At 42.4% G+C, this 46,944-nt stretch carries 43 protein-coding genes, 4 tRNA genes and 1 pseudogene (1 of these 48 cut by a window edge); 9 read left to right on the top strand and 39 right to left on the bottom strand.

Annotated elements, in window-relative coordinates; translation table 11 throughout:
• Both PQR79_RS11635 and PQR79_RS11640 read left to right on the top strand, forming a co-directional pair.
• Positions 1–632, top strand: partial view of a response regulator transcription factor gene (locus PQR79_RS11635; protein ID WP_188920281.1) — the 3' portion only. It extends 43 nt beyond the left edge of the window; the window shows 632 of its 675 coding nt (coding positions 44–675); the start codon falls outside the window, past its left edge; the stop codon is at positions 630–632.
• Positions 629–1,963 carry a sensor histidine kinase gene (locus PQR79_RS11640; protein WP_238106580.1) on the top strand — a complete coding sequence of 445 codons (1,335 nt, stop codon included), beginning with the start codon at positions 629–631 and terminating at the stop codon, positions 1,961–1,963. Before PQR79_RS11635 ends, PQR79_RS11640 begins: the two co-directional genes overlap by 4 nt.
• 62 nt (positions 1,964–2,025) lie before the next feature.
• Here PQR79_RS11640 and PQR79_RS11645 read toward each other — a convergent pair whose 3' ends face one another.
• From PQR79_RS11645 to orn, 26 genes are all read right to left on the bottom strand, one after another.
• Positions 2,026–2,826, bottom strand: coding sequence for a DUF1338 domain-containing protein (locus PQR79_RS11645; RefSeq protein WP_238106579.1), 801 nt, complete (start codon positions 2,824–2,826; stop codon positions 2,026–2,028).
• Positions 2,827–2,898: 72 nt separating this feature from the next.
• Positions 2,899–4,359, bottom strand: coding sequence for a succinylglutamate-semialdehyde dehydrogenase (astD, locus tag PQR79_RS11650; protein WP_238106578.1), 1,461 nt, complete (start codon positions 4,357–4,359; stop codon positions 2,899–2,901).
• Positions 4,360–4,368: 9 nt separating this feature from the next.
• Complete coding sequence (gene astA, locus PQR79_RS11655; RefSeq protein WP_238106577.1) at positions 4,369–5,388, bottom strand: arginine N-succinyltransferase; 1,020 nt, start codon at positions 5,386–5,388, stop codon at positions 4,369–4,371.
• A 118-nt stretch (positions 5,389–5,506) separates the two neighbouring features.
• Positions 5,507–6,724, bottom strand: coding sequence for an aspartate aminotransferase family protein (locus PQR79_RS11660; protein WP_238106576.1), 1,218 nt, complete (start codon positions 6,722–6,724; stop codon positions 5,507–5,509).
• 336 nt (positions 6,725–7,060) lie between these two features.
• Entirely contained in the window at positions 7,061–8,203 is a 1,143-nt protein-coding gene (locus PQR79_RS11665; protein ID WP_238106575.1) for an HDOD domain-containing protein, read from the bottom strand.
• Between the two features lie 102 nt (positions 8,204–8,305).
• On the bottom strand, positions 8,306–10,786 hold the full coding sequence (locus PQR79_RS11670; RefSeq protein ID WP_274408504.1) for a S9 family peptidase: 2,481 nt from the start codon (positions 10,784–10,786) through the stop codon (positions 8,306–8,308).
• 95 nt (positions 10,787–10,881) lie between these two features.
• Positions 10,882–11,451: an anthranilate synthase component II gene (locus tag PQR79_RS11675; protein ID WP_238106574.1), complete on the bottom strand. Its 570-nt coding sequence runs from the start codon at positions 11,449–11,451 to the stop codon at positions 10,882–10,884.
• A 75-nt stretch (positions 11,452–11,526) separates the two neighbouring features.
• A complete protein-coding gene (locus PQR79_RS11680) occupies positions 11,527–11,997 on the bottom strand; it encodes a ClpXP protease specificity-enhancing factor (RefSeq protein ID WP_188736471.1) in 471 nt (156 codons plus the stop codon).
• Positions 11,997–12,626 carry a stringent starvation protein SspA gene (gene sspA / locus PQR79_RS11685; protein ID WP_238106573.1) on the bottom strand — a complete coding sequence of 210 codons (630 nt, stop codon included), beginning with the start codon at positions 12,624–12,626 and terminating at the stop codon, positions 11,997–11,999. The genes PQR79_RS11680 and sspA overlap by 1 nt, the downstream gene beginning before the upstream one ends.
• 95 nt (positions 12,627–12,721) lie before the next feature.
• On the bottom strand, positions 12,722–13,420 hold the full coding sequence (locus tag PQR79_RS11690) for a cytochrome c1 (RefSeq protein ID WP_238106572.1): 699 nt from the start codon (positions 13,418–13,420) through the stop codon (positions 12,722–12,724).
• Positions 13,420–14,634 (bottom strand): cytochrome b, encoded by a 1,215-nt coding sequence (locus PQR79_RS11695; RefSeq protein WP_238106571.1) that lies wholly within the window; start codon positions 14,632–14,634, stop codon positions 13,420–13,422. The genes PQR79_RS11690 and PQR79_RS11695 overlap by 1 nt, the downstream gene beginning before the upstream one ends.
• Positions 14,634–15,224 (bottom strand): ubiquinol-cytochrome c reductase iron-sulfur subunit, encoded by a 591-nt coding sequence (petA, locus tag PQR79_RS11700; RefSeq protein WP_238106570.1) that lies wholly within the window; start codon positions 15,222–15,224, stop codon positions 14,634–14,636. Before petA ends, PQR79_RS11695 begins: the two co-directional genes overlap by 1 nt.
• A gap of 530 nt (positions 15,225–15,754) precedes the next feature.
• Entirely contained in the window at positions 15,755–16,633 is an 879-nt protein-coding gene (hflC, locus tag PQR79_RS11705) for a protease modulator HflC (protein WP_238106569.1), read from the bottom strand.
• Between the two features lie 2 nt (positions 16,634–16,635).
• Positions 16,636–17,796 carry an FtsH protease activity modulator HflK gene (gene hflK / locus PQR79_RS11710; protein ID WP_238106568.1) on the bottom strand — a complete coding sequence of 387 codons (1,161 nt, stop codon included), beginning with the start codon at positions 17,794–17,796 and terminating at the stop codon, positions 16,636–16,638.
• A 33-nt stretch (positions 17,797–17,829) separates the two neighbouring features.
• Entirely contained in the window at positions 17,830–19,137 is a 1,308-nt protein-coding gene (gene hflX / locus PQR79_RS11715) for a ribosome rescue GTPase HflX (protein WP_238106567.1), read from the bottom strand.
• A gap of 20 nt (positions 19,138–19,157) precedes the next feature.
• Positions 19,158–19,415, bottom strand: a complete 258-nt coding sequence (gene hfq / locus PQR79_RS11720) for an RNA chaperone Hfq (protein WP_238106566.1) — start codon at positions 19,413–19,415, stop codon at positions 19,158–19,160.
• An 83-nt stretch (positions 19,416–19,498) separates the two neighbouring features.
• Positions 19,499–20,425 carry a tRNA (adenosine(37)-N6)-dimethylallyltransferase MiaA gene (gene miaA / locus PQR79_RS11725; RefSeq protein WP_238106565.1) on the bottom strand — a complete coding sequence of 309 codons (927 nt, stop codon included), beginning with the start codon at positions 20,423–20,425 and terminating at the stop codon, positions 19,499–19,501.
• A gap of 1 nt (position 20,426) precedes the next feature.
• The gene (gene mutL / locus PQR79_RS11730; protein WP_238106564.1) at positions 20,427–22,295 is read right to left on the bottom strand and encodes a DNA mismatch repair endonuclease MutL; all 1,869 of its coding nucleotides are present in this window, start codon (positions 22,293–22,295) and stop codon (positions 20,427–20,429) included.
• Position 22,296: 1 nt separating this feature from the next.
• Positions 22,297–23,628, bottom strand: coding sequence for an N-acetylmuramoyl-L-alanine amidase (locus tag PQR79_RS11735; protein ID WP_238106563.1), 1,332 nt, complete (start codon positions 23,626–23,628; stop codon positions 22,297–22,299).
• A gap of 2 nt (positions 23,629–23,630) precedes the next feature.
• Positions 23,631–24,089: a tRNA (adenosine(37)-N6)-threonylcarbamoyltransferase complex ATPase subunit type 1 TsaE gene (gene tsaE / locus PQR79_RS11740; protein WP_238106562.1), complete on the bottom strand. Its 459-nt coding sequence runs from the start codon at positions 24,087–24,089 to the stop codon at positions 23,631–23,633.
• Positions 24,090–24,261: 172 nt separating this feature from the next.
• A complete protein-coding gene (locus PQR79_RS11745) occupies positions 24,262–24,717 on the bottom strand; it encodes a hypothetical protein (RefSeq protein ID WP_238106561.1) in 456 nt (151 codons plus the stop codon).
• A 745-nt stretch (positions 24,718–25,462) separates the two neighbouring features.
• Positions 25,463–25,554: transfer RNA gene (locus tag PQR79_RS11750), tRNA-OTHER, on the bottom strand.
• 83 nt (positions 25,555–25,637) lie between these two features.
• Positions 25,638–25,713: transfer RNA gene (locus tag PQR79_RS11755), tRNA-Gly, on the bottom strand.
• A 22-nt stretch (positions 25,714–25,735) separates the two neighbouring features.
• Positions 25,736–25,811 (bottom strand) — tRNA-Gly (locus PQR79_RS11760).
• Between the two features lie 392 nt (positions 25,812–26,203).
• Positions 26,204–26,279 (bottom strand) — tRNA-Gly (locus PQR79_RS11765).
• A 130-nt stretch (positions 26,280–26,409) separates the two neighbouring features.
• Positions 26,410–26,955: an oligoribonuclease gene (orn, locus tag PQR79_RS11770; RefSeq protein ID WP_238106560.1), complete on the bottom strand. Its 546-nt coding sequence runs from the start codon at positions 26,953–26,955 to the stop codon at positions 26,410–26,412.
• 111 nt (positions 26,956–27,066) lie between these two features.
• Here orn and rsgA point away from each other — a divergent pair, with 111 nt between their 5' ends.
• The 5 genes from rsgA to PQR79_RS11795 all read left to right on the top strand — a co-directional run bounded on the left by rsgA (position 27,067) and on the right by PQR79_RS11795 (position 33,928).
• The gene (gene rsgA / locus PQR79_RS11775) at positions 27,067–28,125 is read left to right on the top strand and encodes a small ribosomal subunit biogenesis GTPase RsgA (RefSeq protein ID WP_238106559.1); all 1,059 of its coding nucleotides are present in this window, start codon (positions 27,067–27,069) and stop codon (positions 28,123–28,125) included.
• A gap of 56 nt (positions 28,126–28,181) precedes the next feature.
• Positions 28,182–29,063, top strand: a complete 882-nt coding sequence (asd, locus tag PQR79_RS11780; RefSeq protein WP_238106558.1) for an archaetidylserine decarboxylase — start codon at positions 28,182–28,184, stop codon at positions 29,061–29,063.
• Positions 29,064–29,281: 218 nt separating this feature from the next.
• Positions 29,282–32,488, top strand: a complete 3,207-nt coding sequence (locus PQR79_RS11785) for a mechanosensitive ion channel domain-containing protein (protein WP_238106557.1) — start codon at positions 29,282–29,284, stop codon at positions 32,486–32,488.
• 13 nt (positions 32,489–32,501) lie between these two features.
• Complete coding sequence (locus PQR79_RS11790; RefSeq protein ID WP_238106556.1) at positions 32,502–33,236, top strand: glycerophosphodiester phosphodiesterase; 735 nt, start codon at positions 32,502–32,504, stop codon at positions 33,234–33,236.
• Positions 33,237–33,736: 500 nt separating this feature from the next.
• Positions 33,737–33,928 (top strand): bacterioferritin-associated ferredoxin, encoded by a 192-nt coding sequence (locus PQR79_RS11795; RefSeq protein WP_238106555.1) that lies wholly within the window; start codon positions 33,737–33,739, stop codon positions 33,926–33,928.
• Between the two features lie 190 nt (positions 33,929–34,118).
• On the opposite strand, the gene parC is transcribed toward PQR79_RS11795, so the two are convergent.
• The 7 genes from parC to nudF form a co-directional block, all read right to left on the bottom strand.
• Entirely contained in the window at positions 34,119–36,422 is a 2,304-nt protein-coding gene (parC, locus tag PQR79_RS11800) for a DNA topoisomerase IV subunit A (RefSeq protein WP_238106554.1), read from the bottom strand.
• Positions 36,423–37,574, bottom strand: a complete 1,152-nt coding sequence (locus PQR79_RS11805) for a PQQ-dependent sugar dehydrogenase (RefSeq protein WP_372940493.1) — start codon at positions 37,572–37,574, stop codon at positions 36,423–36,425.
• 52 nt (positions 37,575–37,626) lie between these two features.
• Complete coding sequence (gene parE, locus PQR79_RS11810) at positions 37,627–39,513, bottom strand: DNA topoisomerase IV subunit B (RefSeq protein ID WP_238106552.1); 1,887 nt, start codon at positions 39,511–39,513, stop codon at positions 37,627–37,629.
• A 71-nt stretch (positions 39,514–39,584) separates the two neighbouring features.
• Entirely contained in the window at positions 39,585–40,157 is a 573-nt protein-coding gene (locus tag PQR79_RS11815) for a YqiA/YcfP family alpha/beta fold hydrolase (RefSeq protein ID WP_238106551.1), read from the bottom strand.
• Positions 40,158–40,179: 22 nt separating this feature from the next.
• The gene (gene cpdA / locus PQR79_RS11820) at positions 40,180–41,019 is read right to left on the bottom strand and encodes a 3',5'-cyclic-AMP phosphodiesterase (RefSeq protein ID WP_238106550.1); all 840 of its coding nucleotides are present in this window, start codon (positions 41,017–41,019) and stop codon (positions 40,180–40,182) included.
• Between the two features lie 33 nt (positions 41,020–41,052).
• A complete protein-coding gene (locus PQR79_RS11825) occupies positions 41,053–41,568 on the bottom strand; it encodes a DUF1249 domain-containing protein (protein ID WP_274408507.1) in 516 nt (171 codons plus the stop codon).
• Complete coding sequence (gene nudF, locus PQR79_RS11830; protein ID WP_238106548.1) at positions 41,526–42,152, bottom strand: ADP-ribose diphosphatase; 627 nt, start codon at positions 42,150–42,152, stop codon at positions 41,526–41,528. The genes PQR79_RS11825 and nudF overlap by 43 nt, the downstream gene beginning before the upstream one ends.
• Positions 42,153–42,593: 441 nt before the next feature.
• Between nudF and tolC the strand changes: the two genes are divergently transcribed.
• On the top strand, positions 42,594–43,901 hold the full coding sequence (gene tolC / locus PQR79_RS11835; RefSeq protein ID WP_238106547.1) for an outer membrane channel protein TolC: 1,308 nt from the start codon (positions 42,594–42,596) through the stop codon (positions 43,899–43,901).
• Positions 43,902–44,085: 184 nt separating this feature from the next.
• On the opposite strand, the pseudogene PQR79_RS11840 reads toward tolC, so the two are convergent.
• Positions 44,086–44,352 (bottom strand): annotated as a pseudogene (locus PQR79_RS11840) (DUF2333 family protein); the annotation flags it as partial.
• Between the two features lie 12 nt (positions 44,353–44,364).
• Entirely contained in the window at positions 44,365–44,853 is a 489-nt protein-coding gene (locus tag PQR79_RS11845; protein ID WP_238106545.1) for a copper chaperone PCu(A)C, read from the bottom strand.
• Positions 44,854–44,887: 34 nt separating this feature from the next.
• Between PQR79_RS11845 and PQR79_RS11850 the strand changes: the two genes are divergently transcribed.
• On the top strand, positions 44,888–45,625 hold the full coding sequence (locus tag PQR79_RS11850) for an enoyl-CoA hydratase-related protein (protein ID WP_238106544.1): 738 nt from the start codon (positions 44,888–44,890) through the stop codon (positions 45,623–45,625).
• 63 nt (positions 45,626–45,688) lie between these two features.
• Here the strand turns inward: PQR79_RS11850 and PQR79_RS11855 are convergent, their stop codons facing one another.
• From PQR79_RS11855 to PQR79_RS11870, 4 genes are all read right to left on the bottom strand, one after another.
• The gene (locus tag PQR79_RS11855) at positions 45,689–45,889 is read right to left on the bottom strand and encodes a PspC domain-containing protein (RefSeq protein WP_188953590.1); all 201 of its coding nucleotides are present in this window, start codon (positions 45,887–45,889) and stop codon (positions 45,689–45,691) included.
• An 89-nt stretch (positions 45,890–45,978) separates the two neighbouring features.
• Positions 45,979–46,113, bottom strand: a complete 135-nt coding sequence (locus tag PQR79_RS11860; RefSeq protein WP_274408509.1) for a hypothetical protein — start codon at positions 46,111–46,113, stop codon at positions 45,979–45,981.
• Positions 46,113–46,427, bottom strand: coding sequence for a hypothetical protein (locus PQR79_RS11865; protein ID WP_238106543.1), 315 nt, complete (start codon positions 46,425–46,427; stop codon positions 46,113–46,115). Before PQR79_RS11865 ends, PQR79_RS11860 begins: the two co-directional genes overlap by 1 nt.
• A 305-nt stretch (positions 46,428–46,732) precedes the next feature.
• Positions 46,733–46,944, bottom strand: a 212-nt coding sequence (locus PQR79_RS11870) for a tRNA-dihydrouridine synthase (protein WP_274408510.1), incomplete at its 5' end; no start/stop codon positions are given.

The raw sequence follows: 46,944 nt of genomic DNA on the forward strand, positions 1-46,944 counted from the left end.
AACTTGAAAAACAACTCAAGCAAGCCGGTTATATTACTGATGTAACAGACAAAGCACTCGAAGCTGACTACCTGATGAAAGAAACCACCTATGACTGCGTCATTTTAGACATAGGCTTACCCGACGGTAATGGGCTCTCGTTAGTAAGCCAGTGGCGCGAACGCGGGGTTAATACGCCAGTGATTATGTTAACGGCTCGCAGCCAATGGCATGAAAAAGTGGAAGGCTTTAATGCTGGAGCAGACGACTACCTAGGTAAACCATTTCATGCTCAAGAACTATTAGCTCGCATCCAAGCCCTTATTCATCGTGCCCATGGCAGAGCCAATTCAGCATCAAAACAATTATGTTATGGTGGCATTAACCTGGATGAAAACGAGCAAAAAGTCACTGTTGGTGAACAGGAATATGAGCTGACGTCAATGGAATTTAGACTGTTAAAAATCTTTTTAATGTCGCCAAAAAAACTGCTGTCTAAATCACAACTCACCGACAAGCTATATCAATTTGACGACGAAAAAGAAAGTAATGTGGTCGAGGTATATGTGACACATTTACGTAAAAAATTAGGTAAAACCACCATCGAAACTCGCCGCGGCCAAGGTTATATCTTTCACGGTTTAGTCGAATGATGTCAATCCGCTTTAAGCTCAGCCTATGGCTGAGTGGTTTAATTATCATTGCTACCTTGATTGGCCTATTTTTATTTGAGTCAATGTTACGTGATGCTTTTCATGACTCGATTATTAATCGTTTAGAAGAAGATTTAGAGCACATTATTATTGCCACTCGCCTAGAAAATGGTGAACTGGTGATAGACCAAAATCAACTATCAAGCTTTTACCGCCCAGCTTATTCTGGACGTTACTTTCAGTTAAACCTACCAGACCACACCATTCGTTCTCGTTCGCTATGGGATGCCGAGCTTCATATCGTTAACCTTGAGGCGCAGGAGAAGCGCGTTTGGCAAGCTAAGGGGCCTAAAAACAACGATATGCAATTATTATCAATCGGTATCGGGGCACCAGATAGTGATAACACAGCAACCCTTACTGTAGCGCAAGATCTCAGTATTGGGCGTCGTGTATTTAGTGAAATTTTTGGTACTAAACTGGCAATTAATATTGGCATGCTATTAGCGATGATAGCCGGTATTTTCATTATTTTACGTCAATCATTTAAGCCGGTTAATCAAATTCAAGGGGCCCTAGCGAAGCTGCGCGAAGGCGAAATAGCCTCATTAGAAATCGCTCAGATCCCTGCAGAAATCCGCCCACTAGCTGAAACCTATAATCAATTATTAGAGTACACCGCAAAGCAAATCGAGCGCAGTCGTAATAATTTGGGCAATTTAAGCCATGGTTTAAAAACACCACTTGCTGTTATGCAACAACAAGTTGAAGCATTGGGGCTATCTCACCCAGAAGCTGCGCTAGCAATGCAACAACAACTCGACTTGGTGCATAAAATGATTGAACGAAAACTGGCTGCAGCGCGCATTACCGGCGATATGTTACCCGCGGCACAATTAACGCTCCCCAAAGATTTTGACAGCTTAATTAACACCTTGCATAAGGTTCATCATCAGCGTCACATCTCTTGTAACATGCTCAATCCAGACCACATTAGCCGCATTCCCATCCACCGCGAAGATGGCATGGAGTTATTCGGAAATTTACTCGACAATGCCTTTAAATGGGCCAATAGCCAAGTACAAGTTAAGGTTGAAAATGACATCAATGGAGCGATTTTATTGCAAATTGAAGACGACGGGGCCGGTGTAGAACAAGCACAAATGGCTCGTTTAACCGCGAGAGGTACCCGACTCGATGAAGCCACCATAGGCCATGGTTTGGGCTTGTCTATTGTTAAAGAAATATGCGATCAATATGGCTTTAACTTGCAGTTTAGCCGCAGTGAATCACTGCAGGGATTTAAAGTAAGCATTGTGATGAGCCAATAATAAAGGCTTAACTGACTGTCTCAATTAAGCCTATATTAAACATCGATATTTAACCGCGCTATTTACATCATTGCATTAGTGCTTTCAAAAATTTTGTCGGCAGAGGCCGCCACAAAACCCGTGTACAATTTGCCATTATCCATAGGATAACGACGCGCAAACTCGTAAAAGCAACTCGGGATCTCTGCATCGCCGTCTGTAAAATTAACCACGACTTTATCGGCCATGGTAGATGACTGCTCTAACAACACTTCTGGCGAGCCTTTAATTTCACCACCTGATGCATTAAGGACAAAGCCGGCATCTTTAAGTGCCTGGTTAACATCTTCAATGCGCTCAAACTGCGGTAAATCGTTAATCGATACCGTAAAGTGGTTAGCACGATAGCCTAATGCAGCAACCCAAGCCGCGTATTCGCTTTCAGCTAGCAAAGCCTGATACGTTGCTTTATCTAAGTTCCAATGACGGCCTGAATAAATAAAGTTGTCTGCCGTGGTCGCTACCACATCAACCTGATCAATTAAGCCATGAATGGTTTTTTGCAGTTCTGGGCTAAATTCTTCTACTAACAACTCAGAAATAAACACTTTAGGTTGCGTAGGGTCTGGGTGCTCAAAATGCTTAGCAACAAGCTTTTTTTGTTCGAATTTATAATCGCCACTATCAACATAGCCAATCGATGTGAAATGCTCAGCTAGCACGCTGAGATTAACTTTGGCGATATTAAACGTACGCAGCGCAATATGATCATTAATGATCGCAGCACCCTGGCCAAGTAATTGATGAATTTTCGCTGCAGAGGGTGTCATCTTTATGTAGTCTTGCCATAGCTCGGCAAATAAAGCATTTACGTCTGTATGCATGGTTAAATCCTTATAATAAGGCTGGTGATATCATAAACATCACCAGCACGGACATGCGATGAGTTTATCAACTTAAATGGATAAACCAGGGCTTAACGTCGCAGGTAGGCTGACAGAATCAGCTTCCATCGACGCCACAGGATAAGCACAGTAGTCAGCAGCATAGAATGCACTGGCACGGTGGTTACCCGATGCGCCTACACCGCCAAAGGGTGCCGCACCAGATGCACCAGTGATTTGCTTATTCCAATTAACAATACCAGCACGAATACGTGCTAAGAAATAATCGTAATCTTCACGACTGTCTGCTAATAAGCCTGCAGATAAACCATAACGAGTCGCATTAGCTAAGTTAATCGCTTGGTCAAAGTCGCTGTAACGAACAAGTTGCAATAAGGGACCAAAGTATTCTTCATCTGGCAGTTCTTCAATATCGGTCACATCAATTAACCCTGGTGTAACAATCCCTTTGCCAACTTCAACCTGAGTTAGCTCGATGAGTGATACACCACCCAATGATTGCAATGTCGCTTGTGCAGCAACCATGCCACGAGCGGCCGTTTCAGAAATCATTGAGCCCATAAATGGTTGCGGCTGTGCATTCCATGGTCCAACCTTAATTTGCTTGATGGCGTTTATCAATTCAGCAATCAACGCATCACCTTGCGCCCCCTGCTCAACGTACAGGCGACGAGCACAAGTACAACGCTGGCCTGACGAAATATACGCAGATTGAATAATGTCATGTACGGCAGCTTTGGTGTCGGAAACACCTTTAACGATAAGCGGGTTATTACCGCCCATTTCTAAGGCTAAAATCTTCCCAGGGTGACCAGCATATTGCTGATGTAAAATGTGCCCAGTGCGTGAACTACCTGTAAAAAATAAACCGTCAATTTGCGGGTGAGAAGCCAGTGCTTTACCGGTTTCAACTTCACCTTGAACCAGGTTTACAACACCTTGAGGCAAGCCTGCTTTGTCCCAACATTTCAACATCAACTCTGCGACTTTAGGTGTGAGCTCTGACGGTTTAAACACCACTGTATTACCAGCCAATAATGCCGGCACAATGTGACCATTAGGCAAATGCCCTGGGAAGTTGTATGGACCAAATACTGCGACAACACCATGCGGCTTATGACGTAACACTGCACGCCCTGCAGGTAAATCGTTCGTTTCTGTTCCTGTGCGCTTATCATGCGCTTTGGCAGACAAAGCAATTTTACCAATCATGGCACCCACTTCAGTGGCCGTTTCCCATTGTGGCTTACCGGTTTCTTGAGCGATTGTTTCAGCGATTTCGTCTTTATTGGCTTCTAGTTGTGCACGATACGCTTCTACAATGGCTAGGCGGGCATCATAACCCAGCATAAACCAATCAAACTGTGCTGCACGAGCAGCATCAACCGCGGCATTAACCTGGTTTGGTGTGGCTGTTTTACCTTGCCAAATCACTTCACCGTTTGCTGGGTTGGTTGAGTTAACTTCATGACCTTCGCCAGCGAACCACTGACCTTGAATATATTGTGTCATTTTTTGCTCCTACATTGCTAAAACACGAATTTGTTCGCCATCGCTAACCAGTAAACCGGCAGCAATTTCAGGGCTAAGCACAACATTATCGTGTTCATCAGAGACCAACAGTTTGGCTGCTGATGCACGATAATCAGCCAGCGATGTGTTGGAAAAAATAAAATGCTGATCTGCGTGTGGCATTTTGCCAATCGACACGGTGAGTAAGCGGCTTTTTTTAACCGAGCGGATGTCGCTCAAGGCACACTCAACGGTTGGACCACCATCAAAAATATCGACGTAATTACGGAATTTAAAGCCTTCGGCTTGTAATAAACGCAGTGCTGGCTTGGTGTTTTTATGAACTTCACCAATCACTTTTTGTGCCTTTTTTGGTAACAGGCAAACATACACTGGGTTACGCGGCATCATTTCAGCCATAAACGCTTTTTTGCCTAAACCAGACAAATAATCGGCTTCAACAAAATCAATGCCTAAAAAGTGATGTTGTAGCCATTCGTAAAACGGCGAATCGCCATGGTCATCACTTACGCCGCGCATTTCTGCAATGACAGTTTCGCCAAAACGTTGTGGATGCTGAGCCAATAACAAAAAACGCGAACGCGACAACATGCGACCATTATTGCCTTTACGATAGGCATCTTTTAAAAACAAGGTGCAGACTTCTGCCGCGCCAGTATAGTCATGGCATAAAGTGAGTGTTTCAACTTCATTCCGCACAGAGATTTGTGAAGAATGGTAAACCTCTGTACCTAAACGGTAATGATAGAAAGCATCTTGCATACCGACGGCAGCTTCAACACCACAAGTACCAACAACTTCATTGGTTTTAGTGTCTTCAAGCACCATTAAATAGCCTTCATCAAAAGGCTTATCAATTTGCTTAGTGAAAGATGCTTCTGCCCTAGCGATCTTTGAACGCAGTAATTCTTCATTTACTGGTAAAGATGTGAAACCGTGGCCTGACTCAACTGCGATACTATAAAGTGCATCGTAATCACTAGCACGGATAGGACGTATGATTAACATCTTAATCTCCTCATTGCGCCACTAGCTTTTTGCGCAGGCAGTTTTACTACCAACGCAGCAAGCCATTATGACGAACCCAAACAACTGAGTGTTAGCCAGGCTAACACTCAGTTGTTCATTAACCAGCTACTACTTTTGCAACAGCACGTTCAAAACGCGCTAAGCCTTCAGCAATATCAGCTTCTGGGATCACCAATGATGGAGCAAAACGTACTACATTAGCGCCTGCAATTAGACTCATTAGCCCTTCTGCAACAGCGGCAACTAAAAACTCGCGGCTACGGCCTTCGTATTTTTCGTTTAATACCGCACCGAGCAGCAAGCCTTTACCGCGTACTTCACTAAAGACGTTGTACTTAGCATTAATTGCCGCTAAACCATCGCGGAATAACTGCTCACGGTGTTTAACACCATCTAATACTTCTTTGGTATTAACAACATCCATAACAGCATTGCCAATAGCACAAGCCAATGGGTTACCGCCATAAGTAGAACCATGTGTACCAACCTTCAGGTGAGCAGCAATTTTGGCCGTCGTTAACATTGCCGCAATGGGGAAGCCGCCACCTAAGGCTTTAGCACTGGTTAAAATATCAGGTACGATGTCGGTACCCATATAAGCAAATAGCTCACCAGTACGGCCAACACCTGTTTGCACTTCATCAAAAATAACCAGCGCATCGTGTTTGTCTGCTAAACGACGAACCGCTTTTAGGAATTCTGGGTCGCCATTAATAATCCCGCCTTCACCTTGAAGCGGTTCAAGCATGATTGCACAGGTCTTATCTGAAATAACGGCTTCTAAAGCGGCAATATCATTAAATGGGACGTGAGTAATACTCTGTGGCTTAGGACCAAAACCATCAGAATAGGCAGCTTGTCCGCCAACGGTTACTGTAAAGAAGGTACGACCGTGAAAGGCTTTATCAAAGGCAATGATTTGATCTTTGTCAGCACCATGGTTGTCGAGCGCATAGCGACGGGCTAATTTGAGCGCAGCTTCGTTAGCTTCTGCACCAGAGTTAGCAAAATAAACACGTTCGGCAAATGTTGAATTAACTAATTTAGTTGCAAGCTCAAGTGCAGGCTCATTCGTCATTACGTTTGATAAGTGCCATAGCTTTTCGCCCTGCTCTTTTAATGCAGACACTAATGCTGGGTGGCAATGACCTAAACAATTAACTGCAATACCACCGGCAAAATCGATGAATTCTTTACCTTGTTGATCCCACACTCGACTACCTTCACCGCGCACAGGAATAACAGCAGCAGGCGCATAATTAGGCACCATGACTTCATCGAATTGGGCACGGGTTAGATTCATTTCAAGACTCATTGCATTTCATCCTTCAGGTTGTTGGCGGCTTGAAAGCCGCTGTTTCCGCGGTTTGCTTTATATTCTGTAAGTGCATCGGCGGAAGCTTGTGTTATTTATGGGACATTATTAGCGAAATTGTGATCAAAATACCAGTTCTGTACAGCTAACTTCTGCAGGGCACCATACAGTTCTGCATAAAGATTGAAAATAATGACTAAACAAAGCGTTTATTGGGGGGCTAACAAGCATAAATAGTCATAAAAAAAGTTATTTGAATAGATTTTGTGTAGCTATTCACCAAAAGTGAATAACTACACAATTTTAACATTTGGTATTTTAATGATAAAAATTGCTTTACAACAAATCGAGTTTACGAAAATTTTGCGCTTTCAATCGCAACAATTCTTGAGCAGAAAACTCGTAATAATCAAACATTATACGTTTTTCTTGTGGGTCGATAAGTTGTTGTTCTTCTAATAGTAGCACTTTGGCATAACAACTGGCCTTGGCAACAATGGCGGCCTCAGGCGAAAGCTCAGTAAAGTGATAATCTTGATCAAGCTCTTTAAGCACAAGTGTGATGTTAGAATCTTCAAACTTGAGCAAATTCAGCAATTGCCAATTCAATGTATGCCCATGCAACATCACCTGATTGAAAATGGCTTCAGCAGGAAACTCCGTTGCCATAATGGCATCATACACTTGTTTATCTCGACTTTGACTGGCCTCACGCAGCCAGGTCCCCCAAGTTTTATCAAAAATTCGCCCGCTTTGGGTCAGCATAATTGAGGTAGCAAACTGATACATTAACGAACAAGTATACGTTAAGCTGGGTTCTTTATTGTGAAGCTGGGCTAAGGCTTGCGCGGCGATGGCACTCATGATGCTATAGCGCCATAACTTACGTGTTATCCACAGTAAATTCGTATTACCAGAAGGTAACCAATTACGCAGACAAAAGTATGGGATCAGCAACCGCAGATTTTCTAAACCAATATAATTTAACACTAATTTGATATCGGTAACTTGCACATCACCGTTTTTGGGTCTTCGGTGGCGCGATGACGGACTATTGATTAAGTTGATTAAATCACGGCATAGCCAGCTATTATCTTCAATGATGGGTCTTAAACGGTTTAAGTTTAAATCTGAACTTAAGAGTAAATCTAACAACAATATCTGACTTTCGTTAATCCCAGATGAGTCAATAATCGTCTGAGGTAATGTCAGTTGGTCTTCAAACGTATTTTTAACGGTCTGGGTTAAATGAGTTGATACCTCAAGATAGATTTGACGTTCTTTAACTTGTTTTTCAATACGCAGTTTTAACGCTTTACGCTCAATATCAAGTTTATTAGCACTTTCTTCAATCTCAGTATTTAACTCATCGAGCATTGAACTCACAGGCTGCTTACCCACAATAATTTGATTGTAGAGGCGACGTTCAATTTCAATGACTTTTCCGGGCCTAACGCCACCGGCTACAGATATTGCCACTCAACACTTTCCTTGATTACTACTTTGAGTTAATCATAAAAATTAAGGCTCTCCAAAGAAAGCCTTAATACGTATTTATTTAATAATTTGGAGCTAGAGACATTATTTTAACTCTTCTTCAAAAAGTTTATAAATACGACGGTATTCATCTAACCAGCTTGACGGCTGCACAAAACCGTGAGGTTCTACCGGATAAATAGCCGTTTCAAACATCGGCTTCTCAAGTTCAATTAACCGTTGCACCATGCGCACACTGTCTTGAAAAAACACGTTGTCATCTAACACGCCACTCATAATCAACAACGGCTTTTGTAAACCTTGAGCGTGTTCTATCGGGGAGCTACGCTCATAAGCAATAGGGTCGACATCTGGCGTGTTGAGGATATTGGCTGTATAAGGTGCATTATAGTGAGCCCAGTCAGTTACAGGACGTAACGCTGCGCCAGCTTGGAATAATTCTGGCTCATTAAATAATGCCATAAAGGTTAAGAAGCCACCATAAGAGCCACCGTAAGTTCCTACCCGTTGGGGATCAACGTGTGCATTTGTTGCCATCCAGGCCACACCATCTTTTAAATCTTCAACTTCTGGGTGGCCCATATTGCGGTAAACCGCAGTGCGCCAGTCACGCCCATAACCTTTAGAACCACGATAGTCCATGTCCATCACGACATAACCTTGCTGTGTTAATAAGTTATGGAACATAAACTCACGGAAGTAACCTGAAAAACCGTAATGGGCATTTTGCAAATAGCCGGCACCATGGTTAAACACCACTGCGGGGTATTTATCAGCTTGCTTAGCATCATAACCTTGCGGTAAATACACTCTAGCATAAACCTGGCCTACGCCATGATTTGAGGGCACGGCGACGACTTGCGGCGCTTGCCAAGGGTATTGCTTAAAATCATTGCTTGTGTAATCAGTCAGCTGCTTAATTTCACCGCCAATGGCCTGAACATAAAGCTCATCAGGGTGAGTCGCTGCCGATGCGGTTAACAATAACGCCTTGCCATCAGGGCTTAAACTGTAATCTAACGTGCCAAACCATTGGGTTAATTGCTCATTTTTGCCTGTCGCAACTTCGACTCGATAAACATTGTAACTGCCAGGATGATCTTTGTTTGCACGGTAATATAAATACTGCCCATCAGGAGATAAGGTTACGTTATCAACAACAAATTTTCCGCTGGTCAGTGCGCGGACTTGGCCTGCTAACGTTTTAATATAGAGGTGTGAAAAGCCTGACTCTTCTGACAAATAGTAAAATGAGTCAGTGCCCGTTATCCAACCAAATTGATTGTAGTTATAATTAACCCAAGCATCGTCATGAAGACGATGCTCGGTAATCAGCTTACCCTTTTGTAAATCTACCCGTGCGATCCAACGGTCTTTGTTGTCAACCGCCTCAAGCATGACTATCAACTGATTATCAGTATCTCGCCATTGCATCGCACTTTGGCTCCACTCCCAGTCTTGCATGAGTTGGATTAATCGTGGTGCTTTTGCGCTTTTATAGTTATCGCCCAGAGCTTTGGCATTTTCAGCTTTTACACTGGCTAATACATCTTCATCAAAGCCCTTTAGCCCTTCGATTGTGATGTCTTTTTTAGTGTGCTCGGTTAAATCAAGCAACACTAGGCGTTGCCCCGGGAAAGCATCTTCAGCCACTCGAGCACGAGCAGGCACAGCATCAATATAACCATCTTTACCAAGGTAGTTTGGCATGATGTCGTGTTCTGCTCGCCAGGTATAATTTTTGTCGGTGAGTGCCAATATCACATAACGGCCATCAGGCGACAGGCTCATTTCTGAGATAATTTCGCTGTCGCCTAAATACCAAGGTTGGGCTGAAAATGTCGGGTCAGCTTTAGCCAATGATTCACGGTATTGTTCACGTGATTTGTCATTGTTATGCTGCAAAGTAACGTACTCGGTCAATCTGTGCTGCTGTTTGGCAATATAACTGCTAGGGTCTTGCGTTTTTTGTGGTTCATTGGCCATTTGAATGGCTGCAATTTGCTCAACCATGCCTGAGACTTGGTGCAAGCGGAAAATATTATTACCTTGCCAGTATGCCAAATCACCGTTATTCAAAAAACGCACGCCATTAATGGCATCATTTTGACGAGTAAGCTGGCTAATATCACCACTTTGCAAATCTTTTACAAAAATATTACCTTGATAAATATAGGCTTTTTTAGTTTTGGTTGTATTGATAACGCCATTTCGCTGATCGGCTAAGTGTAACTGAGACAGTTCAAGTTGCTCCGCGGTTGAGGCATTAATACTTTGCTGATAATAATCACGTGTCGGTGCTTGATGCGCCTGGCGGCTAAAGTAGACAGACTGGCTGTCATCGCTCCAATAAGCACCTCGAGCAAAGACTCCCATCCAATCTGGATTAGCCATAATTTGATTAAGCGTTAACGCTTGTTCAGCCTTAGGCGGAGACGCGAGTGGTACGGAAATTTGGGTGGCTGAAACCGTTGTTGTTGGTGCCGAATCGACAGTGGCCGCACAGCCGCTTATCATGGCTAAAGAAACTGCACTAATGGCAAAATGTCGCAAAATGCTGGTCATGATCATCCCTTTTATTATTTTAAGCGCTATTTATATCATAGATTGGTCGGTGGTGAAGGACTGAAGTTGTAACATAAAATACGATTTTGATAGCATTAAACACGTAAAAAGTTAGCCAGTAACTCATGCCCTTGCTGGGTTAAAATCGATTCTGGATGAAACTGCACACTGTATAAATTGAGCGTGCTGTTACTCATGGCCATAATTTCACGACCGTGCACGGGGTCATCAAACCAAGCATCAAGTTGAAACCCTGGCGGAACATCGTCTATCAGTAAAGAATGATAACGAGTCACCTGAAGAGGAAGTGCTAGTGCGGCAAAGAGCCCTTGTTGATGATGTTCAATCAAACTGGTTTTACCATGCATAACACGTTTTGCTCGAATAACCTTGGCCCCAAACACTTGTGCGATAGCTTGATGACCTAAACACACACCTAAAATGGGTATTTTACCCGCAAAGTGAGCAATGGCCGCCAGCGAGACTCCCGCTTCGTTTGGAGTACAGGGACCTGGTGATATCACTATATGACTTGGCGCTAATGCTTCAATTTGCGCAACCGTGATTTCGTCATTACGTTGAACAACAATCTCCTGTCCGAGTGTTTGAAAATACTGAACAAGATTAAACGTAAATGAATCATAATTATCAATCATCAATAACATTTTCGATCTCACAAGCTTTTTTTAGCTTAAAAAAAACCAGCCTTGCGACTGGTTTTATGTCCTAACGGTTGTTAATTACTTCACTACCGTTAGGTGACTTCTGCGTTTAGCTTTGTCGTCAGAACTGGTCGACTTAGTCGTCTCAGGCGTTGTTGAAGGTTCTTCAACTGACTTCATAGATGAAGGCACTGATGAAAGCTCATCATGTTCATCTTCGATCATGTAAGCATCTTCCATATCAAACACCGTGCCCGCCCCGTTTTCACGGGCATAAATAGCAACGATTGAAGCCATAGGTAAAAATACGTTTTGCGGTACGCCGCCAAAACGTGCGTTAAACTCTACTGCATCGTTTGTCATGTGAAGATTGGCCACAGCTCCAGTTGCAATGTTTAATACGATTTGGCCGTCTTTAACAAATTGCTGTGGAACTTGGGTACCTTTAACAAAAGCGTCCACGACAACATGCGGCGTTAAATGGTTATCCATCAACCATTCATAGTAAGCGCGCAATAAATACGGACGATTAGGTGTTATTGGTTTCATTACATGCCCATGCGCATTTCGCGCTCAGCCTCAGTTAATGATGCTTTAAATGATTCACGTTCAAAAATACGTGTCATGTAAGCATTAATTTCTTTTGCTGTACGAGGATCTAAGTTAATCCCTAATACAGGTAAACGCCATAATAATGGGCCTAAGTAGCAGTCAGATAGACCAAACTCTTCGCTCATAAAATAAGGCATTTCAGCAAATACAGGTGCTAAAGCAACTAAGCTTTCGGTTAACTCTTTACGCGCTGCATCAGCTTTGTCACCGTTACGGATACGCTCAACAAGCGCATACCAGTCGGTATCGATTCTGTGCATCATCAAACGGCTTTGACCGCGAGATACTGGGTATACAGGCATTAGTGGAGGATGCGGAAAACGCTCGTCCAAATACTCCATAATAATACGCGATTCGTACAACACTAATTCACGATCAACTAAAGTCGGTACTGAGTTGTACGGATTAACTTCAAGCAAATCTTCAGGCATTTCACTTGGGTCAACTTGTAAAACATCAACAGTAACCCCTTTTTCAGCCAATACGATACGTACTTGGTGACTATATAAATCATCGGCACCAGAAAAAAGTGTCATGATAGAGCGCTTGTTGGCAGCAACAGCCATTGATACCCTCCAGAATCTAAAAAAAACAAAACAAACGAGGGGCTAAGCCCCCCGTTTACAATATGCGGATAATGTATAATAACCGTTATTGATAGCTAGTGTACATCTTTCCAGTACTCTTTCTTCAACAAATACGCAATGATGAAGAAAATAAACAAGAATCCAAGCACCCACATACCTAAAGCTTTACGCTCTAATTGTACAGGTTCAGCTGAATACACTAAGAAACCCGTGATATCACGAACCGCTTGGTCATACTCTTCAGCCGTCATTTTGCCACCAGTGGTAACAAAAGTGTCGTCTTCTTGTTTTACTGCAAGACCTTGTAAGTCTTGTAATACGTGTGGCATACCCACTAATGGGAACACAGTGTTGTTTACGCCAAATGGACGAGTCTCATCAGCATAAAAACCTTTAAGGTACGAATATACCCAGTCTTCACCACGTACACGAGCAACCAGCGTTAAATCTGGAGGCGCTGCACCAAACCATTTTGCGGCATCGGCGGTAGGAATTGCATTTTCCATTAAATCGCCGATTTTGGCATCGTTAAGAATGTATTTGCTACGCATATCATCGATTGAAATACCGATATCATTAGCAACACGTTCATAACGCTGATATTGAGTGCTGTGACAACCTGAACAGTATTGTTGGAATAAACCCAAGCCACGCTCTAAAGACTCTTTGTCATGTAAGTCAACGTTAGCGCTTTCTAAGTGAACATTATGCCCACTTGCTGCCATCGCCAAAGATGGCAACAAAGTAACTAATGCAATTAATAACTTTTTCATTAGTGTGTCACCCTCGTTGGTACTTCTTTTGTTTTCTCATTTTTACTGTAAACCCATAGGGCTACGAAGAAACCAAAGTAAGTGAAAGTGAAAATACGTGCCGCAATTGTTAGCTCAGGAGTAGCAGGAACCACACCTAAATAACCAAGGATAATGAACGACACAGTAAATTGTGCAATGTTGATCTTATGGATCATGCTGCGGTAGCGAATAGACTTCACTTTACAACGATCAAGCCATGGCAGAATAAATAACACTGCAATAGACAGACCCATACCAATTACACCCAACAACTTATCTGGGATAGCACGTAAAATGGCATAGAAAGGTGTGAAGTACCAAACCGGTGCAATATGTTCTGGCGTCTTCATTGGGTTAGCCGCTTCAAAGTTTGGCTTTTCAAGGAAGTACCCACCGCCCTCAGGCATGAAGAACAATACATAACAGAACACGATTAAGAAGCCCGCTACACCCATGATGTCTTTTACGGTGTAATAAGGGTGGAATGGAATACCATCGATAGGCCATCCGTTCTCATCTTTGTTCTTTTTAATCTCAACACCATCAGGGTTATTTGAGCCCACTTCATGTAGTGCGATTAAGTGTAAGAACACCAATACAACCAATACAAGAGGTAGCGCAATAACGTGTAATGCGAAGAAACGGTTCAACGTTGCACCCGAAATAACATAGTCACCACGGATCCATAATGTAAGGTCATCACCAATAACAGGGATAGCACCAAACAAAGAGATAATTACCTGTGCACCCCAGTAAGACATTTGTCCCCAAGGTAATAGGTAACCCATAAATGCTTCAGCCATTAGCACAAGGAAAATCAACATACCAAACAGCCATAATAGCTCCCTTGGTTTTTGATAAGAACCGTAGATCAAACCACGGAACATGTGCATATAGATAACAAAGAAAAACGCCGATGCTCCCGTTGAGTGCATATAACGTAGCAACCAACCGTACTCAACATCACGCATGATGTATTCAACTGAAGCAAACGCGCCTTCAGCTGTTGGTACGTAATTCATGGTTAACCAAATACCAGTAAGTAGTTGGTTAACTAACACTAAAAGCGCTAATGAGCCAAAGAAATACCAAAAGTTGAAGTTCTTTGGTGTCGCATATTGACCCACGTGACGGTTATAAGTGGCCGTCATTGGGATGCGCGCATCAATCCAATCAATAATGTTCTTAACCATTACGCCGCTCCTGTGTCTTCACCGATAAGCACGGTAGCGTCATCGATATATTTGTGTGGCGGGATCACAAGGTTCAATGGTGCAGGCACACCCTGAAACACACGACCGGCCATGTCAAATTTAGAACCATGACAAGGACAGAAGAACCCAGATGTTACTCCTTCAACCTGTTCACCGAATGAATCAGGTAAATAAGTAGGTGAACAACCTAGGTGAGTACAGATACCGACCGCAATAAAGAATTCAGGCTTAATAGAACGTGCTGGATTAGTAGCATACTCTGGTTGCTGCATTTCTTCAGAAGCAGGATCACGTAATTGACCGTCTAAAGATTTAAGATTCTCTAGTACAGCTTCTGTACGACGAACGACCCAAACCGGTTTTCCGCGCCATTCGACACGAATTAACTGACCTGGCTCTACTTTACTAATGTTTACTTCGACCGGCGCACCTGCAGCTTTCGCCTTGGCGCTCGGATTCCATGACTTGATGAAAGGAACCGCTACAGCGACGGCACCAGCACCACCTACTACGGCGGTTGCGGCTGTCAGGAATCTGCGACGTCCGGTATCGACTGGCGCATTGCTCATCCACTTATCTCCCAGAGGGTGTTGGAATTTTTATATTTCAATACTTTAGCGAACCACAATGGAAACGCTAAAATCATAGTTTGAGGCGGTGCTCATTATAGCGAAAAATTAGAGCCAGATCATAGTGAAAACACACATCTAAGTTGAGGATATTAACATTTTTTTCAAAAAGGCATATAAATCAGCGTCTTTTTAACAATCGAAATACGATTAAGTCATGCAAAAAAACATTTTATTGCTATATCTAATCAACTACTTATATACAATTCGCTGCAAAAATAGCCGATATATACTATTTATACCAATCCTTATTAGAATGTGTTCTATTTTAGGCTGCGTCACTAGACCCAGTACAATGAAAATGACTGCAGGTGTAGTCATTCTACATCAAAGTCATTTGAAGCCGTAATGGGGTTTGGTATGACTAGAGAAGAACAACTTTCTTGAACACAGTGCTGGAATGACAGATGCGAAAAAGCCCGGTGTTAACCGAGCTTTTTTAAGGTTTGGCATCTGCGTTAGTTGGTTGCTTATTTACCGTTAGCTGATTTCATGTATTTGAAGAAATCACCTTCAGGCTCTAATACCATCACATCATTTTTGCCAGCAAAACTTTCTTTGTAAGCTTCTAAGCTGCGTAAGAAGCTGTAGAACTCAGGTTCTTTGCTATAAGCATCAGCATAAATTTTCGCAGCCAGAGCATCACCTTCACCACGGATGGTTAACGCTTTACGCTCAGCTTCTGCCACTTTAACCGTCACATTAGCATCGATTGTTGCGCGAATAATTTCAGCTTGTTCTTTACCTTGTGCGCGGTGCTCTTTCGCCACAGCTTGACGTTCAGCACGCATACGTTGGTAAATACTGTTACTGACGTTAGCAGGTAAGTTAATTTGCTTAACCCGCACATCAACCACTTCAATACCTAAGTTTTCAGCACTTTCTGATGCATTTTGTAATGCATCGGTTTGCAACTCATCACGCTTACCCGATACGATTTCTTTAATCGTACGACGACCAAACTCGGTACGTAAATCGTTGTTAATTTTAGCTTGTAATAAGCTTTCAGCATTGGCTTTAATACCACCATTAGTTGAAAGATAATACTTTTCAAAATCACGAATACGCCACTTAACGTACGAATCAACCATCAAGTCTTTCTTTTCAGAAGTCACAAAACGATCGGCTGCACCGTCTAACGTTTGAATACGTGCGTCAAGATAACGAACTTTATCAACAACGGGTATTTTAAAATGTAAGCCTGGAGTAAACACTTTAGTGACTTCGTCTTCTTTAAGGACTTTACCGAATCGAGACACAATCGCGCGCTCACCCTCGTTAACCACCATTAAAGATGAAAAACCAACCCCTAATACGACCACTAAGATGATCAGAGCAAATCTACCCATGGTTAGTTCCTCCCTTGGCGAATACGTTCTTCGCGGCTGAGACGTCCATCAGACGACATACTGGTAATAGGTGTGTTCACGCCGGTGCTTGATACTGAGTTAATATGACGTTCAGCTTCTGGTTCAGCGATTTGACGCGAAGATTTAGACGCATCCATTAGCTTATCTAGAGGCAAATACATCAAGTTACCGTTATTTTTAGCATCAATTAACACTTTATTTGTGTCAGACATCACCGCTTGCATCGCATCTAAATATAAACGATTACGAGTGACGCCTGGCGCAGCATTATACTCAGGTAATAGTTTTTCAAAACGAGCAACTTTACCTTGTGCTTCTAATACTTCGCGTTCTTTATAGGCGTTAGCTTGTTGTGCCATACGTTCAACTTGACCACGAGCTTTCGGTTCAATTTCACGGGCATAAGCTTCGGCTTCACGAATAAAGCGCTGTTCATCTTCCTGTGCAGAGATAGCGTCATCAAACGCATCTTTTACTTCTTCAGGAGGACGAGCTGGCAAAAAGTTAACGTCACGAATTTGTAGGCCTAGTTTGTAAGGCTCAATAATACGCTCTAACTCTTTCCAAGTATCACGGCGAATGGCATCACGACCGGTCGTTAAAATATCGTCCATGCGATTGTGACCAATCACATAACGTAACGCACTGTCGGTTGCTTCTCGTAAACTTTCATTCGCTTCTACAGCACTGAACAAGTAAGAATAAGCGTCAGAAACACTGTACTGAACAACTAATTCAACTTTGACGACGTTTTCGTCAGATGTCAGCATGCTGCCAGAAGCAGGAATTGAACGGAACGTTTCTACGTCAACGGTATACACTTCATCGATAAACGTGGCTTTCCAGTGTAACCCAGAACTCACTTCACCAATATGTTGACCAAAACGAAGTAACACACCGCGCTCAGCCTCTTTAACTGTATACAGCCCAGATAAACCCCAAATGATGAGGGCAATAACGGCTATAACAATCAATAAAGATGAATTAAATGGTTGGCCAGATGCGGAGTTACCGCCTTTGCCACCAAAACGTTTTGATAAGTTACGAAAAACTTCATCGAGATCCGGTGGCCCTTTATCGTTACCACCTTTATTTCCCCAAGGGTCTTTATTACCCTTGTTACCGGGCTCATTCCAAGCCATTTAGCACTCCATAATTGGATGAAATAAATGAGATTAACAAGTGACGTCTACTTCTGAAGGTTCAAAAATAAATGCCTCTAATTCCCCCTGACTCTGTTTAGCTAATCGGCGCCAATCGGCATCCGATAAACGAACAGATAAAATACAGTTCCCCAGATCGTCATAGTCTTTCTGCTGTATTGCATCCAGTCGATAAAACTGGCCAAGATAATGTCCTGCGGATGCAGGTATTTTCAATGTAAGCTCACAAATAACCTCGCCGATAAGTTCGGTTATGGCTTTGAGCAGCAAATCAAATCCAATACGTTTTTGTGCAGATACCCATACACGTTCAGGCTTTCCGTCTTCGTTATAGTCAATACGAGGCGCAAAATCTTCAAGCAAATCAATTTTGTTACATACAACTAATTGTGTGATTTCATCAGCGTCAATTTCTTCCAGTACGCTTTGCACTTGGTCAAAATTTTCTGTCATGTTTTCATCGGCACAATCAACCACGTGCAGTAATATCTCTGCTTGTCGGGTTTCTTGCAATGTGGCTTTAAACGCGGCCACTAAGTCATGCGGTAAATGACGAATAAATCCTACGGTGTCCGCTAAAATCACAGCACCGTCTGGTAGGGCTAATTTACGTAAAGTCGGGTCTAAAGTCGCAAACAACTGGTCTGCCGCATAAACTTCAGATGAGGTTAACGCATTAAACAATGTCGATTTTCCGGCATTGGTGTAACCCACTAACGACACTGTCGCTAAATCGCTGCGTTTACGCGCACGGCGGCTTTGTTCACGTTGTTTGTCTACTTTTTCAAGTCGGCGATTAATGTTTTTAATGCGCCCACGTAATAAACGACGATCCGTTTCAAGCTGGGTTTCACCCGGCCCGCGCATCCCGATACCACCTTTTTGCCTTTCTAAATGTGTCCAACCACGAATTAGGCGTGTTGACATGTGGCGCAGTTGCGCTAGCTCCACTTGCAATTTACCTTCATGGGTTCTTGCCCTTTGGGCAAAAATATCCAAAATAAGCGTGGTTCTATCGAGTACTCGACATTGACAAACCATTTCAAGATTACGTTCTTGAGCAGGGCTAAGTGCATGATTAAATATCACCACATTAGCTTCAGTTGCTGCAACCATTGCAGCCAGTTCATCCGCTTTACCTGTACCGATAAAAAACTTACGATCAGGAGAACGCCTACTGCCAGTAATCACACCTACAGAGCGAGCACCAGCAGACTCAACTAATAACTGTAACTCAAGCAAATCTTCTCGACGTTCTTCGTCAGCAAAGTCGATATGAACCAGTACCGCTGTTTCACCCGCTTCATAACGATCAAACAAAAAGTATATTCCTTATCAAATTATTCAGCAGCGCTGTCTTCACCTTGGGTAGACCCCTGATGACCAGAGACATTAAATGGGCGTGCTGGTACTACTGTTGAAATGGCGTGCTTGTAAACCATTTGGCTCACTGTATTTTTAAGCAGGATGACAAATTGATCAAACGATTCAACTTGGCCCTGTAACTTAATACCATTCACTAAATAGATAGAGACTGGTACACGCTCTCGACGCAATGCGTTCAAAAATGGGTCTTGTAAAGATTGCCCCTTAGCCATTTTCAATTTCCTTTTTTATTTTAAAATATGTTGAATTAAGTTTTATTGTTTAGTTTTAGTATTATACAGCAACGGCTAATAAGCTAGCGGCTTTGTCGCATAAGCGTAACTAAATTCCCTTCTACACCACTTTCAAGCCACTGTAAATCAGGCCAACTCCTCAACCATGTTAATTGACGTTTGGCCAATTGCCTAGTGGCTGCGGTAGCTTTTTCGACCATAGTCGCATGATCAAATTCATTATCAAGGTACTGCCAGCACTGCCTATACCCTACACAGCGCATCGATGGCATATCTAAATGTAAATCTCCACGCGCTTTTAACGTAGCAACTTCATCGATAAAACCTTGTTCTAACATGATGTTAAAACGCTTTGCGATTAACTCATGTAACACTTTTCTATCGTTGGGTGCAATCGCAAATTGCACAACATCATAAGGCAAAGCTGCTGACTTTGTTTGCGTTAACTCAGTCATTGTCTTGCCGCTGATGCGATAAACCTCCAACGCCCGCGATAAACGCTGCGGATCGTTTGGGTGAATACGTTGTCCGGCAACCGGATCAATTTCACATAACTCTTGGTGTAATGATTCCCACCCTTGCGTTTCTGCCTGCAACAATATTTGTTGTCTTATGGTCTCATTGGCACTCGGTAAAGGCGATAAACCATCTAACAATGCCTTAAAATACATCATAGTACCACCCACAAGAAGCGGTGTGTTACCTCGGGCAATAATCTCTGCTATTGCTGTGAGGGCATCTCGACGAAAATCAGCGGCAGAATAACTTTCGCTAGGGTCGAGAATATCAATTAAGCGATGTGGCGCAATGGCTAATTCTTGTGCCGTTGGCTTTGCTGACCCCACATCCATACCGCGATAAATTAACGCTGAATCAACTGAAATAATTTCGCAATTATGTTGCGTTGCCATATCGATGGCTAATGCCGTTTTGCCTGAAGCCGTAGGCCCCATCAAAAATATCACTTTTGGCCTGTTGATATTGTTCACGTTAATTATCTTTCATCCAAGTTTGCCAAGGTAATTCAGTTGCCTGGGCATAAATAGTTTGCTGTGTGCTCTCATCTAAACAACAAAATTGCTGCCAAATGGTTTGAGCTGACTCAAATTGCACCAAACTTTGTTTTGCTAACCAACCCGCGATGGCCATATTGTTAGGTTGCTCTAATGCAATCCAGTGCAGCAACTCAGGGATGACAATTGCCAATTGGCTTTCCCTCAAATATGGGGGCACTTTTTTAATTATCAACTGCTGATAGCGAATTGTTAGTTCAATACCGATTTGCCGTAATAATTGATCACGGTTGGATAACGTTTCATGCCAATCAGGATCGGCCGCAATAGACACGGGCATTAATAATGGTTGCGACACCAATCCATTCGCTAATTTAGCCAAGATTTCTGCCTTACGCACTGCAAGTAAAACGGTTTTAAATGGCAAAAGAGATAATTTGTCATCTTGGCAAATCACCCAATGCGCGGCATCTAATAATGGCGGCATGCTAATTTGCACGCTCACTTCATTCAGTTGCGTCTCTCTACTTTCGGTGTGCGTGTGTAACAATTGGCCATAATTTTCTATGGCAGTTTTTGTCACACCTGATTGAGTAGGTATTGCAGGCTTTGTACCATAACTAGGCTTAATTGCAGCTGAAGATCCCCCAAACGAGTTATTGTTTTTGCCCGGCACATGCATTGATCCATACTGACTACTACTATTTACCGCACGTGATGGAGGGCTTGGGGTCCATAAATCGTTTTTTACAGCAACAGTGTCGCCTTGCTGAACGTTGTTATCAGCAACGGCAGAAGAATGAGACTCAACATAGTCAATTTCAGCTTCAGAGCACTCAGGAAAGCTTAATTCAGGCATTTGCACTAATGCTGATTGTATTGCCTGTAAAATAAAATCATGTACATAACGAGACTGATGAAACCTCACCTCATGCTTGGCCGGATGCACATTAACATCCACTTGATGTGGGTCTAGTGCTAGCATCAACACATAACCAGGTTGGTGGTCTATTCCGTGTTCAGCAAAGGCCTGCTTCACCGCATGGTTAACTAATCTGTCGCGCACTAAGCGACCATTAACATAAAAAAAGCTCGTGTCTGTTAACACCGAGTCGTTTGGTGATTGTAAATAGCCGCTTAGTGATAACCCATCATGCTCACAATTAATACGCAATGCTTGCTCCGCAAATGCGCGACCACAAATTTGCGCTAGCCGTTGCTGCGTTTGGATATCTGTATTGGCTGGACGATATTGGCGCACTAGTTTGCCATTGTGGGTCAACGCAAAATGGATATCGCTGCGCGCCATTGCGATGCGTTTTAACCACTCATCTATATGGGTAAATTCTGTTTTATCACTTTTTAAAAATCGACGTCTTGCGGGCGTATTAAAGAACAAATCGACCACTTCAATCGTCGACCCTTGCGGGTGCGCTGCAGGGGTCACTTTAACATCCATCTGTGAACCTTCCGCATACGCTTGCCAAGCTTCAGATTGTTCAGCGGTCTTAGAAGTTAACGTTAAACGCGATACCGAACTAATACTGGCAAGCGCTTCACCACGAAACCCAAAGCTTAAAATCGCCTCTAGGTCGTCTAAGCTATGTACTTTTGAGGTTGCATGACGTGACAAAGCAAGTGCGAGTTCATCTTTGGCAATCCCCATACCGTTATCACGTATACGAATAAGTTTACTGCCGCCTTTATCAATATCAATCTCAACCCGTGTTGCTCCTGCATCTAAGCTATTTTCCACTAACTCTTTCACCACTGAAGCTGGGCGCTCTACAACCTCACCTGCGGCGATTTGGTTTGCTAGTTGTGGGGGTAGCAACTCAATTGCCATATTAAGCCCTTGGGATCACAAGTGTTTGCCCAATACGAACAACATCTGACTTTAAGTTATTAGCTTGTTTAAGGCTTCTGACTGACACACTATAACGTTGGGCAATAATTGACAGAGATTCACCCCGTTTAACACTGTGCTTAGTATTGGAGGTTTTAGCCATTAATGTGTCAGCAGGGGCATTGTTTTCAAAATAACGCAATACACCTTTATAAATGGCACTCGCCAGTTTTTCTTGATGGTTACCGTTAGCCAACAAGCGCTCTTCACTTGGGTTTGAAATGAAGCCAGTTTCAACCAAGATTGAGGGAATGTCTGGAGACTTAAGTACTGCAAAACTGGCCGATTCTGGTTTACGCTTGTGCAGATGAGTAATTGAATCTAGATCGCGTAATATGTCACCAGCAACAGAATGGCTAATCGCCATTGAGCTGTTCATCGACATATCCAATAGTGTCATTGCTAGGTATTGCTCGCTGTCAGTATTTTGAATAATTTCACCAGCACCACCTAATAACTCTGAATGTTTTTCTTTTTGCTCTAGCCAACGACCAATTTCACTGTTTGCACGGCGCATCGACAACACCCACACCGATGCTCCACGAGGTTGCGGAGAGGTAAATGCATCGGCATGAATTGATATTAATAAGTCTGCTTTGCTGTTACGAGCCAACTCTGATCGTTTGTTTAAATTAACGAAGTAGTCACCACTGCGAGTCATCACCGAGCGCATACCTGGCGTGGCATCAACTTTGCGCGCCAATCGTTTAGCAATTTCGAGCACAACTCGTTTTTCATACATCCCTGAAGGGCCAATTGATCCAGGATCTTCGCCACCATGACCTGCGTCGATCGCCACAACAATATTTCGAGAAGACGGATTTGCAGAGCGACTCACTGACTGCTGCACATTAGATGAACCACCAGCGGCATCTTCTAAATCGACCACTAAGCGATTGCCATAAGGTGCAGTTGGAGGGAGAGTAAATAAATTGGATTTTACGGGCTGAGTCAAATCCATCACTAAGCGCAACATGCCTTTTTTAGGCGGTGTACTAAATCGAATTTTTTTGATGATTTTGCTGTTATTAGCAATGCTATCTAAGTTGACTTTTGCGCCCGAGTCTTGAATATCAACCACTAAACGATGCGGGCCTGTTAAACTGAAACTGTCATATTTAGGGGCTTGAGTTAGGTCAAATACCACTCGAGTGGATTCAGGGGCAGCCCAAATACGCACACTGTCGAGTTGGTTTGCAGCCCAAGCAAACGTGGGCTGGAAATATAACAGTATGATAAAAACAGGCGTAAAAAACGTATTTTTTAAAGTCATTATTATTTTAATTTATCAATTATTGCCTGCCCTACTGGGGTTAAGGCGTTTAATTCAACTTGTCTTTGAGATTCTTTATAGCGTAAATGTAAATGGATGTCAGCCTCAGGCAGTAGACCATGACCATTATTTGGCCACTCGACTAAACAAATGCTTTTGTTGGTAAAATAATCACGAATGCCCATGAACTCTAACTCTTCTGGATCACTCAAGCGATACAAGTCGAAATGAAATACGTCCATATCATCAAACTCATAAGGCTCAACCAAAGTATAAGTTGGACTTTTAACCGCCCCTTTATGGCCTAGGCTTTGAATAATCCCTCGACTTAATGTTGTTTTGCCCGCCCCTAAGTCACCTGTAAGGTAAAGGGTTAATGGCGGCACCATCCACTGCGCAATTTGTTGTCCAAGCGCCACAGTAGCTTGTTCATTTTCAAGGGTTTTAAGCAGCGAGGTCATCGGTAAAGTTAGCTTCCGTAAAAAAGAGTCATAAGAATGCTAAATATACCAGAAGTTGAACCGGAACTCCCACTGTTCTAGTGGTTATTTTTTGTTAATAAAAAAAGCCAGCTATTGAGGATAGCTGGCAAAACACACTTCAGGAAGTCAATGCTAGATTTAAAATGACTCGTTAAATGTCATCCATGCGGATTGTGCTGTGAACTAATCGTTTTTGCTGCGTTTGCGCAACGCGAACTAAGTCCATTAATGCACTCTTAATTTCTTCAGTTGGGCTACTAATCGCAGTTTTTTCTAGCAGCGCAATTAACCGATTTTCTAAGTCAAGATGCAGTTCAAGCACTTCATCTTCATGCATGTTGGCAGGCAATGTAGTCTCTGCACAGCGTTTGCTAAAATCTTCAAAAGTAATGTCTTTATACCAGGTATTTAAAATTCTTGATGGCGCATCCTCGATGTAACTTTCAAGCGTTTCATAAATATGTCTTTGATGTTGTTGAAAATAAGTCAACATCATCTTCACTCTTGAAGAGTCAGCATTACGATCTAATCGCTTATAGAGCTTCTCCATATCGAGATGACATTTCGCTACATAATCAAGTAATTCACTCAGTTGTTGAATCCGCATAATACTCACCTCGTTTAAAGCCTTACAACTTAGGAAAATTTATCTTGAGTTGATTATCAAAGATCGCGAGCGGAAATTACTTGCGCAATGTCATGTTTTTAATGCTCTAACACCTTCTAATTTAGAGATTCATGAAGAAATGAGCGATAGATCACGAGTTTTGTTAATTCTGCTCAGATTTTTTTAACATCCAAATCTGAAAATATCGACAAAAATACACTCAAAGTTTAAAAGTCACCGATATTGTTCAAGTTTTAAACGCTAAATGACCTCAACGTTTTAACAAGATATGTAACAATTAGGTTAATTGTGATGGCAATTAGGAGTGATACCAATTCCATTAATTATCTGGTCATTCAGCGGGAGTACAGTGTCTTCTAGGCAAGTAATAGAATTGTAGGCATCGTTGTTCTCGGCAACTGCTCCTGCGTTGCTCTACCTCCTGCATCCATGCAGTCGTCGGCAACTGCTCCTGCGTTGCTCTACCTCCTGCATCCGTGCAGTCGTAAGTCAAAATGTGATTAAGCAGCACAGAAACCCGCCTTAAAGGAGGCACTCAGACTGGTCACATAATTAATGGAAATGGTATGAATATAAGCGACACAAAAAATAACTAAGCTGATGGTATTTGCACTGAGGATTTTGAAGGAATGCGCTTGCTTGAAAAGTGAAGATTGATTTGGAGCGACCTTTCTTGGATAAAAAGTGGTTCGAACCGATGACCTATACCTTGGAAAGATTGATTTGGAGCGACATATCGGGTTCGAACCGATGACCTATACCTTGGAAAAAGATGGGTATCGACTCTTATAATTAACCCAACTGAGCTAATGTCGCAAATCAAAAATCAATACAGATTTAGCGCCTAGAGTTTCGCTAGGAATTGTTAACAAGGAGAGCTTGAAAAGAGAATATTGATTTGGAGCGACATATCGGGTTCGAACCGATGACCTATACCTTGGCAAGGTATCGCTCTACCAACTGAGCTAATGTCGCAAATCAAAAAGTATTTGTAATTTGGAGCGACATATCGGGTTCGAACCGATGACCTATACCTTGGCAAGGTATCGCTCTACCAACTGAGCTAATGTCGCGTACTGTTTGCTTCATTTGTAACAATCAACAAGGTATCGTCTTTCCACCTGTGCCAACTGAGCTAATGTCGCGTACTGTTTGCTTCATTTGTAACAATCAACAAGGTATCGTCTTTCCACCTGTGCCAACTGAGCTAATGTCGCATTTCAAATTACTTGAAATTTGGAGCGAACTTTCTTTTAAATAAAGAGAGGTTCAAACCGATGACGCTGTTATCTCGTTTAGCTTGGCAAGGTATCGCTCTGCTAGCTGATTCTATCTGGCATCATCTAAAATTTGGAGCGAACTTTCTTTTAAATAAAGAGAGGTTCGAACCGATGACGCTGTTATCTCGTTTAGCTTGGCAAGGTATCGCTCTGCTAGCTGATTCTATCTGGCATCATCTAAAATTTGGAGCGACATATCGGGTTCGAACCGATGACCTATACCTTGGCAAGGTATCGCTCTACCAACTGAGCTAATGTCGCATTTCAAATTTTCAAATTTCATTTCGACTTTCTATGCTCAGAGTTTGGTGCTCTGTAGAAAGTTGAGGCCGCATTATAGGTAAATTTTACTACGCTGCAACCCCCTTTTTTAAAATATTTGTTCGATTGGTTAAATTTTAAATACTTCTTTGCGGTAAAACTGCAATTCGGCGATCGACTCTTTAATATCTTCGAGTGCTTGATGGGTATTTTTCTTACTGAAGCCATTCATGGTTTCAGGGTTCCAACGACGTACTAATTCTTTAATGGTGCTCACATCAATGTTGCGATAATGGAAATACTCTTCTAACTCCAACATGTATTTATTTAAAAAGCGACGATCTTGACCGATGCTGTTGCCGCACATTGGCGAGGCGCCTTTTGGCACATACTGAGCTAAAAACTCAATGGTTTGCCTAATCGCATCTGCTTCTGAGCATTTGCTGGCACGAACACGATCGATTAACCCTGATTCACCATGATGCTTTTGATTCCAATCGTCCATACCGGCCAAGACTTCGTCAGTTTGATAAATCGCTAAAACAGGACCTTGAGCAATAATATTCAGTTCTTGATCAGTCACTAAGGTTGCAATTTCAATGACTCTATCGACATCAGGTTCTAAACCCGTCATTTCTAAATCAACCCAAATTAGGTTATTCGCATCAGCAGTCATTATGTCGCCTTATGTTATCAATCGCCTAAATTCAGGCTTTTTTATGAAAGAGTGTGTATCATACTGTTTTTTTGAGACACAAAAAAACACCTATTTAATGAAGATAAGCCTGTGAGTAAAAAGAAACCACTAAGCCAAGGTCAATTACGCCGAATGCGTGCAAATCAGACCAAGCGACTAAAACGAAGCGATGATAACGACGCACCTGAATTACAGGACAATTTATTAGGCCCTGAACAAGCGGGCGTAGTCATATCTCGTTTTGGCCAACACGCTGACATCGAGACCAGCGACGGCACCGTGTCGCGTTGTAATATTCGTCGAGCGGTAACCAGTTTAGTCACTGGCGATAACGTCATTGTTCGCCTAGCAACAGAAGTACAAGCAAGCTCTAGTATTGGCGGTATTGTTGAAGCTGTCCATCCACGCAAATCATCACTGACTCGACCAGACTTATATGATGGAGTCAAAATTATTGCGGCCAATATTGACCAAATTTTAATTGTATCGTCAGTATTACCCAGCTTTACCACCCAGATTATCGACCGATATCTAGTTGCCTGTGAAGATACCGATATTCCACCCATCATTATTTTAAATAAAATTGATTTACTTAATGATGACAACCGCGAAGAAATCGAACAAGCATTGAGCCGATACCAAGCCATTGGTTATCCAGTATATCGCGTAAGCAGTCATACTGGTGAGGGTGTTGACAACATCAAAGCTTTACTAGACGAAAAGGTCAGTGTATTTGCTGGTCAATCTGGTGTCGGTAAATCATCACTGATTAATGCCCTCATGCCTGAAGCAGAACTAATCGTAGGCGATGTGTCTGACAACTCAGGGTTAGGTCAGCACACCACCACCACAGCAAAATTAATTCATTTCCAAAGTGGCGGTGATTTAATTGACTCGCCAGGAGTACGAGAATTTGCGTTATGGCATTTAGACGCCTCACGAGTAGGTTGGTGTTTCATTGAATTTAGAAATTTTTTAGGCACATGTAAGTTCCGTGATTGTAAACACGGTGACGATCCTGGCTGCGCTCTTCGTGAAGCGCTTGAAGCCGGACATATTACACAAGATAGATTTAACAATTATCATCGTATTATCGCCAGTTTAGATGAACAACGTCATGCGCGACATTTCCGTGCAATTGATGAATAATATAATGACTGGACCATCCCTATATGGTTCAACCAGAGAATAGAAAGGGAAACACATTGGACTCGATTAAAATTGCTTTGCAATACATGCTGCCCAAACATTTTCTGTCGCGTTTAGTCGGCAAGTTTGCGGCTGCAGAAGTGGGCGCCATCACAACGGCTGGTATTAAATGGTTTATCAAACAGTACAAGATTGATATGTCTGAAGCCAAACAGCCAGAGCCTGAAGCCTATAAAACCTTCAATGACTTTTTCACCCGTGCATTAAAGCCCGAACTTCGCCCAATTAACCAAGATGCGCATATCATGGCTCATCCAGTAGATGGCGCAGTAAGCCAATGCGGCCCTATTGAGGCAGGTAATATTTTCCAAGCCAAAGGCCATAGCTATACCTCAGAAGCGCTGCTAGGCGGTAACAAAGCAGATGCGGCCCGTTTCGATGGTGGAGATTTTGCGACCATTTACCTCGCACCAAAGGATTATCACCGTATTCATATGCCGATCACTGGCACTTTGTCTAAAATGACCTACGTGCCTGGCGACCTATTTTCAGTAAATCCGTTAACCGCTCAAAATGTGCCAGGGTTATTTGCCCGTAACGAGCGTGTCGTCGCTATTTTTGAAACTGAATCAGGTCCACTTGCTATGGTACTTGTTGGGGCGACTATTGTTGCGAGCATTGAAACTATTTGGGCCGGTACGGTCACGCCACCTGGTGGCAAGCAAGTCTTTAGCTGGGATTACCCCACCACAGGCCCAGAAGCGTTAACCTTAGAAAAAGGCGCTGAAATGGGCCGCTTTAAACTGGGTAGCACTGTGGTAATGTTGTTTGCACAAGATGCAATTGAAACATTCGCCGACGGGGTTGAACCAGGCGAAACAACGCGTATGGGCCAGGCTTTTGCAAAACTAAATCAGCCAGTCAAAAACGCTGAATAAGTTAAAGCTACCCTCTAAAAAAGCGGTAAATTAACACGCTCAATAAAGCCGTATTATGACGAAGATACGGCTTTTTTTATGTTCGATGCATAACATGATTATAATTCATCTTATTTGCGATAAAAGCGTTAAGCTACGACGCCTTAAGCCATCAAAAAAATAGAATATAATGCATTTAATTTGCTACCATTAGCCTATTCCAACTTGAGCTTAGTGATATGTTACGTCTAGCGTATTTTGTACTGTGTGTAATTGTGTTTACCTGTTTGTTGGCGCCAGCTTCTGCCAATACACCTATCACGCTTGATAAACGCTTAGGGCTTAATAATCAAGCCGATAATCAGCCTCTCGATATACAAACTCAAATTTCAGAACTTGAGGGTAGTATTACGGAGCTGCAAGTTGAGCAGCAAACTTACACTAATATTGAACACGCGAATAATGAGGCTAAGCTTTCACTCAACCAACAGTTACGTGACGCGCAAAAGCCGTTAGCACTTGATGAAGAAATCGATCTTAATCAGCAAGCTTCGATGGCTTATTTTCACCTGTCTGAACTCAAAGAAACCGAGTCATACTTAACCCAACAAATAAGACAAATTTCTCAACGCCAAACCCAGCTACCCACATTAATTGCCCAAGCTGAAAATGCGTTAATCCAGCATAATAAAACCCAGCAAGCACCAATCGATACGCCCTTAGGTAAGCGTAATAAACTCCAGGCTGACTTATTAAGCCAACATATTGCCACGCTCCAAGCTGAACGTTTAGCTAATCCTAAGCAACTTGAAATCGTGCAATTACAACAACAAGTTAATCGCTTGAATTTGAGCCAACAAGAAAGCTTTATCGAGCTCATTAATAAGCAGAACCTTGAATATCGCCAACAACAAACGGCCGACACCATTGCCAATAACTTAATCGATGAGCAAGAGCTAGCCGACCCATTATCTCAAGAGTTAAGTCAGTTAAATCAGAAATATGCACAACAATTGCAAACCTTAACGAGTAACCATAGCTCTGTGGTTGAGAGACAACAGCGAATAGAAAAACGTTATCAATCTCAAAATGCGCAATTAGCCAACGTGCTAGAACAAATCACCTGGGTTAAAACGAACTCGGCATTTGGTGATCGATTTCTGCAAATGTTGCAGTCATTACCTAAGCCGCCGAGCTTAGACAAACTGCAAACAGAGCTCGCTGATGCCCGATTACAGCGCTATCAATTAGAGCAACAGCAAGCGCTCAATACGCAGCAGCTTGATAACAGCCAGCTCTTTAACGAAACCCAAGTTAAGTTATTACAGTCACAACAAGTGCTCATTGAGCAATTACTGCAGGGGTATGACCAATATTTAGCTGAATTTGCAAAGTTACGCATTGGCTACGAGCAACTCAATCAATTACATAACACCCTTAAAAATACCCTCAACGAGCACCTTTTTTGGGTACCCAATGCGCCGGCTATTGGAGGATTATGGCTTATTGATCTTAGCCAAAGCACAATCTGGTTGGTACAACCTAGCCAACTCGAAGCATTGCAACAAACATGGGCAAATCAGAGCTTTTATTGGGCTTGGTGGCTTATTTTGTTGTTGTCATGCTTAATGGCTCAAGACATGCTAACCCCCAAGTTTAATAACGCCATTAGTCGCTATTCTGTGTATGTCGGAAATGTGACCCAAGATAAATTTAAATACACCATTAAAACGCTTATCATCAGCCTGCTTTACGCACTAATAAAGCCACTGCCAGTGATTGTCGCTGGAATGATATTTTGTCGCTCCGAGCAAAATGTGGTTTACGCATTAGGGATTGGCATTACATCGATTGGGGTGAGTTATCTTATTTATCGATTCTTTTACTTGCTCACAATTGATAAAGGCATTTTAATTAGTCATTTCAGACGGCCTAAAAACATCGTTAATAAAGCACAAAAAATCATGAGATCGTTTGTGCTTATCTCCGCGCCACTTATCGGGTTAATGGGCTTTACCGAAGCATTAGACACATCATTAGTGCGCAACAGTATTGGTCGTGGAGCCTTCATCATATTTTGTATCGTATTGTTTATGCTATATAAAAATATGATGGTACTGATTGAGGAATATCGTAAAAATAAACCCAATGCCACTAACCTAGTGATCGTACAAAAAGCAGCCTGGGCGATATTGATTGTCACACCAATATTTAGCGCATTGCTAGCATGTATTGGTTACTATTTTACAGCGTTCCAATTACTGCTGCAGTTACAAATCTCTGTCCTACTAGGACTTGGCTTTATTCTTATCTATCAATTAATCAAACGTTGGATGTTAATTGAGCGTCGTTTGATAGCGTTCGATCGTGCAAAAGCAAAACGTGCAGAGCGACTTGCACAGCGTGAAAGAGGTGAATTAAACAATGAACCCATCGAGACCTACGAAGAACCCATTGTTGACTTAGAAACCATCTCGAGCCAGTCATTGGGCTTAATGAGATCAATCCTTATTCTGGCTTTTTTTGCCAGTTTATTAGGCATTTTAGCGCAAACTCATACAGCCGTGTTTTCCTTTTTAGATGGTATTACTTTATGGACGACCACCAGCACCCTAAATGGCATTGAGCAACAACTGCCCATAACCTTAAAATCGATTATGTTTGGGATTATTCTTGTCGGCTTTTCTGCGGTTATTGCCAAAAATCTACCCGGCTTACTTGAGTTAATGCTATTACAGCGGCTCGATCTCGCTCCGGGTACAGGCTTTGCGATTACCACAGTCAGCAGCTATCTAGTGTTGTTTTTTGGCATGCTATTTGGTTTTTCAACCTTGGGGATGGAGTGGTCTAAATTACAGTGGTTAGTCGCTGCACTCTCCGTTGGTTTAGGTTTTGGTTTACAAGAGATTTTTGCAAACTTTATCTCAGGTCTGATTATTTTATTTGAAAAACCCATCCGCATTGGCGACACGGTAACGATCCGTGATCTCACTGGTACGGTAAGTAAAATTCAAATTCGTGCCACCACCATTGTCGATTGGGACCGTAAAGAGATTATCGTGCCCAATAAGGCCTTTATTACTGAGCAATTAGTTAACTGGTCTTTATCTGATCCTATCACCCGAGTCATTGTGAAAGTGTCAGTGTCGCGCGATGCCGATCCAACAAAAGTTGAAATGTTACTGCATCAAGCGGTGCGAGAATGTGACTTGTCATTAGCAATCCCTGAACCAGAAGTCTGGTTTGCAGGTTTTGGTGCACATACTCAAGATTATGAAGTGCGTTCTTACGCCAAAGACATGTCTGCACGCTGGCCGTTACGCCATAACCTGCATAAACGTATCACCAAAAAATTAAAAGAAAACAATGTTGAGCTTGCTTATCCACAAATGGAAGTTCACCTCAAGAGTAACCAAAAAGAATCACCGGTTCTGTTCAAAGGCTAATTAAGGAATTGTCATGCTGGTTTTTGCACATCGTGGAGCAAGTGGTTACGCGCCTGAAAACACATTAGCCGCAATGGATAAGGCGCTCGAATTAGGTGCTAAAGCCATTGAACTAGACGTGCATTGTGTTGAAGGCGAATTGGTGGTTTTTCATGATCGTCGCTTAGAAGGCAAATCCAACGGTTATGGCTTAATTCATCTCAGCAGCAAAGCGGACTTATGCAACGTCACCGTTGGTGGAGAGCCGATACCCAGCCTATGGGAAGTACTAACTCGCATTGACAGCCTCAGTAATGGTCGTTGCATGGTTAATATCGAGCTCAAAGGTGTCGGATGCGTCGCGCCATTTATTGAGATGTACCCACAGCTCTTGTCATCGTTAAGCTTTACCGCAGCACAGCTGCTTATATCATCATTTAATCACTTATATTTGGCGCAAATAAAACAACAACTCCCTCAAGCGGTTATCGCGCCATTATTAGGTGGTATACCCACTGATTTAGCTAAAGTAGTAAGTGATTTACACGCTTATTCTCTTCATCTTGATGTGGCGTTCATTAGCCAAGCGATTGTCGATGATGCCCATCAACGCGGTGCAAAAGTCTATGTATACACTGTCGATAATGTGGATGATATTCAAACGCTCAAAGCGATAGGCGTGGATGGGATTTTCAGTAATTATCCAGATAAAGCGATGGCGGCCGCCGCTTTACCTGTTTCAGCTCCCCTGCTAATGTGGTTTGATTAATACCATTGTGCGTGACTAAGTGATCACTTAGTCACGCGGGTTGGTATCCCCCCCATAAGGCAACGTATACCCTTATAAGCCATCAATTGTTGTAACTGAAAATAATCAACAATATCGTCAATTATTAGCCGCTAAACTGCTAGCAGATTTGATGATTTTAGATGATAAAAACAATCCGCAACAAAGTGTTCAACACGCTGATATGTGGCTAGCAAACCCCCATTGAGCCGTACCTTATGTTACACAATCAATCCAAGCACCGACAAATCGAACACAACAGAAATGATCAACAAACATTGCCAGAGGGATTCGGCTAAAAACGTTTTACTCGAAAAACTCAACCAGCAAAGAACAACAGGCCCTAGTAATGAGACTCAGATCAAAAACGTATTAAAAATGATCAATATACTCTAAAAAAGTAATTGCCAATGATAACCGTTTTCATTTAGAATTAGATTACTTTCTAAAGCATTGAACCTTTGAGCTAAGAGGCTTTCTTTATGTACGTTTGTCTTTGTCATGCCATTACTGATTCTCAAATCAAAGCCGCTGTTAGCTTAGGCGACAGTTCATTGGCTGATGTAAAAAAACGTTTAGGCGTAGCAGATCAATGCGGAAAATGTGCACGCATGGCTAATCAAATAATTCAAACACAGCTTGATTTTGAACCGAACTACTACGAAGTTGCTTAATTTTATAGGCCAGAAATAAGCAAGTTGAGATAAAAGGGTTAGTGTTTAATCCTTCTAAAAAACCACTATATTGTAATATCTTCGCTGCCCGTGTTTATCATTTTCATTACAAAAAACCAAGCCTAACGTTATTTAATGCATAAAAAAAAATGCTGCTCAATGAGCAGCATTTTTGTTTGTTTAGTCTAGCTTAAACGAGATTATCTGGCGCTTCATCCGCGGCGGTATCGTCAACAACAGCACTAATTTCTACATCAACGCTGTCTACACGCTGTAAACCTCTAGGCAATTTAGCGCCACGACGACCACGCTCGCCACGGTAATGTTCTAAATCACTTGGCTTCAAGGTTAGCTTGCGCTTACCTGCCCATAAGGTTACTGCAGCATTTTGTGGTACGACATTAAGGTGTAACAGTACTTCTTCACGGTTTTTAGCCCGCTCAGTCGGAATGCCAATAATCTTGTTACCTTTACCTTTAGATAATTGCGGTAACGCATCAATGCTAAACATCAACATCCGCCCTTCAGAGGTAATGGCTAATAATGATTGTTCTGCTTGCTTATTTATTCGTTTAGGCGCTAATGCCAAGGCATTGGTTGGTAACGTCAGTAATGCTTTACCCGCTTTGTTACGGCTGACCATATCTGGGTATGCGCAAATAAAACCATAACCGGCATCGGTTGCTAATAAGAAAAACTGCTCGTCACTGCCCATTAATACATGCTGCATTGTCGCTCCCGGTGCCATATTAAAGCGCGTAGTAATCGGCTCTCCTTGGCTGCGGGCTGAAGGCAAAGTATGACTATCGGTGGCAAATGCACGCCCTGTTGAGTCAATAAATACTGCAGCTTGGTTACTCTTACCCATGGCACTGCATAAGTAATTATCGCCGGCCTTATACGACAAACCTTCTACATCAATATCATGACCTTTTGCACAACGTACCCAACCTTTATCAGATAACACCACGGTGACAGATTCGGCAGGGGTCAGTTCTTGCTCTGTTAATGCTTTAGCATCAATACGCTCAATAATCGGTGAGCGGCGATCATCACCATAGGTTTCGCCATCTTGAATGAGCTCTTTTTTTACTAAAGTTTTTAAGCGGCGATCAGAGCTTAATAACAATTCAAGCTTGTCACGCTCTGCGGCCAACTCATCTTGCTCGGTTTTAATCTTAAATTCTTCGAGCTTAGCAAGGTGACGTAATTTTAATTCTAAAATCGCTTCTGCTTGTTTATCTGACAAATTAAAGCGCGCCATCAGCTCCGCTTTAGGCTCGTCATGAAAACGAATAATCTCAATCACTTCGTCAATATTTAAAAACGCAACCATTAACGCTTCTAAAATATGTAAACGCGCTAGCACTTTATCTAAACGATACTGTAAACGGCGAGTCACCGTACTGACGCGGTACTCTAGCCATTCAGTTAATAACGTTTTTAAACCTTTAACTTGGGGACGACCGTCTAAGCCAAGTACGTTTAAGTTAACCCGATAACTTTTTTCTAAATCGGTTGTGGCAAACAAATGCGTCATTAATTGTTCACAATCAATCCGGTTTGAACGCGGCACAATCACCAAACGAACTGGGTTTTCATGATCTGACTCATCACGTAAGTCTGACACCATTGGCAGCTTTTTAGCCTGCATCTGGTTTGCAATTTGCTCTAATATTTTACCGCTACTTGCTTGATGCGGCAGTGCTGTAATTACGATTTCGCCATGCTCTTCGCTATACACCGCACGCATCTTAATCGAGCCTTTACCGCTATCATAAATCTTTTCAATGTCAGCGCGAGGGGTAATAATTTCAGCTTCTGTTGGATAGTCCGGCCCTGGCACTAACTCCATTAAACGGCTTAATTCTGTTTTAGGGTTATCAATCAACTCTACACAAGCCGATACTAATTCGCGGACGTTATGCGGTGGAATATCAGTTGCCATACCAACCGCAATGCCGGTAATACCGTTAAGTAAAATATGCGGTAGCCTTGCAGGTAAGGTTTTAGGCTCTTTCATGGTGCCGTCAAAGTTGGCCCCCCACTCCACGGTACCTTGGCCTAACTCAGACAATAAAACTTCAGAGAACTTAGATAATCTTGCTTCGGTATAACGCATTGCCGCAAAAGATTTCGGGTCATCTGGTGCTCCCCAGTTACCTTGTCCATCAACTAGCGGATAGCGGTATGAAAATGGCTGCGCCATTAGCACCATGGCCTCATAACAAGCACTGTCACCGTGAGGGTGGTATTTACCTAATACATCCCCGACTGTACGGGCTGATTTTTTATGTTTAGATTGCGCCGATAATCCCAACTCACTCATGGCGTAAATAATACGGCGTTGTACCGGTTTCAAGCCATCACCAATATGCGGTAAGGCACGGTCCATAATGACGTACATTGAATAATTTAAATAAGCCTCTTCGGTAAAGCGCCGCAGTGGCATTTGCTCTACGCCATCTAGGCTTAATTCAATCGAATCACTCATTTAGTTAGATTCCTGTGATTGTTCGGCTGTATTATAAAACAGACGGTAAATATTACCTTTTAGGTCATCTGATATGTACATTGAGCCATCAGGGGCATTGATCACGTCAAATGGACGGGCGACGGGAAATTCTCCATCTAAAAAACTCACCACAGTTTCACGCTTATTGACTTTGTCACCTTCGATTTCGAGCATCACAATCTGATAGCCCACTTTACTTGAGCGGTTCCAAGAACCGTTTTCTGCGACAAAGACTTGGTTGCGATAACGCTCTGGAAATTGCTCTCCACGATAAAAACTGAGCCCGGTAGGCGCCACATGTGCAGGCAATTCAAACTCTGGCACGATCACATTTAGGTTTTTAGGCATATCGTACGCCGGCTCAACAACATCACTACCGTGCAAATAAGGAAAGCCATAATGGCTGCCCTTTACCTCAACACGGTTAATCTCATCGGCTGGGATATTATCACCCATCCAGTTACGGCCTAAATCAGCAAACCACAATTGACTGGAATCTGGCGACCAGTCAAAACCGGTGACACTGCGAACCCCTAGGGCAACCTGTTCACTGGCACCACTATCGACATCAATGGCAATAATACTACCAAATGGCGAAGCCGCTTCACACACGTTACACGGCGAGCCTATCGCCACATATAAGCGATCATCAGGGCCAAAATGCATTGAGCGAGAGTATTTTTTATCTAAACTAGGTAAGTTTGAATACACTTCACGGGCACGACCTGGTCGGCGTAAACGCGACTCAATGTCTTCAAAACGGATAATTCGGTCTTCTTCAGTGACATATAACGCACCACCATGAAATGCCAGTGCTTCGGGGTATTCGAGGCCGCGGGCAATGAGATAACGTTTGTCGACTTGACCATTTTGATCGCTATCGACCAACGCATAGACAGTGCCGCTCTTTTGAGATCCAACAAACAAAGTGCCATTGTCGCCCAGTGTCATCTGTTTGATATCGCCCAAATCTGAAGCAAACAAACTGAGCCCAAACCCTTTGGTGACGGTGATCATCACTGACTGAGCCGCAAATACGGACGATGTTGGAAACAATCCTAATAACATCAGTCCGGCGCATGCGAACTTACCGCCAAGATTGAAATAAGATCGAAATCTAGAATACTGCATGATTAATTAATTTTTGCCTTATATTCATAATGCTTGACGGTAATACAAAAGCTTAAAGTAACGCAAGATCGCCTTTTGTTTCTAGCCAGTCTTTTCGATCTGATGCGCGCTTTTTAGCAAGCAACATGTCCATTAACGACATAGTTTCCTCAGCATCATCAATGGTAAGTTGCACTAAGCGTCGAGTATTAGGGTCCATTGTTGTTTCACGTAGCTGCAAAGGGTTCATTTCACCTAGCCCTTTAAATCGAGTAACTTGCACTTTGCCTTTTTTCTTTTCGGCAACTAAACGATCCAAAATTCCGGTTTTTTCGGCTTCATCTAATGCGTAAAAAACCTCTTTACCAATATCAATACGAAACAGTGGCGGCATGGCAATATACACATGACCTTTTTCCACTAACACGCGGTAATGCTTCATAAATAACGCACACAGTAATGTGGCAATATGTAATCCGTCGGAGTCAGCATCGGCTAGAATACAAATTTTGCCATAGCGTAGCTCTGATATATCTTCACTGTCAGGATCGCAACCAATTGCAATTGAAATATTATGAACTTCTTGTGAGCCTAGTACTTGAGATGCATCAACCTCCCAAGTATTTAAAATCTTACCTCTAAGCGGCATGATCGCCTGAAACTCGCGATCTCGAGCTTGCTTCGCACTACCGCCAGCAGAGTCACCCTCGACTAAAAACAGCTCACCTCGCATGGGGTCTTGGCCACTGCAATCGGTTAATTTTCCTGGTAAGGCTGGACCAGATACCACTTTTTTACGGGCAATTTTTTTAGCGGCTTTTAAGCGACGCTGAGCATTGCTAATACACAACTCCGCCAATTGCTCAGCGAGCTCAGTATTTGAGTTTAACCACAACGAAAACGCATCACGAACAATGCCAGATACAAAAGCAGAACTTTGACGACTAGAGAGTTTTTCTTTGGTTTGCCCAGCAAATTGTGGGTCTTGCATTTTAATCGACAAAATAAATGCCGCACGGTCCCAAATGTCTTCAGGAGACAATTTGATGCCGCGAGGCACTAAATTACGAAATTCACAAAATTCACGCATGGACTCAAGTAAGCCCTGTCTAAAACCATTAACGTGAGTTCCGCCTAACGGCGTAGGGATTAAATTAACATAACTTTCGTTGAGGCTTTCACCGCCTTCAGGTAACCAGGTAATAGCCCAGTCAGCGGCTTCTAATTCACCTTTAAAACTGCCAACAAAAGGCTCTTCTGGCAACATTAATGAACCTTTGACAGCTTCTTGCAAGTAATCAGTTAAGCCGCTTTCATAAAACCATTCGTGCACTTCATTGGTGTGTTTGTTGGTAAATTTAATGCGCAAGCCTGGACACAATACCGCTTTAGCGCGCAATAAATAAATAAGCTTACTGACCGAGAAATTAGGTGAGTCAAAATAGCTAACATCAGGCCAAAAATGGACTCGAGTACCGGTATTACGGCGTCCACATGTCCCAGTTACGTTTAGGTCTTCAACTTTAAATCCGTTCTCAAAGGCCATGTCGTACACTTGAGCATCACGGCGTACAGTGATTTCAACACGAGTAGATAAAGCATTAACAACAGAAATACCGACACCGTGCAAACCGCCAGAAAACTGGTAGTTTTTGTTAGAAAACTTACCACCAGCATGCAATTTCGTTAAAATTAGCTCAACCCCAGGAATGCCTTCTTCAGGGTGAATATCCACTGGCATACCACGGCCATCGTCGGTGACTTCAAGTGAGTTGTCAGCATGCAGGATAACGTCAATTTTAGTGGCATGGCCAGCCAACGCCTCATCAACGCTGTTATCAATTACTTCTTGCCCTAGGTGATTTGGTCGGGTGGTATCGGTATACATACCAGGACGGCGCTTTACCGGGTCAAGTCCGTTAAGGACCTCAATCGCATCTGAAGTATATTGGTTGGTCATAGTCCACACATCTGGAGTTAAATGGAGCCAAAGTTAGCTCAAATTAGTCGTTATTTTATAACGTAAAATCGTTACAGCTGAATAAAATTACAAATTTTATCTAATTGTTGTTCGTAGCCTACAAAACTATGGTCGCCCTTGGGCTCTAAATGTAATTCGCAGCTATGATATTTATGTAGTGCTTGTCGATAATCTAACACTTCGTCACCAGTTTGCAACAGTACCAAAAAACGATCTGGGTGCCTGATAACTTGCGTGTCGAAGTGGGCAACGTCTTCTTGATGTTGCGGCAACACCTGATAATGCTCGTTGGTATAGGGATTATATTGAGGCCCGATAAACTCTTCAAATAATTCGAATGGTTTTACCGCCGGATTGACCAAAACCGCTTTTCCACCATAAGTTTCAGCCAAATAGCTGGCAAAATAACCACCTAAAGATGATCCAATAAAGCGTAGTGCTTGCCCTTGTTGCTTGGCCCGCTCGGTCATCTCGCATAATAGTGACATTGCCGTATGCGGCGAAGAAGGTAATTGAGGTTGGTGAAAATCAACGTGCGGATAATGCTGGTTAATATACTGAGCGGTTTGCACGGCCTTATCAGACTGAGGCGAGCTATTAAAACCATGTATATAAAGCAGCATATTTCCTCGCGAGACGATTAAATCAGTACCCGCTCGCTTCATTATCTGGTGAAAAGCGATTCCCAGGTACCCGGTAAACATTAGTACGAATGCTACCATCGCCACTCAACTCCAGCAAACGATAACCAGGTTGGACGGTATCTAAGGCAAAATAAGACGAAAGTGGCTTAAATTGAATACAGGTAGATGGTGTTGCCATTAATGGAATATCACCGTGTGGTCCTGGATGCAATTGATCAACTTGCTGATGCACATGGCCCCATAAAACCCCTTTCACTTGAGGATAGCGACTGGTACGGGCTAAAAAGTCTTCGCCATTGGCCATGCAATGCTGATCAAGCCAGGCGCATTGCATTAAAATAGGATTGTGATGCATCACCAATAATACGTGTTTATCAGGATACGCTTTTATTGCAGCATCAATTAAGGCGAATTGGTTTTCGCCTAAGTATCCACCAGGCTTACCGCGCACGGTAGAATCAAGCATCAGGATTAACCAAGGCCCAATATCAATAATCTGTTGACCAAATACATGTTCGCCTTGCATGCGCACTGCCATTAGGCGTGGATCGTCATGATTTCCAGGCAGGTAATGGCACGGTAAATTAAGCGCCTTAACCTTATCAACAAAATGTTGATAAGACTCTGGCGAATAATCTTGGCTGATGTCGCCAGTGGCCAATAAAATGTTGGCTGGGTATTGAGTTGCGCTGAACGTATTGAGAACGGCTTGGAAGCTTTGTGTCGTATTAACACCGAGCAACTGACCTTCAGGATCGGCAAAAAGATGCGGATCAGTCACTTGAACTAATCGCACAGGTTCATTTTCAGCAACAGAATAATGCACTGTGTCTTTAAGCACTAATGTTCCCTAACATAATAAGCAATAAATAAATTACGATTGGCAAGACACTTCCCTTGCACCAATTTTCAACAGTTCTTCAAGAAATGCATTCACTTGGAATTTCTCATCGCTATGATGCATATGTATATTAGGATAATCATACACTGGCTTTAATCGGTAAATCTGTTGGCTAGTTAACACTTCTGCCAATTGAGCGTCGTGATAAACGCGCACCACAGCTTTTGGAGATTTAAAAAAATGTCCATTTGCTATAGGGCGAGAAATTTCAATCAACTGAGTGTATTTGGTGTTTTCGATAAGATTAACCAGCAAGGTGCCAAACTCGCCTTTAACATGCCAAGGTTCATTAACCATTAATTGGTCGGGCAACCATTTTAAAATATGTGCGTAATTTCGACCGCAAACAGCCAAAAAAGCACTGACATTCGGTTGATATTTTTGCTTTTTATTGTGGTTAATCTCTGTCACCCAAACTTTCCTATCTGTAAATCTATACCTAATTTTTAAAGTGTCTCGCGGATGGTTTGGTAGTTCAGCATTAACCATTGAATACCTAACACAGTTGAAGCATTGTCAATACGCCCGCTATTAACCCAGTCGTAGGCTTGTTGACGACTAACAACATGAACACGAATGTCTTCATCTTCATGCTCCAACCCATGAACACCGGACGCCTGCGTTGCGTCAACCTGCCCCAAAAACAGGTAAAAGCGCTCGGTCGTACCACCGGGGCTCACTAAATAACTGTTTATAGGGGTTAAACTTTGCAAGCTTAATCCGGCTTCTTCGGCTAATTCGCGCATAGCCACCTGCTCTGGCGATTCTCCGGGCTCAATCATACCTGCCACCAGCTCAAGAAGCCAGATTGATTTAGTACTCGCTAATGCAGGAACACGTATTTGTTCAATTAATACGACTTCGTCACGAATAGGATCATACGGTAATACAACAACGGCACTGCCACGCTCAAATACTTCACGAGTCACCTCACCGCTCCAACCACCTTTGAACAATTTATGTTTGAAGGTGTACTCGTCTAGTCGAAAAAAACCTTGGTACAATACTTTTTTGGATAACAACTTAAAATCAGAATCAGCATCAAAAAACGATACACTTGAAGAGTCAGACATAATTTTCCTTGTCTATAAAATCTCGCACATAAAAGGCATTTTATCAGGTTAATTAGGAGTTGTTTAACTTTGTAAGTGAAATTGCGGTCGAGAAAAGAACGACCTTGCAGCGACAATAAACCCAAGCACTATGAATCACTAAGCGACTGCTGAGCAAGGTTCACAAAACGCTTAAAAAAAAATAAAATCTGTTACACTTCAAATTTGACTTGAAAATTAAAAAATCAATACTATTTAATGTGCACGGTGGATATAAAAATAGTGCACAATGCTTATAAAGTATTGTGAAGTATTTTTAATACACAGCGCTAAGGGCGCCAGCAGATTGCAACGTTAGGACGATTTCTCTTATCTACCCTGACCTTAACGATATTGCATGACCAAATTAATCAAATTTATAACACCTCTCTGTATATGAGGCATTGTCTATAAGGGCAGCAAATGAAATTCAAAATTGGATCATTATACGCAGCATTAGCATTTTCATTTGCTACTGCAGCTCCATCAGCGCAGGCTGATGATTTACTTGAAATTTATCAACAAGCACTCAATAGCGACCCTATCGTTTTACAAGCTAAAGCACAAAGAGATGCGTTATTTGAAAGTATTGAAGAAAATCGCGCGCCATTATTACCTACAATTAGTGCCAGCGTTGGTTATGCTAGATATTGGTATGATCCAAGCAGTTCAAGTAACAGTGAAACAATCACCAGTGGCCTTAGCCTAAGCCAAGTAATATACGATCATAGTGCATGGGTTGGTTTAACATTGGCTGAAATGGCTGCATCGCAAGCTGATTCAATTTATGCATCAACATTACAGTCGTTAATTACTCGCGTAACAACCGCATACTTTGATGTATTAACCGCTAAAGATAACTACGAGTTCCAAGGCGCAGAAAAAGCAGCTATCGAACGTCAACTAGAGCAAACTAAGCAGCGCTTTGCTGTAGGCTTAACCGCGATTACCGACGTACACGAAGCGCAAGCTCAGTATGACTTAGCCTCAGCACTTGAAATTTTAGCGTTAAACACACTAGACAACAGCTACGAAGCGTTACGTGAAATTACCGGTGTAGATCACCAGTCAATTGACGTATTAGACACAAATCGCTTTTCTGCAGGTACTCCAGCCCCAGCATCATCAACTGATTGGCTGAAAATGGCAGAAAATAGCAGCATTGACTTAATGACTCAGCGTATCGCAAAAGATATTGCCAACGAAACCATTAGTTTATACAAAGCTGGTCACATGCCATCATTAAGCTTAAGCGCAGGTTACGACAACACTTCTGTGCTTAACCCTGGTTCAGATTACAAAACGACTTCTGTAGGGCTCACCCTAAGCGTGCCAATTTTTGAAGGCTTTGCAGTGACTTCACAAGTTAAGCAAGCCCAATTTGCCTATATTGAAGCCAGTGAAAAACTAGAACAAACTCACCGTAGTGTGACTAAAAATGTGCGTAATAACTTCAATAACGTTACCGCATCGATTAGCTCTATTAAAGCGTATGAGCAGTCAGTAATTTCATCTGAAAGTGCGTTAAAAGCGACTCAGGCAGGCTTTGAAGTGGGTACACGTACTATTGTCGATGTGCTTAACCGTACTCGTGACTTATACGACTCAAAACGTCAGCTGTCAGATGCACGTTATGGTTACATCAAGTCAATATTAGCACTTAAACAGGCCGCAGGAACATTGAACGAAGACGACATTATTGCGATTAATAATGGACTAATTGCTGAATAATGATCGTGTAACCTAATTCATGCAAGATATAAAAAAACCGCCAAGCAGGCGGTTTTTTTATATCTTTATTTCCACTTAAAAACGTAATTCTATCCCGGCAAAAGCACCTTTGAACTGCGTATTTTGTGACACATCAGAAAAATGACTCACGTCAAAATTAAAATCACGATAACCGACACGTACGAAATTCGAAAGCAGGCATGTTATCCATCATCAATGAAGGTGGCATAACATCATTTGATAACCATCCACCGGGTTTATCCAGCAAGGTTTCCATGGTCAAAATTAATGAACTGGTAGTGCTGTAACCGACAATCTTATTTGCATTATCGGTTTGCGCAGACACAGGCTTTATTGGGTCTGGTTCGATACTCCACCACACACTAATAATATAAAGCACTAAAAAAAGCACCCCAACCACGCCTAAAATTTTATTCCTAGTAACTTGCATCAATATCACTCCTTAATGATGGTGATGATGGTCTGCTTGTTCACCATTTTGAGAGGCTGCCTGTTTTAAGACAGGTAACTCAATCATAAGTTGCTGACCATCTTCAAAAATTAACTCTAAAGGTATCTTATCATCAACCACTAATGGCGCGGTTAAAGACAATAACATGACATGTTCGCCAGTCGGTTGTAGAGTTAGCTTTCCGTGTGACGGAATTGAAAACCCTGCAACTTGACGCATTTTAACCATGCCGTTTTCTTCAATAATCGTGTGTAACTGCGCTTCTTTCGCTGCTGCAGTGTTTACCTCAACGAGTGTAACTGCATGAGCAGTATGGTTTTCTAATGTAAAATAAGCCGCAGTATTAGGCACACTCGCAGGCATCGCTCTGACATAACCGTCGACTAAAATAACGTTTGCCGTTGCCGCGAATGATAACGATGATAACACTAAAAAGTTAAACAGGTGTTTGAATATTGCTTTCAATGTCTTAAACTCCATGTAAACCACTCGCATTCACTATAGGAAGTTACGAATGAGTCATATTCAGGTAAGAGATGATCAAGGCGTACGTATCATCAGTTTTAATCGTCCAGAAAAGCGCAATGCTTTTAATCTAGAAATGTATCAACAACTCACAGAATACCTGATCCAAGGTGAAGCCGACAATGACATTCGAGCCTTTATGTTTCATGGAACTGACGACTGCTTTACCTCTGGCAATGATATCGTAGACTTTTTACAAAGTGGCGCACTGGATGATAATCACCCAACGGTTAAATTCTTGTTTTGTTTATTAGATCTAAAAAAACCTGTAGTGGCTGCCGTAACGGGTGCTGCGGTAGGTATTGGCACAACCTTATTGCTGCATTGCGATTTGGTATATGCTGACAACAAAGCCAAGTTTCAAATGCCTTTTGTCAATTTAGCCTTAGTACCAGAAGCGGCTTCAAGCATATTGTTGCCGTCTATTGTTGGTCAACATAAAGCTGCCGAATTGATTTTATTAGGTGACGCCTTTGATGCTGAGACTGCTGCGCAGCTAAATTTGATTAATCGTGTGGTTGCCCCAGATGAACTTATTAGCTTCAGTCTAGCGCAAGCAAAAAAATTGGCGGCTCAGCCACCTTTGTCTATGCAAGCATCAAAACAACTATTACGTCATAATCAGGCTCAAGTTAAAGCACAAATGAAATTAGAACTGGTTCAATTTACCAAGCGTTTACAAAGTGATGAAGCTAAACAACGTTTTAGGGCCTTTTTAAACAAATAACCATCACCGATGCGCGGGGGCTTATGACCCCGCCCACCCCAAACGTTGACGATGGAATGAGCATTAAAAGCGTGACGTTTTTTGGCTCATCACAACGGCAACAATAAAATACGCCGCTAAACTGATACTCGGATTAGTGACCACCAAACCAATGGTAACAATACGTGTCCATAACAACGACCAACCGTATTGCTTGGCTAAGTTGGCCGATACACCACATACAATACGTGCTTCATCTTGTAATCGACTGATTAAACGATTCATTTTCTTCTCCTATACTGTGTAACTATCTTAATCATTTATATTTGGCAGACTCTGAGTTAACGCCCATGATATCTCTCCATCTAGGCAATCTATTTAGCTTGGTCATTAATGTAGGGCCATAACAGCCAACTCGCTATCGCTGCACACAGTGCAAAGCTCATCACAGGTAATAACAACAACGACATTAACGGCAACACCAAGCCTATATTCAACGCCCAATCCATTACTTATTCTCAGTTGCTTGGGCTGCAATGGCGGTTTTTGGCGCTTCTGATTCCGTTAACACCACTTGAGCTAAACTTGAATTGATCTCATAAACTTGCTCAGCAATTTGAGTTTGTAACGACAACATAAACTCTTGCTTGGTGGTTGAAATCATTTCTTGGCTAGCTTGAGCAATATTCTGCTCAATTGAACTTAGCGTGTTGCTTAACGAAATTTCATCAGCTTGTGCTGACACACTCGCTGTAACCATTACCGCAGCAGCAACAGATAACTGAACAGTACGACGAACGATATTTGAAGTTAATGTAAACATGGTGGCATCCTTTCTTGTGTTGGTTGATGGCAACTAAACACCCGTCTAGTTGATTACACCATGGGTATTACAAGGTGCGTGCCAACTTTGAATTAATAACGAAAGGTACTGATTAATATAAATTTAATATTAATCACAGTTTCTCCAGGCAAACATTCTTTACGTACAAAAAACCAACAGGTAGTAAAAATAACCACCCGATTGGTTAAAATGACTAGTACATTTAATTAACGGAAAGCCAAATTAAAAGCGCCTAGATAAAGGCGCTTAAGAAGGATAGCAGCTGACGATGAATATTAACGATATTAAGCCTGTGACTCAGTCAATGCTTGAGTATCAACAAACTCAGCCGCGTTAAGTACCACATTTATATCGGCATTCGGTTTGTGTGCATTTTCACTTAAATGACGACGCCAACCACGAGAGCCTGGTAACCCCTGAAATAAGTCTATCATATGACGGGTAATATGATTCAAGCGACCACCTTGGGCTAAATGCGCTTCAATATAGGGGATCA

The organism is Shewanella metallivivens (genome assembly GCF_028750675.1).
GTDB lineage: Bacteria > Pseudomonadota > Gammaproteobacteria > Enterobacterales > Shewanellaceae > Shewanella > Shewanella metallivivens.

Bases quoted from the DNA above. Each gene is read 5' to 3' on its own strand.
- PQR79_RS11735 (WP_238106563.1), bottom strand. From the start codon at position 23,628: ATGACTTTAAAAAATACGTTTTTTACGCCTGTTTTTATCATACTGTTA.
- PQR79_RS11855 (WP_188953590.1), bottom strand. From the start codon at position 45,889: ATGAATCGTTTAATCAGTCGATTACAAGATGAAGCACGTATTGTATGT.
- PQR79_RS11790 (WP_238106556.1), top strand. From the start codon at position 32,502: ATGCTGGTTTTTGCACATCGTGGAGCAAGTGGTTACGCGCCTGAAAAC.
- mutL (WP_238106564.1), bottom strand. From the start codon at position 22,295: ATGGCAATTGAGTTGCTACCCCCACAACTAGCAAACCAAATCGCCGCA.
- PQR79_RS11745 (WP_238106561.1), bottom strand. From the start codon at position 24,717: ATGCGGATTCAACAACTGAGTGAATTACTTGATTATGTAGCGAAATGT.
- PQR79_RS11815 (WP_238106551.1), bottom strand. From the start codon at position 40,157: ATGCTGCTTTATATACATGGTTTTAATAGCTCGCCTCAGTCTGATAAG.
- parE (WP_238106552.1), bottom strand. From the start codon at position 39,513: ATGACCAACCAATATACTTCAGATGCGATTGAGGTCCTTAACGGACTT.
- sspA (WP_238106573.1), bottom strand. From the start codon at position 12,626: ATGGCTGTTGCTGCCAACAAGCGCTCTATCATGACACTTTTTTCTGGT.
- PQR79_RS11845 (WP_238106545.1), bottom strand. From the start codon at position 44,853: ATGGAGTTTAAGACATTGAAAGCAATATTCAAACACCTGTTTAACTTT.
- PQR79_RS11660 (WP_238106576.1), bottom strand. From the start codon at position 6,724: ATGAGTCTTGAAATGAATCTAACCCGTGCCCAATTCGATGAAGTCATG.
- parC (WP_238106554.1), bottom strand. From the start codon at position 36,422: ATGAGTGATTCGATTGAATTAAGCCTAGATGGCGTAGAGCAAATGCCA.
- PQR79_RS11860 (WP_274408509.1), bottom strand. From the start codon at position 46,113: ATGGATTGGGCGTTGAATATAGGCTTGGTGTTGCCGTTAATGTCGTTG.
- PQR79_RS11825 (WP_274408507.1), bottom strand. From the start codon at position 41,568: ATGGTTAATGCTGAACTACCAAACCATCCGCGAGACACTTTAAAAATT.
- PQR79_RS11785 (WP_238106557.1), top strand. From the start codon at position 29,282: ATGTTACGTCTAGCGTATTTTGTACTGTGTGTAATTGTGTTTACCTGT.
- PQR79_RS11675 (WP_238106574.1), bottom strand. From the start codon at position 11,451: ATGTTATTGATGATTGATAATTATGATTCATTTACGTTTAATCTTGTT.
- astD (WP_238106578.1), bottom strand. From the start codon at position 4,359: ATGACACAATATATTCAAGGTCAGTGGTTCGCTGGCGAAGGTCATGAA.
- PQR79_RS11795 (WP_238106555.1), top strand. From the start codon at position 33,737: ATGTACGTTTGTCTTTGTCATGCCATTACTGATTCTCAAATCAAAGCC.
- petA (WP_238106570.1), bottom strand. From the start codon at position 15,224: ATGAGCAATGCGCCAGTCGATACCGGACGTCGCAGATTCCTGACAGCC.
- tolC (WP_238106547.1), top strand. From the start codon at position 42,594: ATGAAATTCAAAATTGGATCATTATACGCAGCATTAGCATTTTCATTT.
- hflK (WP_238106568.1), bottom strand. From the start codon at position 17,796: ATGGCTTGGAATGAGCCCGGTAACAAGGGTAATAAAGACCCTTGGGGA.
- PQR79_RS11690 (WP_238106572.1), bottom strand. From the start codon at position 13,420: ATGAAAAAGTTATTAATTGCATTAGTTACTTTGTTGCCATCTTTGGCG.
- hfq (WP_238106566.1), bottom strand. From the start codon at position 19,415: ATGGCTAAGGGGCAATCTTTACAAGACCCATTTTTGAACGCATTGCGT.
- tsaE (WP_238106562.1), bottom strand. From the start codon at position 24,089: ATGACCTCGCTGCTTAAAACCCTTGAAAATGAACAAGCTACTGTGGCG.
- PQR79_RS11670 (WP_274408504.1), bottom strand. From the start codon at position 10,786: ATGACCAGCATTTTGCGACATTTTGCCATTAGTGCAGTTTCTTTAGCC.
- PQR79_RS11850 (WP_238106544.1), top strand. From the start codon at position 44,888: ATGAGTCATATTCAGGTAAGAGATGATCAAGGCGTACGTATCATCAGT.
- astA (WP_238106577.1), bottom strand. From the start codon at position 5,388: ATGTTAATCATACGTCCTATCCGTGCTAGTGATTACGATGCACTTTAT.
- PQR79_RS11640 (WP_238106580.1), top strand. From the start codon at position 629: ATGATGTCAATCCGCTTTAAGCTCAGCCTATGGCTGAGTGGTTTAATT.
- PQR79_RS11680 (WP_188736471.1), bottom strand. From the start codon at position 11,997: ATGAAACCAATAACACCTAATCGTCCGTATTTATTGCGCGCTTACTAT.
- PQR79_RS11645 (WP_238106579.1), bottom strand. From the start codon at position 2,826: ATGCATACAGACGTAAATGCTTTATTTGCCGAGCTATGGCAAGACTAC.
- orn (WP_238106560.1), bottom strand. From the start codon at position 26,955: ATGACTGCTGATGCGAATAACCTAATTTGGGTTGATTTAGAAATGACG.
- nudF (WP_238106548.1), bottom strand. From the start codon at position 42,152: ATGTCTGACTCTTCAAGTGTATCGTTTTTTGATGCTGATTCTGATTTT.
- PQR79_RS11865 (WP_238106543.1), bottom strand. From the start codon at position 46,427: ATGTTTACATTAACTTCAAATATCGTTCGTCGTACTGTTCAGTTATCT.
- PQR79_RS11695 (WP_238106571.1), bottom strand. From the start codon at position 14,634: ATGGTTAAGAACATTATTGATTGGATTGATGCGCGCATCCCAATGACG.
- PQR79_RS11805 (WP_372940493.1), bottom strand. From the start codon at position 37,574: ATGCAGTATTCTAGATTTCGATCTTATTTCAATCTTGGCGGTAAGTTC.
- hflC (WP_238106569.1), bottom strand. From the start codon at position 16,633: ATGGGTAGATTTGCTCTGATCATCTTAGTGGTCGTATTAGGGGTTGGT.